This window comes from Halobacillus seohaensis (genome assembly GCF_042663045.1).
Taxonomy (GTDB): domain Bacteria; phylum Bacillota; class Bacilli; order Bacillales; family Halobacillaceae; genus Halobacillus_A; species Halobacillus_A seohaensis.
Map to the genome: position 1 here is coordinate 115,344 of NZ_JBHSZV010000013.1, position 57,671 is coordinate 173,014.

General features: G+C 38.9%; 55 protein-coding genes (2 of these 55 cut by a window edge). 4 read left to right on the plus strand and 51 right to left on the minus strand.

The features are described 5' to 3' along the window. The 20 genes from xerC to smc form a co-directional block, all read right to left on the minus strand. On the minus strand, positions 1-817 hold the 5' portion of the coding sequence (xerC, locus tag ACFQIC_RS05060) for a tyrosine recombinase XerC (protein ID WP_204707830.1). Its footprint begins 92 nt before the window's first position; the window shows 817 of its 909 coding nt (coding positions 1-817); its start codon is at positions 815-817; its stop codon lies off the left edge, out of view. Positions 818-1,484: 667 nt separating this feature from the next. Next, positions 1,485-3,560 (minus strand): type I DNA topoisomerase, encoded by a 2,076-nt coding sequence (topA, locus tag ACFQIC_RS05065; protein WP_204707831.1) that lies wholly within the window; start codon positions 3,558-3,560, stop codon positions 1,485-1,487. A 164-nt stretch (positions 3,561-3,724) separates the two neighbouring features. After that, positions 3,725-4,600, minus strand: coding sequence for a DNA-processing protein DprA (gene dprA / locus ACFQIC_RS05070; RefSeq protein WP_390216973.1), 876 nt, complete (start codon positions 4,598-4,600; stop codon positions 3,725-3,727). Between the two features lie 76 nt (positions 4,601-4,676). Next, positions 4,677-5,579 carry a succinate--CoA ligase subunit alpha gene (gene sucD, locus ACFQIC_RS05075; protein WP_204707832.1) on the minus strand — a complete coding sequence of 301 codons (903 nt, stop codon included), beginning with the start codon at positions 5,577-5,579 and terminating at the stop codon, positions 4,677-4,679. 16 nt (positions 5,580-5,595) lie between these two features. After that, positions 5,596-6,756 carry an ADP-forming succinate--CoA ligase subunit beta gene (gene sucC, locus ACFQIC_RS05080; RefSeq protein WP_204707833.1) on the minus strand — a complete coding sequence of 387 codons (1,161 nt, stop codon included), beginning with the start codon at positions 6,754-6,756 and terminating at the stop codon, positions 5,596-5,598. Positions 6,757-6,886: 130 nt separating this feature from the next. Continuing rightward, on the minus strand, positions 6,887-7,159 hold the full coding sequence (locus ACFQIC_RS05085) for an EscU/YscU/HrcU family type III secretion system export apparatus switch protein (protein WP_204707834.1): 273 nt from the start codon (positions 7,157-7,159) through the stop codon (positions 6,887-6,889). Next, the gene (locus ACFQIC_RS05090; protein ID WP_204707835.1) at positions 7,156-9,039 is read right to left on the minus strand and encodes a hypothetical protein; all 1,884 of its coding nucleotides are present in this window, start codon (positions 9,037-9,039) and stop codon (positions 7,156-7,158) included. Before ACFQIC_RS05090 ends, ACFQIC_RS05085 begins: the two co-directional genes overlap by 4 nt. Positions 9,040-9,050: 11 nt before the next feature. Then, positions 9,051-9,824 carry a ribonuclease HII gene (locus ACFQIC_RS05095; RefSeq protein ID WP_204707836.1) on the minus strand — a complete coding sequence of 258 codons (774 nt, stop codon included), beginning with the start codon at positions 9,822-9,824 and terminating at the stop codon, positions 9,051-9,053. 128 nt (positions 9,825-9,952) lie between these two features. Continuing rightward, complete coding sequence (gene ylqF, locus ACFQIC_RS05100) at positions 9,953-10,795, minus strand: ribosome biogenesis GTPase YlqF (RefSeq protein ID WP_204707837.1); 843 nt, start codon at positions 10,793-10,795, stop codon at positions 9,953-9,955. 13 nt (positions 10,796-10,808) lie between these two features. Continuing rightward, positions 10,809-11,357, minus strand: a complete 549-nt coding sequence (lepB, locus tag ACFQIC_RS05105) for a signal peptidase I (RefSeq protein ID WP_204707838.1) — start codon at positions 11,355-11,357, stop codon at positions 10,809-10,811. Between the two features lie 480 nt (positions 11,358-11,837). Beyond that, on the minus strand, positions 11,838-12,182 hold the full coding sequence (gene rplS / locus ACFQIC_RS05110; RefSeq protein WP_204707839.1) for a 50S ribosomal protein L19: 345 nt from the start codon (positions 12,180-12,182) through the stop codon (positions 11,838-11,840). 108 nt (positions 12,183-12,290) lie between these two features. After that, a complete protein-coding gene (gene trmD, locus ACFQIC_RS05115) occupies positions 12,291-13,040 on the minus strand; it encodes a tRNA (guanosine(37)-N1)-methyltransferase TrmD (protein ID WP_204707840.1) in 750 nt (249 codons plus the stop codon). Further along, positions 13,040-13,555, minus strand: coding sequence for a ribosome maturation factor RimM (gene rimM, locus ACFQIC_RS05120; protein ID WP_204707841.1), 516 nt, complete (start codon positions 13,553-13,555; stop codon positions 13,040-13,042). The genes trmD and rimM overlap by 1 nt, the downstream gene beginning before the upstream one ends. 7 nt (positions 13,556-13,562) lie before the next feature. Next, a complete protein-coding gene (locus tag ACFQIC_RS05125) occupies positions 13,563-13,949 on the minus strand; it encodes a YlqD family protein (protein WP_204707842.1) in 387 nt (128 codons plus the stop codon). 62 nt (positions 13,950-14,011) lie between these two features. Further along, positions 14,012-14,239 carry a KH domain-containing protein gene (locus tag ACFQIC_RS05130; RefSeq protein WP_204707843.1) on the minus strand — a complete coding sequence of 76 codons (228 nt, stop codon included), beginning with the start codon at positions 14,237-14,239 and terminating at the stop codon, positions 14,012-14,014. A gap of 14 nt (positions 14,240-14,253) precedes the next feature. After that, complete coding sequence (rpsP, locus tag ACFQIC_RS05135; RefSeq protein WP_204707844.1) at positions 14,254-14,526, minus strand: 30S ribosomal protein S16; 273 nt, start codon at positions 14,524-14,526, stop codon at positions 14,254-14,256. A gap of 86 nt (positions 14,527-14,612) precedes the next feature. Further along, complete coding sequence (gene ffh, locus ACFQIC_RS05140; RefSeq protein WP_204707845.1) at positions 14,613-15,953, minus strand: signal recognition particle protein; 1,341 nt, start codon at positions 15,951-15,953, stop codon at positions 14,613-14,615. 13 nt (positions 15,954-15,966) lie between these two features. Then, positions 15,967-16,296, minus strand: a complete 330-nt coding sequence (locus ACFQIC_RS05145) for a putative DNA-binding protein (protein WP_204707846.1) — start codon at positions 16,294-16,296, stop codon at positions 15,967-15,969. 77 nt (positions 16,297-16,373) lie between these two features. Beyond that, positions 16,374-17,567, minus strand: a complete 1,194-nt coding sequence (ftsY, locus tag ACFQIC_RS05150) for a signal recognition particle-docking protein FtsY (protein WP_204707847.1) — start codon at positions 17,565-17,567, stop codon at positions 16,374-16,376. Between the two features lie 13 nt (positions 17,568-17,580). After that, the gene (smc, locus tag ACFQIC_RS05155; RefSeq protein ID WP_204707848.1) at positions 17,581-21,147 is read right to left on the minus strand and encodes a chromosome segregation protein SMC; all 3,567 of its coding nucleotides are present in this window, start codon (positions 21,145-21,147) and stop codon (positions 17,581-17,583) included. Between the two features lie 182 nt (positions 21,148-21,329). On the opposite strand from smc, the gene ACFQIC_RS05160 reads away from it, so the two are divergent. Next, positions 21,330-21,551, plus strand: a complete 222-nt coding sequence (locus tag ACFQIC_RS05160) for a DUF1128 domain-containing protein (RefSeq protein ID WP_204707849.1) — start codon at positions 21,330-21,332, stop codon at positions 21,549-21,551. Positions 21,552-21,678: 127 nt separating this feature from the next. Here the strand turns inward: ACFQIC_RS05160 and rnc are convergent, their stop codons facing one another. From rnc to sdaAB, 9 genes are all read right to left on the minus strand, one after another. Beyond that, the gene (gene rnc, locus ACFQIC_RS05165) at positions 21,679-22,368 is read right to left on the minus strand and encodes a ribonuclease III (RefSeq protein WP_204707850.1); all 690 of its coding nucleotides are present in this window, start codon (positions 22,366-22,368) and stop codon (positions 21,679-21,681) included. A gap of 76 nt (positions 22,369-22,444) precedes the next feature. Then, the gene (gene acpP, locus ACFQIC_RS05170) at positions 22,445-22,678 is read right to left on the minus strand and encodes an acyl carrier protein (protein WP_204707851.1); all 234 of its coding nucleotides are present in this window, start codon (positions 22,676-22,678) and stop codon (positions 22,445-22,447) included. A gap of 60 nt (positions 22,679-22,738) precedes the next feature. Then, complete coding sequence (gene fabG / locus ACFQIC_RS05175; RefSeq protein WP_204707852.1) at positions 22,739-23,479, minus strand: 3-oxoacyl-[acyl-carrier-protein] reductase; 741 nt, start codon at positions 23,477-23,479, stop codon at positions 22,739-22,741. Next, on the minus strand, positions 23,479-24,420 hold the full coding sequence (gene fabD / locus ACFQIC_RS05180; protein WP_204707853.1) for an ACP S-malonyltransferase: 942 nt from the start codon (positions 24,418-24,420) through the stop codon (positions 23,479-23,481). The genes fabG and fabD overlap by 1 nt, the downstream gene beginning before the upstream one ends. Further along, positions 24,417-25,421: a phosphate acyltransferase PlsX gene (gene plsX / locus ACFQIC_RS05185; protein ID WP_204707854.1), complete on the minus strand. Its 1,005-nt coding sequence runs from the start codon at positions 25,419-25,421 to the stop codon at positions 24,417-24,419. The genes fabD and plsX overlap by 4 nt, the downstream gene beginning before the upstream one ends. Continuing rightward, positions 25,418-25,999 carry a transcription factor FapR gene (gene fapR / locus ACFQIC_RS05190; RefSeq protein WP_204707855.1) on the minus strand — a complete coding sequence of 194 codons (582 nt, stop codon included), beginning with the start codon at positions 25,997-25,999 and terminating at the stop codon, positions 25,418-25,420. Before fapR ends, plsX begins: the two co-directional genes overlap by 4 nt. Before the next feature lie 137 nt (positions 26,000-26,136). Beyond that, entirely contained in the window at positions 26,137-28,182 is a 2,046-nt protein-coding gene (gene recG / locus ACFQIC_RS05195) for an ATP-dependent DNA helicase RecG (protein WP_204707856.1), read from the minus strand. A gap of 1 nt (position 28,183) precedes the next feature. Further along, positions 28,184-29,062 carry an L-serine ammonia-lyase, iron-sulfur-dependent, subunit alpha gene (gene sdaAA / locus ACFQIC_RS05200; protein WP_204707857.1) on the minus strand — a complete coding sequence of 293 codons (879 nt, stop codon included), beginning with the start codon at positions 29,060-29,062 and terminating at the stop codon, positions 28,184-28,186. Between the two features lie 22 nt (positions 29,063-29,084). Further along, the gene (sdaAB, locus tag ACFQIC_RS05205; RefSeq protein ID WP_204707858.1) at positions 29,085-29,747 is read right to left on the minus strand and encodes an L-serine ammonia-lyase, iron-sulfur-dependent subunit beta; all 663 of its coding nucleotides are present in this window, start codon (positions 29,745-29,747) and stop codon (positions 29,085-29,087) included. 210 nt (positions 29,748-29,957) lie between these two features. Between sdaAB and ACFQIC_RS05210 the strand changes: the two genes are divergently transcribed. Further along, the gene (locus ACFQIC_RS05210) at positions 29,958-31,226 is read left to right on the plus strand and encodes an NCS2 family permease (RefSeq protein WP_204707859.1); all 1,269 of its coding nucleotides are present in this window, start codon (positions 29,958-29,960) and stop codon (positions 31,224-31,226) included. Positions 31,227-31,576: 350 nt separating this feature from the next. Here ACFQIC_RS05210 and ACFQIC_RS05215 read toward each other — a convergent pair whose 3' ends face one another. Together ACFQIC_RS05215 and ACFQIC_RS05220 are read right to left on the minus strand one after the other, a co-directional pair. Beyond that, a complete protein-coding gene (locus tag ACFQIC_RS05215; protein WP_204707860.1) occupies positions 31,577-33,238 on the minus strand; it encodes a DAK2 domain-containing protein in 1,662 nt (553 codons plus the stop codon). 31 nt (positions 33,239-33,269) lie between these two features. Continuing rightward, positions 33,270-33,632, minus strand: a complete 363-nt coding sequence (locus tag ACFQIC_RS05220) for an Asp23/Gls24 family envelope stress response protein (RefSeq protein ID WP_204707861.1) — start codon at positions 33,630-33,632, stop codon at positions 33,270-33,272. A gap of 237 nt (positions 33,633-33,869) precedes the next feature. Between ACFQIC_RS05220 and rpmB the strand changes: the two genes are divergently transcribed. Then, positions 33,870-34,058, plus strand: coding sequence for a 50S ribosomal protein L28 (gene rpmB, locus ACFQIC_RS05225; RefSeq protein ID WP_204707862.1), 189 nt, complete (start codon positions 33,870-33,872; stop codon positions 34,056-34,058). Between the two features lie 40 nt (positions 34,059-34,098). Here the strand turns inward: rpmB and spoVM are convergent, their stop codons facing one another. The 14 genes from spoVM to ACFQIC_RS05295 form a co-directional block, all read right to left on the minus strand. Beyond that, positions 34,099-34,179, minus strand: coding sequence for a stage V sporulation protein SpoVM (gene spoVM / locus ACFQIC_RS05230; RefSeq protein ID WP_204708023.1), 81 nt, complete (start codon positions 34,177-34,179; stop codon positions 34,099-34,101). A gap of 47 nt (positions 34,180-34,226) precedes the next feature. Next, on the minus strand, positions 34,227-34,880 hold the full coding sequence (locus tag ACFQIC_RS05235; protein ID WP_390216974.1) for a thiamine diphosphokinase: 654 nt from the start codon (positions 34,878-34,880) through the stop codon (positions 34,227-34,229). A gap of 519 nt (positions 34,881-35,399) precedes the next feature. Next, positions 35,400-36,050: a ribulose-phosphate 3-epimerase gene (rpe, locus tag ACFQIC_RS05240; RefSeq protein WP_204707864.1), complete on the minus strand. Its 651-nt coding sequence runs from the start codon at positions 36,048-36,050 to the stop codon at positions 35,400-35,402. A 3-nt stretch (positions 36,051-36,053) separates the two neighbouring features. After that, the gene (rsgA, locus tag ACFQIC_RS05245) at positions 36,054-36,935 is read right to left on the minus strand and encodes a ribosome small subunit-dependent GTPase A (RefSeq protein WP_204707865.1); all 882 of its coding nucleotides are present in this window, start codon (positions 36,933-36,935) and stop codon (positions 36,054-36,056) included. A 12-nt stretch (positions 36,936-36,947) separates the two neighbouring features. Further along, positions 36,948-39,002 (minus strand): Stk1 family PASTA domain-containing Ser/Thr kinase, encoded by a 2,055-nt coding sequence (pknB, locus tag ACFQIC_RS05250; protein WP_204707866.1) that lies wholly within the window; start codon positions 39,000-39,002, stop codon positions 36,948-36,950. Beyond that, positions 39,002-39,760: a Stp1/IreP family PP2C-type Ser/Thr phosphatase gene (locus tag ACFQIC_RS05255; RefSeq protein ID WP_204707867.1), complete on the minus strand. Its 759-nt coding sequence runs from the start codon at positions 39,758-39,760 to the stop codon at positions 39,002-39,004. Before ACFQIC_RS05255 ends, pknB begins: the two co-directional genes overlap by 1 nt. A 358-nt stretch (positions 39,761-40,118) precedes the next feature. Continuing rightward, positions 40,119-41,474, minus strand: coding sequence for a 16S rRNA (cytosine(967)-C(5))-methyltransferase RsmB (gene rsmB / locus ACFQIC_RS05260; RefSeq protein WP_204707868.1), 1,356 nt, complete (start codon positions 41,472-41,474; stop codon positions 40,119-40,121). Further along, the gene (gene fmt, locus ACFQIC_RS05265; protein WP_204707869.1) at positions 41,467-42,414 is read right to left on the minus strand and encodes a methionyl-tRNA formyltransferase; all 948 of its coding nucleotides are present in this window, start codon (positions 42,412-42,414) and stop codon (positions 41,467-41,469) included. The genes rsmB and fmt overlap by 8 nt, the downstream gene beginning before the upstream one ends. Positions 42,415-42,432: 18 nt before the next feature. Then, entirely contained in the window at positions 42,433-44,844 is a 2,412-nt protein-coding gene (gene priA, locus ACFQIC_RS05270; protein WP_204707870.1) for a primosomal protein N', read from the minus strand. Continuing rightward, on the minus strand, positions 44,841-46,046 hold the full coding sequence (gene coaBC / locus ACFQIC_RS05275; protein WP_204707871.1) for a bifunctional phosphopantothenoylcysteine decarboxylase/phosphopantothenate--cysteine ligase CoaBC: 1,206 nt from the start codon (positions 46,044-46,046) through the stop codon (positions 44,841-44,843). Before coaBC ends, priA begins: the two co-directional genes overlap by 4 nt. A gap of 91 nt (positions 46,047-46,137) precedes the next feature. Further along, complete coding sequence (gene rpoZ / locus ACFQIC_RS05280) at positions 46,138-46,365, minus strand: DNA-directed RNA polymerase subunit omega (protein ID WP_204707872.1); 228 nt, start codon at positions 46,363-46,365, stop codon at positions 46,138-46,140. Continuing rightward, a complete protein-coding gene (gene gmk / locus ACFQIC_RS05285; protein WP_204707873.1) occupies positions 46,362-46,982 on the minus strand; it encodes a guanylate kinase in 621 nt (206 codons plus the stop codon). The genes rpoZ and gmk overlap by 4 nt, the downstream gene beginning before the upstream one ends. 12 nt (positions 46,983-46,994) lie before the next feature. Then, a complete protein-coding gene (gene remA / locus ACFQIC_RS05290; RefSeq protein ID WP_204707874.1) occupies positions 46,995-47,258 on the minus strand; it encodes an extracellular matrix/biofilm regulator RemA in 264 nt (87 codons plus the stop codon). Between the two features lie 69 nt (positions 47,259-47,327). Further along, entirely contained in the window at positions 47,328-48,209 is an 882-nt protein-coding gene (locus tag ACFQIC_RS05295; protein ID WP_204707875.1) for a YicC/YloC family endoribonuclease, read from the minus strand. Between the two features lie 108 nt (positions 48,210-48,317). Here ACFQIC_RS05295 and ACFQIC_RS05300 point away from each other — a divergent pair, with 108 nt between their 5' ends. Then, positions 48,318-50,030, plus strand: a complete 1,713-nt coding sequence (locus ACFQIC_RS05300; RefSeq protein WP_204707876.1) for an Rqc2 family fibronectin-binding protein — start codon at positions 48,318-48,320, stop codon at positions 50,028-50,030. Positions 50,031-50,402: 372 nt separating this feature from the next. On the opposite strand, the gene pyrE is transcribed toward ACFQIC_RS05300, so the two are convergent. The 6 genes in view from pyrE to ACFQIC_RS05330 are tightly spaced (at most 4 nt apart) and all read right to left on the minus strand, a layout consistent with a single transcriptional unit that may run on beyond the window. Continuing rightward, entirely contained in the window at positions 50,403-51,026 is a 624-nt protein-coding gene (gene pyrE / locus ACFQIC_RS05305; protein ID WP_204707877.1) for an orotate phosphoribosyltransferase, read from the minus strand. Next, positions 50,992-51,720 (minus strand): orotidine-5'-phosphate decarboxylase, encoded by a 729-nt coding sequence (gene pyrF, locus ACFQIC_RS05310; RefSeq protein WP_390216990.1) that lies wholly within the window; start codon positions 51,718-51,720, stop codon positions 50,992-50,994. The genes pyrE and pyrF overlap by 35 nt, the downstream gene beginning before the upstream one ends. Before the next feature lie 4 nt (positions 51,721-51,724). After that, the gene (locus ACFQIC_RS05315) at positions 51,725-52,627 is read right to left on the minus strand and encodes a dihydroorotate dehydrogenase (RefSeq protein ID WP_204708024.1); all 903 of its coding nucleotides are present in this window, start codon (positions 52,625-52,627) and stop codon (positions 51,725-51,727) included. Beyond that, positions 52,627-53,394 carry a dihydroorotate dehydrogenase electron transfer subunit gene (locus tag ACFQIC_RS05320; protein WP_204707879.1) on the minus strand — a complete coding sequence of 256 codons (768 nt, stop codon included), beginning with the start codon at positions 53,392-53,394 and terminating at the stop codon, positions 52,627-52,629. The genes ACFQIC_RS05315 and ACFQIC_RS05320 overlap by 1 nt, the downstream gene beginning before the upstream one ends. Further along, a complete protein-coding gene (gene carB / locus ACFQIC_RS05325; protein ID WP_204707880.1) occupies positions 53,391-56,594 on the minus strand; it encodes a carbamoyl-phosphate synthase large subunit in 3,204 nt (1,067 codons plus the stop codon). Before carB ends, ACFQIC_RS05320 begins: the two co-directional genes overlap by 4 nt. After that, on the minus strand, positions 56,587-57,671 hold the 3' portion of the coding sequence (locus ACFQIC_RS05330) for a carbamoyl phosphate synthase small subunit (protein ID WP_204707881.1). Its footprint extends 10 nt past the window's final position; the window shows 1,085 of its 1,095 coding nt (coding positions 11-1,095); its start codon lies off the right edge, out of view; its stop codon occupies positions 56,587-56,589. Before ACFQIC_RS05330 ends, carB begins: the two co-directional genes overlap by 8 nt.

Genomic DNA, 57,671 nt, shown 5'->3' on the forward strand with positions numbered 1-57,671 from the left:
CATGGCCTAATAATTCCTGCACAGAACGAAGATCCGCCCCTTGATTGATTAAATGTGTAGCAAAAGAATGTCTTAATTTGTGTGGATAGATATCCACAGTAAGAGCTGCGTCTTTCACCATTTTGTCTAATATCATTCGAATCCCTCGGGCGGTCAATGGCCCACCTCTAGCATTTAAAAAGACATTATGGGTTGAATTATTGCTTTTGCTAAGTAAAGTTTCCCGACCATATTCAATATAGTCTGTTAAAGCATCTGCTGCGAATTGGCCAAAAGGTACATACCTTTCCTTTCGACCTTTTCCTGTTATAAGTAATGTAGTCAATGAGAAATCAATATCACTTATCTCAAGCTGTTTACACTCACTAACACGTATCCCCGTTCCATAAAGTAGTTCAAGTAACGCTTGGTTACGCTGTCCTAATGGAGTGGTTAGATCACTTACTGTAAATAAATGTTCCAGTTCTTCTTCATAAAAAAACTGTGGAATCGGATTTTCCGATTTAGGCATTCGTATATTTAAAAAAGGATTATGATGAACTAACTGCTCTCTCTCCAAAAATCGATAAAAGCTTCGTAAGCATGATAGCCTTCTTGAAATGCTCCTTCGCGACAATTCCTTTGAATGAAGTTCTGAAAGATATACCCTTATTAGCGAATAATCCACTTCTTTAAGAGAAGAAATGGACTCTGACATCATAAAGCTAAAAAAGTTTTCAATATCATCTTTGTATTGATCAATAGTTAAAAAGGAAGCATTTTTTTCAATTTGCAAGTATTCCACAAATTGATTCTTTTGATAAATAAGTTCGTTCATAGTTCACCTCACAAAGCGTTTAAATTTTATCACACTATTCACTGTTTTAACAATAAAATTCATGAAATTGTAATAAAATTCTGAATTGTTTCTTAGTCGCCTACTCTATTATACGGCTAAGAAGGTGAAAAATAAACATGCTAAATAATAATACTGTAAAGTAAATATTCTTACCAAACGGTAATTATATCGGTAGCAATAAGCAGTGTCAATCAATTCGTATACTGTCAGTAAGCAAACTCCTTATCGAGAAATGGTCTTGCTTATTACCGAAAAAGTCTAAGTTTCAGAATAAGAGCTTCAATATATCCATTGTTAAAACGGATACATAAAGGCATATAATATTTTTCTGTCTTCCATCGTTTCTTCCAAACAAGTCTCCAACCCTGGTCTCGCTTGCATTTTTTATATTCTCCTGAGTTACTGACAGATCAAGCATGATCACCACATTCGTTATAGAGCCGGATTTTAATCCTCCTCGTTTGTCTCTCTCTACAGTCTCTAAAACCCATAAGAGAGTTGAAAAGAGATAAACTCAGTACACACTCTAGAGTTGTTGAGTTTCGGTTGCAAATCCACATAAAAAAGTAGTTCAGTTAAGGGTACAAGTTGCATTTTTGTACTCCAAAACTAAACTACTTCCTTTTTTAGCATAAGTTTTTTATTTTTATGACTGCTGTGTTTCTTTATAGTCACACTCCGTACACTGTATTTGAGTACCTTTTTTAGATTTTTTCTCTACTAGTAGTGATTCACACTTTGGACAAGGTCTTGAAATTGGCTTATCCCATGAAATGAAGTCACAATCAGGATACCTTTCACAACCGAAGAATTTACGATTTTTCTTACTCTTTCTCTCTACTACTTCACCTTGCTTACATTTTGGACAATTAACTTCAATTTTCTTCAGGATTGGTTTTGTATTCCTGCATTCTGGAAAATTAGAGCATGCGAGAAACTTCCCGTACCGTCCCATTTTATAAACCATTTCGTGTCCGCAATTCTCGCAGTCAATACCTGCGGGCTCATCTTTAATTTCTATCTCTTCCATTTCTTTTTCAGCTAATTGAAGCCTTGGTTCGAAACCCTGATAAAACTGAGAGATAATTGAAACCCAGTCTTGTTTTCCTTCTTCGACAGAGTCAAGATCATCCTCCATCCCTTTTGTGAAGGCTACATCAATAATCTCTGGGAAATATTCGTTCAATTGCTCTAAAACAATTTCCCCTAGTTCTGTAGGAACGAATCTTTTATTATCTAATGACACATAACCACGACGTTGAATTGTGTCTAATGTAGGTGCATACGTAGAAGGACGTCCAATCCCTAGTTCTTCTAGAGTTCTAACAAGACGAGCTTCCGTGTACCGCGGAGGAGGTTGTGTGAAATGCTGGTTAGGTTTAATCTCTTCCGCTTTTACCGTCATCCCCTCTTCTAAGTCTGGTAGTAATTTATCTTGTTCTTTCTTATTGTCATCTCTACCTTCAATGTATATCTTCATAAAACCTTTAAATTTAACTTTGGAGCCTGTTGCTCTAAACTCTACGCCTTGGTTGTACATATGAACAGTCATCGTATCTAAAATAGCTGGAGCCATTTGACTTGCAATAAATCGATCCCATATTAATTTATATAGTCTATATTGGTCACGTGAAAGAAGACTTTTCATTGATTTTGGGTCGCGTGGAGCTCCTGTAGGACGAACAGCTTCGTGAGCATCTTGGGCTCCGCCTTGTTTTTTCTCATTCGTGTTATTCGCCAAATACTCTTTTCCAAAATTACTCTCAATATAATTTTTTGCATCTTCTTTAGCTGTATTTGAAAGTCTAGTCGAATCCGTACGCATGTACGTAATTAATCCCGTAATTCCTTGTTTACCTTTAAGATCAATACCCTCGTACAATTGCTGAGCGACCATCATAGTCTTTTTAGCTCTAAAGTTCAGCTTACGAGCGGCTTCTTGTTGTAGTGAAGACGTAGTAAAAGGGTTAGAAGGATTACGCTTTCTTTCTCTTTTATTTACTTTTTCAACTGAAAATTGATCACCATTCATACGATTCTGAATCTCTTTAACATCATCTTCAGTTTTTAACTCTTTCTTTTTCCCGTCAACACCGTAGAATGATCCTTCGAATGGTTCCTTGTCCTTTAAAAATTCAGCATCAATCGTCCAGTATTCCTCGGGTTGGAACTTTTTAATCTCATTTTCTCTATCAATAATAATTTTGACAGCAACAGACTGAACCCTTCCGGCACTTAGTCCCTTTTTAACTTTTTTCCATAAGATTGGGCTAATATTATAGCCAACTAAACGATCTAAAATTCTTCTTGCCTGTTGAGCATCGACAAGGTCGGAGTCGATCGTCCGAGGCTGTTTGAAAGAATCTTTAATCGCTTCTTTTGTAATTTCATTGAAGACAACGCGACACTCTGATTTATCATCAATGTTAAGACTATGAGCCAGGTGCCACGCAATCGCTTCCCCTTCGCGATCGGGGTCGGCTGCGAGATAAACTTTCTTTACTTTTTTAGCAGCTGTTTTTAATTCTTTTAATACAGGTCCTTTTCCTCTAATCGTAATATATTTAGGTTCAAAATCACTTTCCACATCTACCCCCATCTGGCTTCTAGGTAGATCGCGAATGTGTCCTAAAGATGCTTTAACTTTGTATTTTTTTCCAAGGTATCGTTCAATTGTTTTTGCTTTAGCTGGTGATTCAACAATTACGAGATAATCTGCCATGTGCTTTCCTCCCATAGAGGTATTTCTATTTTTATTATTTATATGCATATCTGAAATCTTCCCTATTATTAAATACAATGAAACAGTTTGTCAAACTTGCGCATCCCTTTTTAAAAGGAATTGACTGCTCTATATCCCTTTATAGCTATATCTTAGTACAATTTTTATTTCTCACAATAACCACGTAAAATATCTTGATAACTTTGTACCAAATAAGCCCCTTGTTTAATAATATGATGACATCCTTCACTCGTTTTTGAGCCAATAGGTCCGGGAAGAGCATACACATCTCTTCCTTGTTCTAGAGCCTGGTCAACGGTAATTAGCGAGCCGCTTTTCATTCGTGCCTCAATGACTAGGGTAGCCTCAGAAAGACCTGATATGATTCGGTTACGCTCTGGGAAGTGATACCTTCTAGCAGAACGATCAGGAGGATATTCGCTAATTAATAAATGGTTTTCTGCTATTGTTTTAAATAAACCCAGGTCATTTTTGGGATACAAACATTGAAAACCTGATCCGATTACAGCGATGGTTTGGCCACTATTTTTAATGGCCAGTTGATGGGCACATTGATCTATTCCCATGGCCATTCCACTTATAATATGAAAATCTGCCTGTATAAGGGGTCTTAGTACTTTGTTCATTGCTGGAAACGCATATTGTGAAGGTGTACGAGTCCCAACGACACTTAGATTCAAGGGATGATGCAAGAGTTGCAAGTTTCCTTTAGCGTATATTACTAGTGGAGGGTCAGGAATATGTGTTAAGGATGAGGGAAAATTTTTATCAAAGCAAGTAATATAATGGAACTGTTTTCTAAATTTGTCGAGTTTCTTCATTATATTAGGGTCAGTTATATGGTGAAGAATGGCCTTCGAACGATCTAATGGAATTTGAGCGGCATCGGAGAGTTGCATGGGGGTTATACGGTGGATTGAAGACAGGAGATTATTCACCTTCATAATTCGTCTTAACATAGGCCTTGTAGTGTAGGGACAATCGTGTAATGCAATAAGGTTTTCTTTATAATTGACCAAGTGTTGTCCTCATTTCTATAAGTTATAGTTAAAACCGTGCCCTAAGAAGGCACGGTTTATTTAGAAATTTGAATAATTAGTGTGTTTTACATTTTTCTAAAAGACTTTCTTTTTTCAAGACTTCAATTAAAGTTTCACCCATAACAGATGGTGTTTCAGCTACATCAATGCCGCACTCATTCATGACGCGAATCTTCTCGTCAGCCGTTCCTTTTCCACCAGAAATGATCGCACCAGCATGCCCCATACGTTTACCAGGAGGAGCCGTACGTCCACCGATGAAGCCAACCACGGGCTTAGACATATTCGCTTTCACCCATTCAGCTGCTTCCTCTTCTGCTGTACCACCGATCTCACCAATCATAATGACAGCTTCTGTGTCTTCATCTTCATTAAAAGCTTTTAGTACATCGATAAAGTCTGTTCCGTTAACTGGGTCTCCCCCAATTCCTACTGCTGTCGACTGGCCTAGTCCAGCTTCAGAAAGTTGATGGACTGCTTCATAAGTCAAAGTACCTGAACGGGAAACAACGCCAACGTGGCCTTTTTTATGAATATAACCAGGCATGATACCAATTTTACACTCATCAGGTGTGATGACACCAGGACAGTTTGGTCCTACAAGACGAGTTTTCTTTCCTTCCATAAAGCGTTTAACTTTAACCATATCAAGAACAGGAATATGTTCAGTAATGCAAATAGCTAAGTCCAGCTCAGCATCTGTTGCCTCCATAATCGCATCTGCAGCAAATGGTGCAGGCACATAGATAACCGATGCATTGGCACCTGTATTTTCTACTGCTTCAGAAACTGTATTAAATACCGGAATGCCTTCTACTTCTGTTCCACCTTTACCAGGGGTAACGCCACCTACGATTTGAGTACCATATTCTACCATTTGTTTTGTATGGAATAAAGCAGTTGATCCTGTAATTCCTTGTACAATAACTTTTGTATCTTTATTAATATATACACTCATTCCATTCCCCGCCTTTCTACTTCACTAATTCTACGATTTTTTGAGCACCGTTTGCCATGGAGTCTGCTGATGTAATATTCAAGCCTGATTCATCAAGGATTTTCTTCCCTGCTTCAACATTTGTACCTTCTAAACGTACTACTAGCGGAAGCGTTAATCCGATTTGTTTTGTTGCTTCAACTACACCTTCAGCAATTACATCACATTTCATAATTCCACCAAAAATGTTGACAAAAATACCCTTCACATTGTCATCAGAAAGAATAATTTTAAATGCTTCTGTAACCTTTTCGGTCGTTGCTCCACCGCCAACGTCAAGAAAGTTGGCAGGGTCACCACTATAGTGCTTAATTGTATCCATCGTAGCCATAGCTAGACCAGCACCGTTAACCATACAACCGATATTTCCATCTAAGGCAATATAGCTTAAATCAAATTTAGATGCTTCCACTTCTTTTGGATCTTCTTCATCGAGATCACGAAGCTCTGCAATATCTTTTTGACGGTATAAAGCGTTATCATCAAAGTTTAGTTTAGAATCAAGAGCTAATACGCCTCCGTCCCCGGTTGTAACCAATGGGTTGATTTCAGCAATTGAGCAATCTTTTTTAGCATATACATCATATAATCCAAGCATAAATTTAACCGCTTTTCCTAATGATTCTTTAGGGATATTAATATTAAAAGCTAATCTACGTGCTTGGAACGGAGTTAGTCCTGTTACAGGATCAATCACTTCTTTAAAGATTTTTTCAGGTGTTTTTTCTGCAACTTCTTCAATTTCTGTTCCACCTTCTTCTGAAGCCATCATTGTAACTTTACTTGTTGCTCTGTCCAAGACTAAACCGACATAATATTCGCTTTTAATGTCGCATCCTTCCTCAATCAGTAAGCGCTTAACTTCTTTCCCCTCAGAACCGGTCTGATGGGTTACTAGGGTTTTTCCTAATATTTCTTCAGCGTATGTACGCACTTCATCAAGATTCTTAGCAATCTTTACTCCACCGGCGTTTCCTCGTCCACCTGCATGGATTTGTGCTTTTACAACAGTGACATTACTACCTAGTTTTTCGGCTGCTTCTACAGCTTCATCTACTGAATATGCCACATGGCCTTTTGGCACTGGAACGCCAAAATCGCTCATAATTTGTTTTCCCTGATACTCATGAATATTCATGTTTCATCCTCCCATCAAATTTCACTGCACTCTCATTGTATAAAAAAATGTGATCAATTGTCCACAATAACCTACTATCTTGTCGAATAATTCAAATAATTAACATGTATAATATTATGTAAACAAGATGTTATTTTTTATTATAATCTTGATCTGCACGATATATAAAAGCGAACACTTCTGCTACTACATGGTATAGTTCCTCAGGAATTTGTTCATTGATATTTAGCTGAGATAGTAATTCGACTAAGTTAGCGTCTTCTTGGATTGGTACCCCTTCTTCTTTTGCCTTCGCTAAGATATTCTCAGCTACATACCCTTTTCCTTTAGCCATTAGTCGAGGAGCAGATTGTTGCTCTGATTCATAACCAAGGGCAATAGCTTCTTTTCTTCGTTGGTTCATATTCGTAAATCCACTCCTGACTGCTCCGTTTGCCTAGCGATAGGAGACGGTTTCTCCATGCCGGTCGTCTTGACTTTGATGGTCGCTAGGTTATAACCTAAAGATTCCAATCCTGTTTGTAGTTTTTCCTTATAATTTCTGGACATTGTCTTTTCTATTTCGTTTTCATTGTATATCGTCACGGAAACTCGCCGATCAACTATCATTAAGTCAATGACCGTTTCCTCCATATTAGTTAGATCTAAATAAAACATAATATGACAATAATCCGGATTAATTTCCCCATTTTTATTTTTCTTTCCTTCAATGTTCACATAGGCATCTTCTTTCATTTTCAAGAGTTCAGCAGGAATTTGTAAAGAAAGTTGAGTCATTGGACCAGAATCTTGCTGTGAAGTTAATTGAACACCATTAAGAAGGTTTAGGGCTTGTTTTAGGAATTCCGTTTTTGTCCCCCCGCCTTCTTGTAGCGATTGAACGATAAGTGATTTAACGGTTGTTTCTCGCTGATTTGATGAATTGTGTTCTAAGTCACGAAGTAATAATGGTTCATCATGTATGCCAGATAGATGGATCATTGACTTGATTTTTAACAAAAAGGAATCTTTACCTATTTCTTGTGTTGACGACGATTGAGACCTTACTGCCCATTCAATTACTTGAGGTTGGCCACTTTCGGGTACTTGCCGCTGAAGTAAGGATTGAAGCTTGTTAACAAGCTCCATAGGGATCGTTGGTTTAGTAGTTGATGAAGCTATGTATTGTTCTACTTGTTTCGCGATATATTGCATGTCTTGACTTACATAAGGTTCTAATTTTGTAAAAGCTTGAGCCTGCCTCATATTTTGATGGGTGTTGACCAATTTATTCATCTGAGCTGCCGTACTTGAAGAAGATGTTGGTTGAGCTAGCCGCTCTACTTGATTAACCCATTCTCTCACCATAGGAATTTCCTTATTTGAAAAAGGAAGCTGATCTTTGAACAAGTTACGCATCGATACTGGAAGCTCCTTCTCTGATGGCAAATTGGGGAATGGAATACGATTGTTTTCATTTTTAATAACTATTCGAGAAGCCTCTAATTCTGTAGGAACTGTTTCGACTCGTTGTCCACTCCAACGACGAACTTCTTGTTGGAAAGTTTCGAAGGCAAGAGCTTTAGGGAGAACTTCCGCTTTTTTTAAAAGTTTAAAAGTGGTTTGCCGATTGACTAAAGTTTCTTGCAAAAGTTGGTTGCTTAAAGCATGTTTCATCGATGGAGAAGTTTGTTTTCCGTTTACAATTTTCATGAGTTCTGTTATTCGTGGACTTTTCGTATCCTCCCCCTCAGGATCATTCATTCCTTCTGCTAAAACCGTAGATAATGAGGTAGTTTCTCTTGTCAACAAAGCTTGAAAAACACTCGGCTTGACAGGTAGTTGTTTCTCAAATATCTTCATTATAATATCTCTTGACTGCCTAGTATGGCCTTCTTTATTTAAAATTTTAAAAGCATCGCTGATCGTGCCTTGGGTAAGTGGAACTCCCGTTTTCGTAAGGTGTTGCAACATTTTGATATTTCCGCTCGACGCCTTCAGTCCTGCTTGTTTTAGTAAGTCTACTATCGTTTTGCTAGAAGCCATAGGTTTTTGGGATACCATTTTCAAGTAAGGTAAGTCATTTGTCGATGTAACCTGTAGCATATACCTCTCGCCTTTTGTTAAGGGTGTGTCTAGTTGAGCTTTAATATTTTGCCCATTAAGTTGCACAACTGCTTGATTTTTAGGTAATAGTTCTACAATTTTTCCAGAGATGAATTGTCCTACTTGAAGGGTTGGTTTTGAAGCTGATTTCCCTGCCTGATGTAGTGCTTTGAAAAGTGCAGCAACAGATGGTCCCATTTCTATTCCTCCTATGAATAAATGTATTCTTTTACAGGTGAAAAAGTTTTTCGATGTTGTGGGATTGGACCATAGTTCTTTAACGCTTGTAAGTGTTTTTTTGTACCGTACCCTTGATTCGATTGAAAATCATATTGAGGATACTCTCCATCTAAGTCTTTCATTAATCGATCTCGGGTTACTTTTGCGATAATACTTGCAGCAGCGACCGAAACACTGCGCTGATCCCCTTTAATAATTGACTGTTGCGAACACGGCATATTTTCAACATGCATCGCATCAATAAGCAAGTGGTCAGGAGATATGTTAAGTTGATTGACTGCTCTTCTCATAGCTAGCTTTGTGGCATTATAAATATTATATTGATCAATTTCCTCACTCGACACAATCCCTATACCAACGGCAGCTTCCCGATTTATATAATCAAAATATTTTTCTCTTTTATGCAGTGATAATTGTTTTGAATCATTGATTCCTTCTAAGTAAAAATGATCGGAAAGAATTACAGCTCCAGCCACTACAGGGCCTGCAAGGGGGCCACGTCCTGCTTCGTCCAATCCTGCAACATGAGTCTTCCCTCTTTCTGCTGATAATTGCTCAAAGTGCATCATGTCCTTATACATTGCTCGTAATCGTTGCTTCTCTACCATCTTTCGCTCATGCTGGGCTACTAATTTTTTCACCCCTTTTCTTTTGTCCATTCGAAACGCTTCGATTTCGTGGTTATCAAGGGGGGTGTTTTCTAGCAACTGTTTGATTTCAGCAATCGTTTTTGTTTGTTCCATATAGATCACTCCATTATTTCTAATATCGGTTTCTTTTATTTTTTATGAAGAATATTGTAATTATAGAGAACCGTTCATTAAAAAGAAAAAACGCAATCGAAGAGATACTCCTCATTGCGTTTATATCCTCATTCTGGTTGTTCAAAGCTTATTAGGCCTAGCTTCCCGGAACGTAAATCTTGAAGAATAACATCAGAGGTTTGATCAAAGTTGACCACTCCTCCACTTTCTAAGCAACCGCGTTTCTTTCCAATTGCTTCAAAGGCCGTCATCATGTCATCAATTGTTCGAAATCCATACCTTTTTTCTAATAAATCTGGGTAATTAGTACTTACGTAGTCTAAAATATAAGCAGCGACATCCTCTTTTGGAAGAATAGTATCTTTGATCGTTCCTATTGAGGCTAGGCGATAACCAATTTCTTCTTCCTCAAATTTAGGCCACAAAATTCCAGGAGTATCTAGTAGCTCAAAATCCTTTTTCACTTTAATCCACTGTTGTTTCTTCGTGACACCTGGCTTATCACCGGTAATCGCTGTTTTTTTATTAGCTAGGCGATTAATTAACGTAGATTTGCCTACGTTTGGTATACCAAGAATCATAGCTCTTAGCGCACGAGGACGGACACCTTTGGCCCGCAACTTATCCATTTTCGGTTTCCCTAAATCTTTAGCCATGTTAATGATTCTTTGTATATCTTTTGTATTATTTGCTTCTATAGCTAAAGCAGACACGTCTCTTTTTTGGTAATAATTTAACCATTGAGTTGTGATTTTCGGATCAGCCAAGTCCTTTTTCATTAACACAACCATTTTCGGTTTGTCTTGTAACAATTGATGCAGGACAGGATTTTCAGAAGAAAAAGGCGCTCTTGCATCCACTAATTCAATAACAAAATCCACTAGCTTTAATTTCTCTTCAGCTTCACGTTTTGCTTTAGCCATATGTCCTGGATACCATTGTATCGTCATGTTTTATTCCTCCTTAGTCGACCAAGCCTATACGATTAAATGGCCAGTAAGTGAGCAGACCTTCGCCGACTAGCTGGTCGTATGGAACCATTCCTATAGAACGACTATCCGTTGAGTTATTACGATTATCCCCTAAAACAAGAAGATAACCTTCAGGTACTGTTGATTGTCCACCTGGTAACTCTTCAATCGTAAAGTTATTTGTTAATAACTCCCCTTCAGGCAGAACATCTTTACTACCTTCTAAGTAGGGTTCCTCATACATCTCACCATTAATATAAAGATTATCATCTTGTACAGCAACTTCCTCGCCAGGCAATCCGATAACTCTCTTAATATAATCTTTCTGATCAGTAGCGTGAAAAACCACAATATCAAATCGATCTGGTTCACCGAGGGTATAATTAATTTTACTTACAATCAAGTGATCTCCATTATGTAAATTCGGTGACATCGAAGGACCCTCTACAATAACCGGGGCAAACAAAAACACACGTATTACAATAGCTAAGGCAGCAGCAATAGCAAACGCCTTAATCCACTCAAACCACTGCTTCTTCATAAAAAAACCCCTTTTAAAGAAATGCGGAAGTGGCCGGGAGACACGACACGCATAAGCCAGGCACCGTAGTGAAGCGTACTTCCTTCACGTAGGTGCATGGCTTATGTCGCGAGTGTCTGGCCACTGTAGCTGGACAATAAAGAAATGCGGAGAGGGGCTGGTTAGACCTGAAACGCATAAGCAAGATGCCGTAATCGGGTGGTCTTTACCGATGTAGGCAGATTGCTTATGTCGCGAAGGTCTGCCCCTCGTAGCTGGACAATAAAGAAATGCGGAGAGGGGCTTGGTTAGACCTGAAACGCATAAGCAAGATGCCGTAATCGGGTGATCTTCCCGATGTAGGCAGATTGCTTATGTCGCGAAGGTCTGCCCCTCGTAGCTGGACAAATAAACGTCCATAAAAGCTCCATCTCTATCGATTTCCTTTTATAAAAATCTAGAAAAAAGGAGCTTGACTATGCAAGCTCCTTTCTAACTAAATTAGATAATTTCTTTAATACGTGCAGCTTTACCACGTAGGTTACGCAAGTAATATAGCTTCGCTTGACGTACTTTACCACGACGGGAACGTTCAATTTTCGCAATTCTTGGAGAATGTAGTGGTAATGTACGCTCAACACCTACTCCGTAAGAGATCTTACGTACAGTAAATGTTTCACTAATTCCACCATTTTGGCGTTTAATAACAACACCTTCAAAAACCTGAATACGTTCACGAGTACCCTCGACAACCTTTACGTGTACTTTAACGGTATCACCAGGGCCGAAAGTTGGGTGATCTGTACGAAGCTGTTCCTTCGTAATGTCATGAATAAGTTGTTGCATTTTTTTCACTCCTTCTTAACTAACGCTCTTACCTTCTAAGAGATAGCGGAACATCGTTTTTAGCTCAAACCGTACGTTTAAGCACAAATGATAATATAACACATAAAGCTAATTTTCGCAAGAAGAACTATGTGAATTCCATTCTGCTATCCAGCTTTTTTCTTGATCTGATAACTTACGATCTTTTAGTAAATCGGGACGACGATGAAAAGTACGCTTTAAGGACTCATAGTGTCTCCATTCATCAATATGAGCATGATTACCTGACAGCAAAACCTCTGGAACATTATGACCTCTGAATTCTCTAGGTCTTGTATAATGGGGATGCTCTAAGAGACCATTAGAAAACGAATCTCGCGGTGCTGATTCATCGTTTCCTAAAACATCCGGAAGCAAACGTGCTACAGAATCAATAACAACCATGGCTCCCAATTCTCCGCCTGTTAATACATAGTCACCAATTGAGATCTCATCTGTAACGACTTCCTGTCTGATTCGTTCATCATATCCTTCATAGTGACCACATAGAAAAATCAAGTGGTCTTCTTTGGATAGTTCTTCAGCTTTTCTCTGAGTATAAGGCTCCCCTTGAGGACACATGAGGATTACCTTTGGTTCAGAATGCTGTCTGGCCTTTGTTGCTTCTATTGCATCAAATATAGGCTGAGGTGTTAATACTAGTCCTGCTCCTCCTCCATAAGGATAATCATCCACTTTTTGATGCTTATTTTCTGTGTAGTCTCTGAAATTAATCGTATCGTAGGAAAAAGCACCCTTATCCCTTGCACGCTTCATGATCGACTGATCCATAACCCCCGTAAACATCTCCGGGAACAACGTTAAAACATCAATATGCATTAGTCTAGCAGCCCTTCTATTGGATCAATGATGATCTCTTGCTTTCGTATATTAACCTCTTTTACAACATCTTCAATATATGGAATAAGAGCGTCTTTTTTTCCTTCTCGTTGAACAACCCATACATCATTTGCACCTGGAGTTAATATTTCCTTGATGACTCCTAGATTTTCACCCGTAGTTAGATAAACGGAAGCCCCAATAATTTCATGAAAGTAGAATTCATGCTCCTCGAGTTCTTCATGCTCATCGGAGGAAACTTTCAAAAATCCATCACGGTAATTTTCCACGTCATTTATAGAAGCATGGTCTTCAAAGCTTAATAAGTCAAATCCTTTATGAATGCGATGACTCTTCACCACTAATTCTTTGACAGGTTGACCTTCATTCACCCAATACAACAGCTGACCTGGTTGGAAACGTTCATCGAAATCTGTGATTCGTTGTACTTTCACTTCACCTTTAATGCCATGTGTATTAATTATTTGACCGACATTATACATTTCATCACTCATTTATAACCTACCTCGCTCGTATAACAATTCCATCTTTGATCACAATTTGGCGATCTTTTACGATTTCATCATAGTTATCGTCTTCTTCTATATCAACAATAGTTTCCACTTCATCAACTTTTAATTCATGACCGTTAGGTAGAATATCGATCTGTTTGACTTGATATTCCAGTCGCTCCATTCTTTCTTTGCGAACTTCAACTTCTTTCTTGAATTTTTGACGAACATCGGACTGGTTATACTCCTTATTCCGTTCCAGTTTCTTCTGCTCAAATCTCAACTGTTGGCATTCATTCTCTAAGCGTTCATACTTTTTATCGAAACGATCCTTCAAAGCCTGTCTGCTCGTATCTGTTAGAACTTGCTTGACTGGTACTCGTTGAATAATTTGCATGAAATACCTGCCTCTAAGTATAATTTTATGTAAAAAAAGGGAAAGGTTAGCCCTCTCCCTTTTCACATGATATCCAAATAGATTCTTTTTTGCGAATCAGAGCCTGCCGCATAAACTACCGTCCGAATCGCTTTAGCAATTCGACCGTTCTTTCCAATCACCTTGCCAACATCTTCATTGTGAACAGTTAAGTGATATACAATCTTGCTTTCTTCTTCCTTAACGTTTACTTTGATCTCTTCTGGATGATCTACAAGCGGTGTAACGATCGTTTCGATCAAGGCTTCCATGGTATCACACTACTTTACTTTTTGTTTTTTGAATCGTGGAATTGCTTCATGATTCCTTCGTTTGAGAACAGATTACGAACAGTGTCGCTTGGCTTAGCACCATTTGTCATCCAATCCAAAGCTTTATCAGCATCAATATCAACATGTACTGGGCTAGCTACAGGATTATAAGTTCCAATTTGTTCAATAAAACGTCCATCACGAGGAGAACGTGAATCAGCTACTACAACACGATAAAATGGGTTACGTTTTGACCCCATACGCTTCAGGCGAATTTTTACTGCCATGTTTAACAACCTCCATATAATTCTTAAATGTTTCACACAAGATTAGATTCTAGCAGATGATTTGATGTGTGTAAAGGGTTTTTACATTACATAAAAGGAAATTTCATTCCTTTGCCTTTTTTCCCTTTGGTATTGCTCATCTGTTTCATCATTTTTTTCATGTCTTCAAACTGCTTTAATAGACGGTTCACTTCTGATACAGAACGTCCCGCCCCCTTGGCTATACGCTTCTTACGGCTTGCATTCATAAGGGACGGATCTAGACGTTCCTTCTTTGTCATAGATTGAATAATCGCTTCTACGTGAACAATTTGTTTGTCATCGAAGGATGCGTTCTGCAGTCCCTTCATCTTATTGGCACCAGGGATCATATTGACTATTTCATCCAGTGGCCCCATATTTTTCACTTGTTCCATTTGTTCAAGAAAATCTTCAAACGTAAATGACGCATTTCGCATTTTTGATTCGAGATCTTTTGCTTGTTTTTCATCTACCTGTGTTTGAGCTTTGTCAATAAGGCTCAACATATCTCCCATCCCAAGAATACGTGAAGCCATACGTTCTGGGTGGAAGGGCTCAAGTTGATCCAGTTTTTCACCCATACCTGCAAATTTAATAGGTTTGCCAGTTACTGCCTTAATAGATAAAGCAGCTCCTCCTCGAGTATCACCATCAAGCTTAGTCAATAGAACTCCAGTAATATCAAGCTGTTCATCAAAGCTTTCGGCAACATTAACAGCATCTTGCCCTGTCATCGCGTCGACTACAAGGAAAATTTCATCGGGTTCTACAGCATCTTTAATACGCTGCAGTTCTCCCATTAAATCTCCATCAACGTGCAATCGACCAGCCGTATCAATAATGACATAGTCATGGTGTTCTTCTTTTGCCTGTTCTACTGCTTGTTTTGCAATGTCCACTGGGTCGGCTTCCGTTCCTTGCGAATGAACAGGCATGTCTAATTGGCTCCCAAGCGTTTCTAATTGCTGAATGGCAGCTGGACGATAGACGTCAGCCGCAGCAAGAAGTGGCTGACGGTTATAACTTTTCCGCAGTAAATTTGCTAATTTACCAGTCGTTGTTGTTTTACCAGCACCTTGCAGTCCTACCATCATTACAACTGTTGGCGAGCGTTTAGATACAGCAATTTTACTTTCATTTCCACCCATTAACTCAGTTAGTTCATCTTTTACAATTTTAATAACTTGTTGACCAGGTGTCAGGCTCGACATTACTTCTTCGCCAACCGATCGTTCACGAATTCTCTTCACAAAGTCTTTGACAACCTTAAAATTAACGTCGGCTTCAAGGAGGGCAAGCCTTACTTCTCGACTCATCTCTTTTACGTCCTGCTCAGATACCTTCCCTTTTCCTTTAATCTTCTTTATTGATTGCTGTAAACGGTCGGATAAACCTTCAAACGCCATCGAAGGAACCCTCCTATTCTAAGTCTTGTAGTTGTTGAAGCCATTTTTGAATATTCCTATCATTCTCAGTTCCTCTTGAGGTCTCACCCATTTGTTGAAAAACCTTTTGTCGCTTATCAAATTTTCCATACAAATTTAGTTTTTTTTCATACTCCTCAAGCATAGCTTCCGTTCTTTTAATGTTATCATAGACTGCTTGTCTGGATACATTAAAATTCTCAGAGATCTCACCTAATGAGTAATCTTCTAAATAGTACAGATCCATATAATTACGTTGCTTTGGAGTGAGTAGAGACTGATAGAAATCAAGTAGATAATTGATACGTGTTGTTTTTTCAAGCACGCTATATTCACTCCTTGTTAAGTGAAATACCTTTACACTTGTAATAATAACTGAGATATTCCAGACGTGTCAAGGCTTTAAAATTCTTCTTCTTCATTTTCTTGATCTTCAATCATATCAGCAAATAATCCATATACAAACGCATTAGCATCGAACGTTTCTAGATCAGTTACTTTTTCCCCTAACCCAACAAGCTTAACAGGGATTTCTAGTTCATTACGAATGGCTAGCACGATACCGCCTTTCGCTGTACCATCAAGTTTTGTTAACACGATACCTGATACATCCGTGGATTCTGAAAATGTTTTTGCTTGGCTCATCGCATTTTGTCCAGTTGTTGCATCAAGAACAAGTAAGACTTCATGTGGAGCACCAGGAATTTCTCTTTCAATCACTCGTTTCACTTTTGATAATTCATTCATGAGATTTACTTTATTCTGCAAACGGCCAGCCGTATCACAAATTAATACATCAGACTTTCGAGACTTCGCTGATTGGATCCCATCATAAATGACAGCCGCAGGATCACTGCCTTCGGTATGTTTTACGACATGAACATTCGCTCGTTTGCCCCATTCATCGAGTTGTTCAATGGCACCAGCTCTGAATGTGTCTCCTGCTGCTAAAGTAACTTTCTTTCCTTCAGATTGTAATTGGTGAGCAAGTTTTCCGATCGTCGTTGTTTTACCAACACCATTAACACCAACAATAAGGTAAACCGTTAAACCTTCAGGATTCTGTTTTAATTCTTCAATATTTTGTTGATTATCATTTCCGTAGTATAGTTCTACTAGTTTTTCTGAGATCACTTCTTTAACTTGTTTTGTATCTTTAATATTCTGACGTTTCACTTCCATTTCTAACTCTTCAATGATCTCCATTACAGCACTCACGCCAACGTCAGCAGATATTAACACTTCTTCCAACTCTTCAAAGAAATCTTCATCAACTGTACGATAGCGAGCGACAAGATCATTAATTTTACTTGTGAAAGAATTTCTTGTTTTAGCTAGACCGTTTTTAAATTTAGAAGCAATTGATTCCTCTTCTTGAAGAGGCTCTTCCTCTCCTTCTGAGGGAAGTGTTGGTTCTTCATCACTTGGTATCTCTTCTTCAACACTTTCTGTTTCCCCCTCTAGCTCAGAAGTAGAATCATCCGCTTCTAATTCACTTTCCTTTTCTACTTCTAGTTCTTCTTTACGCTCGTCATTTTCTTCTTTTCCCTCTGGTTCTACTACAAATTTTTCTTTTAGTTTTTTAAAAAAACCCATAAAACCTTCCTCTCTATACGCCCATTAAATTAGGTGTTTCTTCTAAGCGGACTGATACTAATTTGGAGACACCGGACTCTTGCATCGTTACCCCGTAAAGTACATCAGACTCCTCCATTGTACCTTTTCGGTGAGTAATAACAATAAACTGCGTTTGTTGACTAAACTCTTTTAAAAAACGCGCAAAACGATCGACATTTGCTTCATCCAAAGCAGCTTCTACTTCATCTAGCACGCAGAATGGGACAGGACGCACTCTTAAGATGGAAAATAAAAGGGCAATGGCTGTTAGTGCTCGTTCTCCACCAGAAAGCAAACTTAAATTCTGTAATTTTTTACCAGGTGGTTGTGCAACGATATCAACGCCGGTTTCTAACAAATCCTCTGGATTTGTTAGCTTAAGGTCCGCTTGTCCACCTCCGAATAGCTCTTTAAATACTTGTCCAAACTCACCTTTAATTTTAGTGAAGGTATCTTCAAACCGTCGTTTCATCTCATGATCCATCTCAGCAATAATTGAATGGAGCGTATTCTTCGCTTCTAGTAAATCAGATTGCTGTCCCGTTAAGAAGTCATAACGTTCTATAATTCGGTCGTATTCATCAATGGCACCAAGATTCACTGTGCCTAACTCCTCTATTGCTCGCTTTATAAGTTTTACTTGGGTAGAAGCTTCTTCAATATTCTCCACCCGTGGATATTCTGTCTGAGATTTTTCAAAAGTTGTGACGTACTCGTTCTGTAAGTAACTAAGCATATTTTCAAGTTCTACATCAAGCCGATTGGTTTTCACTTCTTTCTGTTGAATATCTTGAACAAAATTTTGGTGAGAGCGTTTAACTTCTTTTAGCTCTCTTTCCTCATCTTGTACAGATTGTGACATATCGTTCCTCTCTTGGCGTCGTTCCTGAATGTGTTCATATGTTGTGTTCTTTCTTCGTTTCGTTGTTTCAATATTCTCTGTTACCTCTTCTTCAGTTTGGTTAGAATCAACCACTTCTATAAGCTGAGTATAGGATTGTTGATTTTGTTTAAGAAGCTCCTGAAGTTTCTTAAGTTCTTCATTGGTTCGATTGGCTCTCTCCTGCTGATTACTAACTGCTGAGTCAAGCTCAACAAGCTCCATTTGCAACTGCTGATGTCTTTCACGAAGTTTCTCTGCATCCTCTTTTTGCTGATCTTTCGTCTGGGTTAGTTGGTCAATTCTAGCCTGTACCTCTTCTAACTTACTGTTTAAGTCATTCAATTGCTTATCTAAAGTTAGTAAACGTTGATCGGTTTGTTTCTTATCGTTTAAATACTGTGATTGATCCTGATCAAACATCATTAATTGATCATTCAAATGGTCCAGCTTTATTTTTAACTCTCTTTTATAGGACTGATTTTCAAATTCACTATTCTTAATCTCGGCAAGTTGTGCTTCTTGTTTTTGAATCTTTGTCGTTTGATCCGTTATTTTCTGTTTTAAAACTTGGACTTTCTTCTCTACATCTTTCGCTTTTGCATCAAAGGTCGTAATCTTTTCAGTAAGCTCCTGAAGTTCTTTTTCTCTTGTAAATAAGGATTGATTGGATTTTTTCTGAGCGCCTCCCGACATTGAACCTCCCGGATTAACGACATCTCCTTCGAGAGTGACAATCCGGAATTTTCGATTCAGGGCTTTCGCAATCGCATTAGCGCTTTCTAATGATTCGGCTATGACAATATGTCCTAGCAAATGCCTAATCGCTGAGTTAAACTGCTGGTCATATTGAATGAGATCAGCGGCTATTCCAACATAACCTTCCTGCTGAGAAAGGGTGGCAGCAGCTTGTCCTTGTATCGACCTTGGTTGAATGGTGGTTAGCGGTAAAAGGGTCGCCCGTCCTTTATTGTTTTTTTTAAGCCAATGTATAGCGTGACGACCGGCTTGTTCATCACGAACAATGACGTGTTGGGCCTGAGCACCCAACGTCGTTTCTATAGCTGTGAGAAGACGTGCTGGAATATCTATAACTTCAAGCACAGCTCCTTCGACACCTTGAATTATATTTTTTTCACGAGCCTTCAAAATTTCTCTAACACCATGATAATAACCAGAAAAATCCTCGCGTAAATCTTCCAACATTTCTTTTTTGGAGCGCAGTTTTTCTAAATATTGATAGCCCTGATAAAGTTTTTGCTGCCATTCTTCGTAAGCTTGTTCATTTTCAGTTCCATCTTTTTGTAGCTTTTCAACATCCTTTTCAAGCTGTTGGCGTTGTTCGGTCTCTTGTTCGATTTTCTCGTTAAGTTTGGCTAAAGATGTCTGGAACTTTTCCCTTTCCTCATCTAATTCTGTAAACTTTCCTTGCTGAACACCTTTTTTATTGTTGATTTGTACGAGTTGTTGTTCAAGCGATTGTTTTTCATTACGCTTAGCTGCTTGTTCATTAAGTAAGTCAATATATTCACTTTTATAATCTTCAATTTGAGCTTCCGTATCTTCTGCTCCCTGGCGAAGGGCTTCATTTGTGTGTTTTACCTTTGAGTTAGCTTCTTGTCTCTGTTGTTTTAAGTTATTTAACTTCTCGGTTTCGTTCTTAGCGGTATCTTTTAAAGATGTGACTTGTGTAGAAAGCTCTTCATATTCCTCTTCAAGTTTAGATTTATTTTCGGAAAAATGCTTATGCCGTTCTTTCATCAGCTCTTTTTTTCCTTCTAAATTCTCAAGTTCTTGTGTAAGAGAGAGCAACGTTTCTTGTAGATCTTCAAGTGACTCATCTAATGCGGTAATATGATCCCGCTTTTGCTCAATGGAAGTTTCCCTCTTCTGTATCTTCGTTTGCAGCTCTGTTTCTCTGCTTTTGATTCCTTCGAGTTCCTTTAGCAACTGTTGCCATTCTTGATGGATTGTTTCAATTTGAGTAACTAGTAAAGAAATTTCTATTTGTTTAAGCTCATCCCTTTTATCAAGGTAATCTTTCGCAACTGAAGCTTGCTCTTTTAGCGGCTCCAGCTGTCCGTTAATTTCATGAATAATATCTTGCACACGACTTAAATTTTCCTGTGTTTCAAATAACTTATTCTCGGCTTTCTTTTTTCGCTGTTTATATTTAAGTACACCTGCCGCTTCTTCAAAGATTGAACGACGTTCTTCTGCTTTTGAACTAAGGATCTCTTCCACTTTCCCTTGGCTAATAATAGAGAAAGCTTCTCGACCAAGTCCTGAATCCATAAAAAGATCGACGATATCTTTAAGTCGACACGATTGGTTATTAATATAAAATTCACTCTCTCCTGAGCGATAAACTCTTCTCGTGACACTGACTTCCTGATAATCAAGAGGGAGTGTATTCTGATCATTATTTAAAGTAAGAGTGACCTCTGCCATATTTAATGCATGTCTCGTATCACTTCCTGCGAAAATTATATCTTCCATTTTTGTTCCACGTAGAGATCGGGCGGATTGCTCTCCTAGCACCCATCTAATCGCATCAGTAATATTACTCTTTCCACTGCCATTAGGTCCTACTACTGAAGTCACACCAGAAACGAAATCTACTGAAATTCGCTCAGCAAATGATTTAAATCCAACGGTATCTAATCGTTTGAGGAACATACTCATCCTCCTGTATATTTAACAAATCTAACTAATTTAACCTATCTATTCTATCATAAACTCTTTCATTTCGGTAGGATTGAGTAATTAACTACTCGTCATTCATTATTAAGGGTTTTAAAAATTGTAAAAATAATTTATTATATAGATAATACGTGAATGTATATTTGAGGAGGAAAATTGTGAGTCTTCAAGAACCTACAAAAGATAATTTAAGTACGATCATTGGTGACATGGCATCTCGCCTGCAAGTAGTCAATCGGTCGATTATGGATCCAGATGATTATGATTTAGACAAGTATGATGAGATTAAATCTCTCCATGATATTATTCAGGCTAAAGGTCAGTTAAGTGTATCTGAGATTCAAGCTTTTGTTCAAGAATTAGGAAATTATCGAAAATAATTTCACACAAAAAGGACCGTGTAGATGATTGATCATCTATACGGTCCTTTTTATCCCTAACGAACGAGGAAATGTAAGTAAGAGAACTTGCAGAGCAACTGCTCTAGAGCAGAAGCACCCCAATCTTTTAAATGGCTCCCTGATTAATGAGAGCTTGTTGAGCAGCTTTTTGCTCTGCTTCTTTTTTAGTTCTTCCTACTCCAATCCCCACCGTTTCTTCCTGGACACTCACGTGAGCAATAAACTCTCTGCTATGAGCTGGCCCTCTTTCTTCTACGATCTCATATTCAATTTTGCTATTTCTATCGCGCTGAATATACTCTTGCAATTGACTTTTAAAATCCATCGCATGCGAAAAAGCACCACTTTTGATTTTAGGATACACATAGTTTTCAAGAAATTCAACGACTTGCTCAAAACCTTGATCAAGATAGATAGCACCGATGAAAGCCTCAAATACATCCGCTAAAAGAGCTGGACGATTGCGCCCTCCAGTCAATTCTTCTCCTTTCCCAAGTAGAATTAAATCTTGGAAATTAAGGTCATTAGCAAATTTTACGAGAGAAACCTCACAAACGATGGATGCGCGAAACTTAGTTAACTCTCCCTCAGCCATCTCAGGAAACTCACGGTATAAGTATTGGGAAACCCCTAACTCAAGAACAGCGTCCCCTAAAAATTCTAATCGTTCATTATCTTTGCGATCCGTCTTGCGATGCTCATTCACATAGGATGAATGGGTAAATGCTTGTTCCAGTAGTGAAATGTCTTTAAACTTTATATTGACTTTTTCTTGGAAACTGGAAAAATCCTCCATAATTCATCTTGTCCTTTACTTTTTAATCTTAAATACAGGAAAGGCTGCCTGTACTAAACAGACAGCTAATCCAAATTTACGACACGCTGTTTATGTAATTAACAGCACTGCCTACTGTATTAATTTTCTCAGCTTCTTCATCTGAGATTTCCATATCAAACTCGTCCTCAAGCTCCATCACTAATTCAACAACGTCAAGAGAATCTGCTTCTAGGTCGTCTTTGAAGGAAGCTTCCATTGTTACTTTTGCTTCGTCAGCATCTAGACGGTCGACAATGATTTTTTTTACACGTTCAAATGTATCTGCCATAGGAACTTCACCTCCCTTCAGTAATTATAGTAAATTTCAATAATAAACACCAGACTAATTTCACATTACCATTCCGCCATCAACATGAATGGTTTGCCCGGTGATATATTCTGCGTCATCAGAAGCTAAAAACCGTACGACACGAGCGATATCATCACCTTTACCTAAACGACCCAACGGAATCATTGAAAGCATTTGCTCACGCTGATCATCCGTTAATTGATCGGTCATATCAGTGGTAATATAGCCAGGAGCTACAGCATTTACGGTAATGTTTCTAGACGCAAGTTCTTTTGCATTTGACTTAGTTAAGCCAATTACTCCAGCTTTAGCAGCTACATAATTAGCTTGTCCAGCATTTCCAGAAACACCTACTATTGACGAAATGTTGATAATACGTCCGTGCTTTTGTTTCATCATTTGTCTAGTTACACCTTTAGTACAGACAAATACCCCTTTTAGGTTTGTGTCGATCACGTCATCAAATTCTTCTTCTTTCATTCTCATTAGCAAATTATCACGAGTAATCCCTGCATTATTAACGAGAATATCTAACTTACCAAATTGATCTACGACTTCTTTGACCATTCGCTTCACGTCTTCGGAATTAGATACATTAGCTTGTATTTTAATAGCCTCTCCGCCGTTCTCTTTAATTTCCTGAACGACAGCTTCTGCCTTATCTTCACTTCCTGAATAATTGACTGCAACAGCAGCACCTTGATCCGCCAATTCTAATGCGATAGCACGTCCAATTCCTCGTGACGCTCCGGTAATGAGTGCAACTTGTCCTTTTAACATTACGAATCCTCCCTATACCATTGTATGAAGCTATTGAGTGTTTCAGAGTCCTGTACTGAAAAAGTTTTTGTCCGTCTGTTCACTTTTTTCACAAGTCCGCTCAACACTTTACCATGACCAACCTCAACAATTGCATCAAGATCCATCTGAACAAATTCTTCTAATATTTCTTGAAATCGCACAGGGGAATAGAGTTGCTCAATAAGCATTTTTTCTATTTCGGCAGACTCTGTTACAGGTTGAGCCGTAACATTTGCGTAAACAGGTATTTCAGCATCAATTATTGTAGAGTTTTTAAGGTGAACAGCAAATTCTCCACTTGCTGGCTCCATCAGTCGGGAATGGAACGGTCCACTTACATTTAACGGAAGGACTCTTTTCGCTCCTGCATCTTTTAATTGTTCAGAAGCATTCTCTATTCCTTTTGCCGTTCCAGAGATAACAATCTGTCCAGGACAGTTAATATTTGCTAAATCAACAGGTTCATTTTCATCCAATTGCAGTAATACTGCTTCAATATCCTCTTTAGCTAGCCCTAAAACAGCTGCCATTGCACCTTTACCAGTTGGGAATGCCTCTTCCATTAATTTGCCTCGCATATGAACGAGTTGAACAGCCTCAATCGGACGGATTGATTCAGCCGTTACAAGAGAGCTATACTCACCTAAACTGTGGCCTGCCGTTGTCACAGGATTAGCACCTTCCGCTTTTAGGATATGTGCGATTGCCACACTGTTTAATAATAATGCAGGTTGGGCATTTTCTGTTTTTGTTAGTTCTTCTTCAGGACCTTCAAACATAAGAGAAGTTAGTGAATAACCAAGAGCTTGATCGGCTTGGTCGAATAACTTTTTTACTTCTGGATAGTTTTCATACATTTCTCTTCCCATCCCGACAGCTTGGGACCCTTGTCCAGGAAAAATATAGGCAACTTTCTTCATAATTCTCCTCCTTCGTCCTGCATTTCTTTTAGTGTTTCTTCTATTGTACCTGTGACATCTTTTTCAATCATATGGCACGCTTGTTTTATGGCATTATATATTGCCCGATCATTCGATGATCCATGAGCTTTAATAACAGGTGCAGCTAAACCAAACAAACCTGCTCCACCGTATTCAGAGTAATCGAGTTGTTTCTTTAAACCCTTTAAGTCGCTTTTCACTAAAGTAGCAGCAAACTTCGTTTTAAAGTTCGACATAAAAGTAGATTTTATCATAGAAAACATTGTAGATGCTGTGCCTTCTATTGTTTTAAGTGTCACATTTCCTGTGAATCCATCAGTGACTACTACATCCGCTATTCCGTTTAGTAAATCTCGAGATTCAACATTTCCAATAAAGTTTATTGGAGCATCTGACATTAATTCAAAGGATTTTTTCGTCAGTTCACTGCCTTTCCCATCTTCAGTTCCAACATTTAATAATCCCACGCGAGGTGATTGAACCCCTCTGACCTTCTCACTATAAATGGAACCTATAATGGCATACTGCAATAGGTGAGTAGACTTAGCATCTACATTTGCCCCAACATCAAGCATTAAAAAGCCTCTGCCATCTTCTGTTGGCAGAGTTGGACTGAGTGCTGGTCGTTCTACTCCATCTAAACGTCCTATTCCAAATAAACCGGCACTCATTAAGGCTCCTGTGTTACCTGCAGAAATACAACCATCTGCTCGACCTTCTTTTACCTCTTTAGCCATTAAAACCATTGATGCTTGCTTCTTTTTGCGAACAGCTCGGACAGGTTCATCATCGGCAGTTATTACCTCAGTCGTATGTATAATTGTGATTTGGTCTGATTTACTTATATAAGGTGTGATCTTTTCTTCATCACCTATTAAAGTGATTTCAAGATTGTTCATAGATGATACAGCTTGTACAGCACCTTTTACAATTGCTTCAGGAGCATGATCCCCTCCCATTGCATCAATTGCTAATCTCATTCCTCATCCATCTCCTTTGGGTCATTTTCACGGTACATTTCAAAGGACCCAGCAAATACTTCTTCATTCTCAACGTAACTATGGACATGTACAATAGTACGTCCTTTAGTATCTTCACCTCTAACAACCGCCTTCGCAACCACACGTTCACCAAACTTGACAGGGCGAGTGAATCGAATGGAAGATCCTGCCGTAAGAACAAGATCTTCATTTATAACTGCAACAGCTAGTGAGTTGGCTTGGGCAAATAAGTGGTGCCCCCTCGCAATATTGTTCCTAGAAAACACATGTTCTTGTTGGATGTCCAATATTGAGATGGCACGCTGATCCAATTCCAAGTCAACGACCTCACCTATGACTTCTTCTATAGGTAAAGCTTTAACGGTACCATTCCATTCATGAGTAGCAACAGACTTTATTCTCTGCCGCAGTTCAGGTATCGAGAGTTCCATCCGGTCCAAACGAATGGTTTGAATACTTACATCAAAACGTTTTGACAATTCTTCATCTGTAATAAAAGGAGTTTCTTCTATTGTTTCTTTCAGTTCACTTTGTCTCATTTGCTTTGATCGCTTCATGATGCTTCCCACCGTTCAATCGTCAAATTTCAATTTATGACTAGGTACTAATAGTAATATATAATACCTTATACGTTTACGCAAGGAAAGAGTCATAACGAAAAAAACAAGTCTGTTAACAGAACAGACTTGCTCCTTCAATCTAATACTTTACCTAGAATATGTTCATCCTGCTCAATGATCTGTTTAATTTTAGCATATCTCTCATCATTATAAAGTGAATCATTTGAAATGATCTCAGCAGCATCTTGCCTAGCTGTTTCTAAAGCTCGGTAGTCGTGAACCATATCACCAACCTTAAACTCCGGCATACCGCTCTGCTTTCGACCAAAGAAGTCTCCGGGTCCTCTAAGTTTTAAGTCTTGTTCAGAGAGTTCAAATCCATCGGTTGTCTCTGTCATAATCCGCATTCGTTCTTTTCCTACATCTCCTTTAGGTTCCGCCAACAAAATGCAATAACTTTGATCAGCCCCTCTACCCACACGGCCCCTTAACTGATGGAGCTGGGAAAGCCCAAAACGATCTGCGTCATGAATTACCATGACCGTTGCATTCGGCACGTTGACCCCGACCTCTACCACTGTCGTGGAAACTAATATTTGTACTTCATTTGAAGCGAACTGTTGCATTACTTCTTCTTTCTCATCATTGGATAACCTTCCATGCATAAGACCTACTTTCACATTAGGTTCATACACTTCAGCAAGTTGATTATACAAATCAACTGCATTTTGAATATCTAATTCATCGGATTCCTCAATAAGCGGACAGATGACGTAAGCCTGATGGCCTTGGTTCACTTCTTTTTGGATAAAAGCCAAGACCCGTTCAGTTATTTGTCCTTTCACCCAGTAGGTATCGACAGGTTTTCGTCCAGCAGGCATTTCATCAATAACCGACACATCCATATCTCCAAAAGCTGTTATCGCTAGAGTACGCGGAATCGGAGTGGCCGTCATAAATAGCATATCGGGATGTAACCCCTTATCTCGTAAGGTACGCCGCTGATTGACTCCGAATCGATGTTGTTCATCAACGATCACAAAACCTAAATCATTAAAATCTACTTCATCTTGAATGAGAGCATGCGTCCCTATGATAAGATCTACCTTGTGACCCTTAATCTGTTCGAGGATTTCTTTTCTTCTTTTTCCTTTTACCGACCCGGTTAATAATACGATCCGAATGCGTTCCCCAAATACTTCTTTTAATGAGGCTGCGTGTTGTTCAGCTAATATCTCTGTAGGAACCATTAATGCGGTCTGTTTACCTGTCGTGATCGATGCATATAAAGCAATAGCAGCGACTATTGTTTTTCCTGAACCCACATCCCCCTGCAATAAACGATTCATGCGATAGGGGTTTTTCATATCTTTTAAGATTTCTGCAAGTGAACGTTTTTGCGCTCCTGTTAGTGGAAATGGGAGAGTTTGTACAAATTGTGTTAATTCATTATTATCATAGTTTTGAGCATTGCCAGTAGTTGATTCTCTTTGCAACTTTCTCAATAGCTGCATCTTTACCTGAAAAATTAAAAACTCTTCATAAATAAAACGACGTTTGGCGTGTTTTAATAATACACGACTCTCAGGGTAATGCATTTGCCATAAAGCTCGCTTGCGTTCAGGTAATTTATAATTAAGTATGACGTTTTCCGGCAATATTTCGTCCACGTCTGATGCATACTCGTTTAACGCTTCTTTGATCACTTTTCTTAAAGTAATCAATGTAACGCTCTCCTTTAACGTATAAACAGGTTGAATCGGTTCCTGATTTTTTGCTAAACCTTTTTTATATTGACTCACCGTAACTTGAAGACGATTTTGATCCCATTTCCCAGTAACCGTTACTGTATCACCAGCAGACAATTGCTTTTTCGCAAAAGATCGATTAAACATGACTGCCTTAACGACGAATTGATCTACTTGTAAATTCATCGTCAAACGTGATTTCTTCTTTCCGTAAAATTGAACGGTAGGATCGGCTATTAGCTGGCCTTCAACTGTTGCTTTTTCATCGTGTTCAAGCTCGGTTAGTGGTTTGATCTCATAAGAGTCATACCGAAACGGAAAATAAAACAATAAATCTTGGATGTTAAACAGCCCAAGCTCATTTAAATGGGCTTGCAACTTTTCTCCGATACCTTTTACTTCACTTATGGATGAATCTAATATATTACTCATATTAATCCAAAGCATCCCCATAAACTTGTGCTTCAAGTTGCTTACCCGTTACAGTGGCAGCAAGTCCTCCTTGAGCCGTTTCTCTAAAGTCTGACGGCATACGCTGCCCCACCTTGTACATCGCATCAATAACTTCATCACAAGGGATTCGACTAGTTACACCAGCCAAAGCCATATCTGCAGCAACAACAGCATTTGATGCTCCCATCGCATTTCGTTTCACACAAGGAACTTCAACAAGACCAGCTACAGGATCACAAATTAACCCAAGCATATTCTTTAACGTAATAGCCATTGCCTCGGAAGATTGTTGAGGGGTTCCTCCTGCCATTTCTACAATTGCCGCAGCGGCCATACCAGCTGCCGAACCTACTTCTGCCTGACAGCCACCAGCAGCTCCAGAAATGGAGGCATTATTAGCTACTACAAAACCAAAAGCACCTGAAGTAAATAAATAGCGTACCATCTCTTCACGACTAGGGTTTAGTTGATTTTTTACAGCAAAAAGAGTTCCAGGTACACAACCGGCGCTTCCCGCAGTAGGCGTTGCGCATATCGTTCCCATAGCCGCATTTACTTCGTTCGTAGCAACCGCCTTGCTCACAGCGTCCATTAATAGGTTTCCTGAAAGCGGCTCATGATTTCGCATATAATTTTGAATTAAAACAGCATCTCCACCTGTTAAACCACTGTGAGATTGTACACCTTTCAGCCCATCTTCTATAGCTTTTTCCATCACATCAAGATTGCGTTCCATTTGGGAATAAACTTGTTCCCTTGATAATTGTTTAACTTCCATTTCTTGACGGATCATAACTTCTGAAATTTGAATACTTTCTGTTTCTGCACGACTTACCAATTCCGCAACATTTTTAAACACTCGATAACCCCTTTCTTAAAGACTAGTCCGAAATGCGAGCAACTTGTGTAATGTGGTCCGCCCGCTCTAGTTCATTTAAAACAGTATCTTCTATATTCTGATCCACTTCAATAACCATAAGGGCTTGTTCCCCCTCTGCTTTTCTTGATACTTCCATGCGTCCTATATTAATTTCATGGCTTGCTAGTATAGTTGTAGCCGAGGCAATAGCACCGTATCGGTCATCATGAATAAGTAGAATTGCTGGATGGCTCCCAGACAATCTTAGTTCAAATCCATTAAGCTTCGTAACTTCAGCTTTTCCCCCACCAATGGAAATACCAACAAGCTCCAGTTCAGCTTTCTTATCACCTATAACAATTCGGGCTGTATTGGGGTGATCCATTTGAGCTTGTTCTTCATAGAATTGGATGATCATCCCTAATTCTTTCGCAGTTTCAATCGATGATCGCATTCTCGTATCATCTGTATCATAGTCTAACAATCCCCCTATAATAGCCACGTCCGTACCATGGCCTTTATAAGTTTGTGCAAAAGATCCATACAAATGAATATGAGCATACTCAGGTTGCCTACCAAATAAATGTCTGGCCGCACGTCCGATCCGAGCAGCTCCAGCCGTATGTGAACTTGAAGGACCAATCATCACAGGTCCAATAATATCGAATACTGATCTATATTTCACAATGTATCACCATCCTTATAAACTCTAATTGCTACATCGTAAACGCTTTCCTCATCTTCTATTTACGTTATATATTTTATCATAATTCCAATAAATAACCTTAATATTTCCTAGAGTTATTGATTATAAAAGTTATAGCGAGTAAAATAAGCATTTGTGGGTTATTTAATAACCGGGTGGGAGAGGGATAATTTCATAGAGGAGAATACGATGCTCAATCAGCACAATTCTCAGTACAGCTTGCGCAAGGACCTAGTTGCTGGCCTAATCGGGTATTTCACGACAGTATATATAGTGGCCGTGAATAGTCAAATCCTTGAGGATGCAGGACTTCCACTCGAAAACGGAATGATTGCAACGATCCTTGCAAGTGCTGTTGGCTGTTTGGTCATGGCTCTTTACGCCAATGCACCTATGGTACTCATACCAGGGATGGGCGTTAATGCGTTATTTGCATACTCCATTGTTGAAGGAAAAGGAATGGAATTTCAGGAAGGTTTAGCTGTTGTAATCATTGCAGCACTAATTTTTTTGATTACGGCTTTCACTCGCCTCGGAGACTGGCTTAAGCATGCCATCCCGGAGTCATTGAAACATTCGATCACTGTTGGTCTTGGTATGTTCCTAACATTGATAGGCCTAGAAAAAGGTGGACTCGTTGTAAAAGGAGAACACTCCTTGATCACACTAGGAAACCCTTCATCTGCCCTTGTGATCACAAGTTTACTCACATTATTTGTAGCAGTTTTTCTTTTTGCAAAAAATGTACCAGGAAACTTTTTAGTGACGATGATTGTCGGTACCATTATTGCCCATTTTACTGGCCTTCTAGAAGGCCCTGGACGCGCGATATCACTAAGTGGTCAAGAGTGGGTTTTTCTTCCTTCATTTAGTAGTCTTTCAGAAGTTAGTTTCTGGATGGCCGTTTTTCCATTAGCTATCGTTCTCATTTTCGAAAATATGGGATTGATTCATGGTCAACTTGACATGTTAAATCAGGAGAAGAAATACAAAAAATCCTATCAAGCCACAGCTTTTACAGCTTTGGCAAGCGGATTTTTCGGCACATCTCCAACCGTATCTTCAGCAGAGAGCGCAGCTGTCATTGCTTCGGGTGGAAAAACTGGTAGAGCCAGTCTTTTAATGGCCGGACTATTTATTGGAACCATTTTTCTGATCCCATGGATTTCTATGGTTCCTTCAACAGCAATAAGTCCGATTCTGATTATCGTAGGTGCTTTAATGGTTCAAAACATTAAAGAAATACCTTTGAATAATTTATCTGAATCTATGCCTGCCTTTCTCATTATTGTAATGATTCCATTTACTTATTCAATTGCTGATGGGATGGCCTTTGGTTTCATCGCCTATCCAATTGTAAAGTTTGCATTAGGAAAACAAAGAGAACTAACGGCTCCAGTCGTACTAATTGCCATGGTCTTTCTCGTTGAACTTATCATCCGCACCCTCGGACACTAGAAAAGTGGAAGTGGCCCGAAAGGCACGAAACGCATAAGCAAAACTCCGAAGTGAAACGATCTTTCTTCACGTAGGCGGATTGCTTATGTCGCGAGTGACTGGCCACTGAAACTGGACACTAGAAATGCGGAAGTGGCCCGAAAGGCACGAAACGCATAAGCAAAACTCCGAAGTGAAGCGATCTTTCTTCACGTAGGCGGATTGCTTATGTCGCGAGTGGCTGGCCACTGAAACTGGACACTAGAAATGCGGAAAACATTCTATCAGACTTGCACCTAGAGTAATGATTAAAAAAATACTAGACACAAAAAGGAGCATTCCCATACTGAGGAATGCTCCTTTTTCATCCTTTATTCAACAGCAAAAATATAAGAGTAAATCGGCTGTCCACCCTTATGTACTTCTACTTCAAGATCTTCAAAATGCTCCTCAAGAAAGGCCTCAAGCTCATTTATTTCATCCTGATCAACTTCTTCACCACTGATAATCGTCACAATTTCATCCTCATCTTCATCAATCATTGCTCGTAACAGCGCTTTCGCTGTTTCCAATTGATCCTTTTGAGTAGAGGAAATGTCACCATCTAGAATACCCATAAAATGGTCTTTTTCAATCGTCATTCCGCCTATTTGTGTATCACGAACAGCATAAGTGACTTGACCACTTTTCACTTCACTCATTAGGCTTGTCATTTCTGACTTATTCGCATCTAAATCTAAATCGGGGCTAAAGCCCAAAAGAGCACTCATACCTTGAGGAATAGTTTTGGATGGAATCACTGCCACTTCTACCTCAGCTAGTTCAGCAGCTTGTTCAGCCGCCATTGTTATATTTTTATTATTAGGTAAAATGAGAACATGTTTTGCGTGGGCTTGTTCGATCGCTTGCGAGATATCCTTTGTACTAGGATTCATCGTTTGTCCACCTTGAATAACGACGTTGGCTCCAAGGCTTTCAAAAAGTTTCTTTATACCGTCGCCCATAGCAACCGTTACTATTCCATAGTCCGATTTTTCTTTAGGCTGACGATTCTCTTTGCTTCCAACAATAGAAGTGTGTTGCTCACGCATATTTTCAATTTTCATGTTGATAAGACTTCCATAACGCTGTCCCATAGTCATAGCTTCCCCAGGATACTCTGCATGGATATGGACTTTGATCAGTTCTTCATCGGAAACAACTAAGAGAGAATCACCATGTTCACTAAGTTCTTCACGGAACGCCTCTTCATCATAAGGCTGTTTATTTAGTTTCTCCTGTTCAAACTTAACCATAAATTCTGTGCAATACCCAAATTCAATTTCTTCTGTTTTCATAAAACTCTGAGCTGTTTTATGGTGTTCTGCGTTCACCATATCTTCCATCGATACTTGTGAAGAAGCTTCTGGTAACTCTTCTCCTTTTAGATTAGCCAAGAACCCTTCATAAATAGTTAATAATCCTTGCCCACCGCTATCAACAACTCCCACTTCTTTTAAGACAGGAAGCAAATCTGGTGTTCTCTTCAAAGACTCTTTGGACGCTTTCGTGACTCCTTGCATAAAAGCAATAACATCTTCTTCTTGTTCTGCCAACTGAGCAGCTGCTTCACTTGCTTCGCGAGCTACCGTTAGAATCGTACCCTCCACGGGTTTCATAACGGCTTTATATGCGGTATTCACCCCACCTTGTAGAGCATCTGCTAGGTCTTTTGTTGTTAATGTTTCTTTTTCTTCCACAGCTTTTGAAAAGCCACGAAATAACTGGGATAATATAACCCCGGAGTTGCCACGAGCTCCCATAAGCAATCCTTTGGCTAGAGCCTGGGAAACAATACCTGCATGATTTTCGCTTATTTTTTTAACTTCTTCAGCGCCTGAAGTCATTGACAAATTCATATTTGTACCGGTATCACCATCTGGAACAGGAAACACGTTCAAAGCGTCGATCATTTGGGAATTAATTTTCAAATGATGGGCACCTTGTAACACCATTTCAGCTAGCTTTGTACCGTTTACGTTTCTTAAGGTCACACTTTTTTCCTCCTTTGACTACACCAGGGCTCTAGTCGTTCGTTACCCGGACACCCTGAATGAAAATGTTTACAGAGTTTAAGGATAAACCTACGTTCTTGCTCAATGTGTATTTCACTTGAGATTGAACATTGTGAGCCACTTCTGAAATTTTAGTACCGTAACTTACTATAATGTACATATCAATGTGTAAATGTTCTTCTTCTTGTCTAACCACTACACCTTTTGAAAAATTCTCACGTCTTAGCATTTCTGCCAACCCATCACGAAGTTGATTCTTAGATGCCATCCCCACTATACCATAACACTCTACAGCAGCACCTCCAGCAATCGTAGAAATTACATCGTTGCTAATTGTTATATGACCATATCTATTATGAAGATCTACAGACATATGAATCCTCCTCTATACTCGTCATCTTCGTGGACTTATTATAACACAAAACCGCATAGGCAATAGCATTGTATGTAACTACCTATAAACCCATATTACACTTTGAAACAATTAGGTTTACCTGTCAAGAGAAATTTCTTGATATTTATTGCTCGGCGTATTATTGCATTTACTTTTACGATATGATACATTTATTAAGTGTTTTTAGATCTTTGTAATGTAACAGGAGGGATTCACATGTCACGTAAATGTGTCGTATCAGGTCGTAGCACAACTAGTGGTAATAACCGCTCTCATGCTATGAACGCTAATAAACGTCAATTTAAAGCAAACGTACAAAAAGTACGTATTCTCGTCGATGGCAAGCCTAAGAAAGTTTATGTTTCTGCTCGCGATCTTAAGTCCGGTAAAGTAGAACGCGTTTAATGAAGCAACAAAAAAGCACCCTTTAAAGGGTGCTTTTTTGTTATTCTTTTTTAAATGTTCCAATAAGGGCCCGTACCATACCTCCGAGAAAACGCGGGAGTTTGATCGTATAAAATTTCATGAGCCTCCTCCTCAACATATAAAGCTATAAGTGCTGGAATCCCTCTATTAAAATAAGTCTTTACTTCTTATTACTAACACTATGCCTTTGCTAAATGAAAAAGTACCATGATCTTTAATCAAATAATTTGAAATACACCTTGTCGATCCAAAAGATAAGTGGGCTTCCTTTAATGGATAATAAAATCCTTGTAAACTTAACTGATGAACATCTAAGGTAACAGGCAAGAAGGACACATAGGGATAATTATTGTCCTGTTGTATTGTATGTATGCCATCGCCAACTAATTCCACACGATTCTGTAGATCGATAATTGTAGCCCGAATTCCCGATTGCCAGATTGGATATAAAATTTGTATGTTAACGAGTGAATGATCGAGCCTCCCACCTGTAACACCAAACAGTAAAATTTCTTCGGCTTGAAAGCTTATAGCCTTTTTAATGGCTAACTCCAAGTCTGTCTCATTTTTCTCGTCAGGAAATGGATCAAAAATTTGTGCATGCTCTTTTATCACCTCTAAAGAAGACAAACTAACTGAATCAAAATCGCCAATTGCAATATCTAAAGGAATTTCATTTTCAATGATAACTTCTGATCCCTGGTCTGCCCCGATCCAAATCGTATTTTCATTTTCGAATTTTTTTAAATTAGGAATATATCTTTTAGGCCCTCCACCCACAATGGCATATCTCCTCTTCAATTTGCTCACTCCTTGAAAATTTATGGTTCTCTGACAAATGTGGTGATGGAGAATGATCTCCATCACCCTCATAGTTTGTTGCTTATGTCACCGCAACCTGAATACACTTCACTTTCCGCTGGTGACCCGTGAGGCCTCCTCGAGATAGTCAACCACGTGTTGAGATAACAAAGGATCATAAATCCTCTTCGGTAATTTGGTTCTCTCTTTACAGGAAAGGCAGGTCTACTTTCTTTTTTCTGTGTAGAGTCCTACAAATGTATGCCCAGGCTCCTGTTGAACATCCCATACCTTCATTTTCCTGTCTTTAATCCCCAACAACTCTTTGATAAAATGATCCGTGCACTCGTTCTCTCTCCTTTGCCTTTTTGTGTCGCAACTTTAGGGTCAAAAGAGAGAATAGAGTGCATTTTTTTATTCTCCTGAGCTACTGATAATCAAGCATAACCACCACTTTATAATAGTTTCAGGTAAGAAAAAAAGGACTCAAATACAGTTCGTAGATTTGAGTCCTCCTATTCAAATCGATTGTTTAATCTCGTCAATGGCTTGTTTCCGGTCTTCTTGATTGAATACCGCACTACCGGCTACTAATACATCCGCTCCTGCTTCTGTACACCACTTAGCCGTCTCTTTGTTGACCCCTCCATCAATCTCTATTTCATAAGAATAGTTATTTTCTTTACGCCAAGTATCGATTTGTTTTATTTTTGGAAGAACAGAAGATATGAAAGATTGTCCTCCAAATCCGGGATTAACAGTCATTAGTAAAACCAAATCCACCTCTTCTAGTATGGGTTTTATGGATTCAGCAGGAGTCGCTGGATTAATAACAACTCCCGCTTTCACATCATAACTCTTAATCAATTGAATGGTACGATGAAGGTGGGGACTAGTCTCTTGATGCACAGTAATGATATCCGCTCCTGCTTTCACAAACTCTTCAACGTATTGATCAGGATTCTCTATCATTAAGTGTACATCTAAAGGCAAGTTTGTTTTAGGGCGAATGCTTTCTACAATTAAAGGACCAATTGTAATATTAGGGACAAAATGGCCATCCATAACATCGACATGAATGTAATCTGCCCCTCCTGCTTCTACCTCTTTTATTTCTTTTTCTAAATTTGAAAAATCAGAAGCTAATATGGATGGTGCAATTTTTATCATATACTAATACCTCGGCTTTCGATTCTGGATTTCTTGAACAAAATGCATATAATGTTCATACCTTAGTTTAGATATGGTTTCATTGTCTACACCTTGCTTGACCGCACATTTAGGTTCCTTAAAGTGCAAGCAACCTCTAAATTTGCATTGGTCTTGAACTTGTACAAATTCCGGGAAACATTCACTCAATTCTTCTAACTGCAAATCACCAAATTCAAGGGAACTAAAACCTGGAGTATCAGCAACTAACCCTCCAGCCATTTCATACAACTCTACATGTCTTGTTGTATGCTTCCCTCTTCCTAAACTTTTTGAAATTTCATCGGTATCAATGTTTAATCTTGGGTCAATTGAATTAAGTAATGATGACTTTCCAACACCTGACTGCCCAGCAATTACTGTTGTGCGATTCGCCAATTGAGATTTAATCTGGTCCAGAGTGTTTTTCTCATAAACAGAAGCTAAAATCACTTCATACCCAATTTCTTCATATATTTTACGGTAATCCTCCATTTTCACAGCCACGGACTTGTCAATATGATCCATTTTCGATATTACAATGACAGGCTCCAGCCTTTTGGCTTCAATAAGAACTAGAAATCTGTCGAGTAACAAAGGATTGAAATCTGGATTCGTTGCTGATGTAACAATAAGTGCCTGATCCACATTCGCAATCGGTGGCCGAACAAACTCATTCTTACGATCTTGAATGGATAAAATGTATCCTTCTTTCATCGTTTCAGCTTGAAATTCCACTAGGTCCCCGACTAAAGGAGTTATTTTTTTCTTTCTAAACAACCCTCGGCCACGACACTGATACACAGCCCCTTCGTGAAACACATAATAAAATCCGCTCAATGCTTTTATGATTTTGCCTGTAGCCATTCATTCACCTACTTAGTATGGAACATTTTCTTCTTCTATTACTTCGTCGTCACGCAACACTTTATACGTTGCTTCTTCTTCAGGGGAAATTGTTAAGTCTATCTCAATCGTTGTATTCTCCGTGATGGTTTCTTCCATATAAACTTCTGAAATGCTGTTATTTTGGTCCTCTACATAAACAAGAATCTGTTGTTCTTCTTTATCAGACTCTTCATCAAATGGAACCTCTACTTGAATGGTTTTCTCATGAGGAGGTTCTTCTTGTGGCTCCTCTGGAAGTTCTTCTTCTTGTGTTTCTTCTTGCGGTTCTTCTTTAGGCCCTTCGGAAACAACTAAATTTACAGTCGAACCTTCTCTAACTTCAGTGAAAGATTCAGGATCTTGTCTAATCACTAAACCCTCAGCAACTTGATCAGAGTACTCCGTTGTCACGGAGGGGTTCAAATTGTTTTCGCTCAGATAGTCTCGAGCTGCTTCTTCAGACGAACCTTCTAAAGACCTTAGCGTAACTTTAGGCGGTCCTTGGCTGACGCGGAAAAAAACCTTAGTCTCATCGATAATTACTTCCTCTCCAGGCTGAGGCTGGATATGCTCCTCAATTTCTCCTTCTGGTTTATTCGAAGGTTCCTCAATTTTTAAAGGAGTAGCATATCCCTTTCTTTCAAGTTCTTCTTTAACTCGATTGTAATCTTGTCCTACGTAATCTTCAAATTTCACTCTTTCTTTTCCTTTAGAAGAGTATACGGTTACTTCTGATTCTTCTTTTATAACCATACCGGCTTCAGGATTTGTACGAATAACTAATCCATCTTCAACAGTATTTGAAAAGATAGGTTCTCGATTGACTTCTAAGTTTAAATCCGTCAACTCACTATAAGCTTCCTCAAATTCCATACCCTCAACATCAACCATTTCAACATCAGCAGGCTGTAGTATGCTAGGAACGATAAACAAGGCTGCAATTCCCGCCGCAGTTACTACGAGAAAAATGATAACAAGCCAGAGGAACCACCTTTTTTTCTTCTTGGGTTTATCCTTTGTCTTCTTATTTTTTTTTCCTTTTTGAACTGCTTCACTTTTTTTAGTAGTTTCTTTATCTTTACCATTATATTGATTGGTTGTATCATGGACAATCGTTTCTCCCTCGTTTTGATCTCCGAAATCTTCATCGGTAATCACAGGGATCGCTTTCGTTTTTTCTTCTTCCTCGTCCGCAGGAATAGTAAAAAGTGGTTCATCTAACCGATAAGGTTCAAGTGATGTATCTAAATCTTGTTCCATTTCCAAAACTGACTCATAGCGGTGAAAAGGGTCCTTTGTTGTAGATTTTAATACAATATTTTCAACACTTTGTGGCAGATCAGGAATCCACCGTTTTAAAGAAGGTGTATCATGCTGTAAATGCTTTAGTGCAATGGAGACGGGAGACTGACCTGAAAAAGGAAGCCGCCCTGTCAGCAATTCAAAAAAAACAATTCCAAGCGAGTAAATATCGGATTTTTTTGTTGCCATACCACCTCGTGCTTGCTCTGGTGATAGGTAATGAACCGAACCTAACACAGAATTCGTTTGTGTAAGAGATGTAGCACTCAACGCTGTAGCTATTCCAAAATCTGTTACCTTGACATGGCCGTAGTTGTCAACCAATATATTTTGTGGTTTTATGTCTCTATGAACAATTCCATTGTCGTGGGCATGAGAAATAGCTGAAGTTACTTGTCGCATAATATCGATAGCCTCTGATGGATCAATCGGGCTCTTTTGTTGAATATACTGCTTGAGGGTCATCCCATCTACATATTCCATTGCCATGAAATAAATATCATCTTCTTCACCAACATCATAGATTGTAACAATATTGTGATGAGCTAAACTTGTTGCGGATTGTGCCTCTCGATGAAATCTGGCGATAAACTCTTCATCATTGCCAGACTCCAAGCGTAACACTTTAATGGCTACTTCACGATCAAGAATGATGTCATGAGCAAGATATACGTTAGCCATACCCCCTCCACCGATCATTTCCATTACTTTATAACGATCATTGAGGAGCCGGTTACTCAACATTAGTCGACACCTTCTTTCGTGTCGGGGTCACTATGATGAACAATAGCCACCGTAATGTTATCCTCTCCTCCACGATCATTAGCTAGATCGACTAATGACTGATTATAATCCACCCAGTCACCACTATAATCCAATATCTTCTCAAGTTCATATTCTTCTATTTTATTAGTTAAACCATCAGAACAAAGCATTAACCGATTATCATGTTCAAAATCCAGGGTTACAATATCTGGTGATATATGTTCATCTGTCCCCAATGCCTTTAATAAGATATTTTTTCTAGGATGATGTTCTGCTTGTTCTTCTGATATTTGTCCGGAGCGAACAAGTTCATTTACGAGAGAATGGTCTTCTGTTACTCGTTTAAACCCATAACTATTCGCTAAATACACTCGACTGTCTCCAATATGACCAACTGATGCAAACTGATTAGAACAGATAGTGACTACAACTGTAGTTCCCATTCCTCTGCACTCTTCGTGTTCCCTTGAATGTTGCAGTATCACTTGATTCACTTCAGTAATTGCCTCTTCAAGCCATTTTTCTGCGATTTCTGGGGTTTCTATCATCGAAGTTTCATCCCATTTATTATGTAAGGTAGATACAGCTAGTTGACTAGCTACATCACCAGCCTGGTGTCCCCCCATTCCATCAGCAACGACAGCCAGGATTTGACCTTCTTCATTTTTATAAACACCGCCAGCATCCTCATTATGATTTCTAACTTTTCCTTGGTTTGATAAAAAGCTTCCAATCATGGTATTCACCTCGTCTCTTCATTACGTTTCCTAGCGCGTAGTTGGTCGAAATCAGCATCTACATGGTGATCTTCTTCTCGACAAAGCCAGACTTTTTCCTCAAAAACTTAAATATTTTTCTTTAGGGCGAGCAAAGGTATCACTCAAGTACCATTTTACAGGAACAAATTTGAGATTGCATTTTAAATGCCGAATTCTATCAGCGGCCCCTTTGGAATATGCTTGCGTTAACTTAAAGTTGCACACAAACAGAGTAACCATAATTGGGTTCTACTAGTACTATTTAATGAAATCATTATCATTTGTTTTAACGAGCCTTGTTTATATGATTATTATCAGTGTGAGTCAATGCTTGTTTTTAAGCTCTTTTTTTCTTCACAATTCTCGTAAGAAAGAAACCATCTGTATCCCACTGGTGTGGGAATATTTGCAGTCCTAGCTCACTTACCCCATATGAGTTTTGCAAGTGTTCGGGGAGTTCCTTGTGGAAGTTCTCATCCACCTCAAACTCTGGATGGGTTTCTAAAAAGTGTTGGATTGCAAGTTCATTTTCATGTTTATCGACTGTACACGTGCTATAGAGTAATTTACCATTCTCTTTTAAAAGGGGCGCAATACTAGATAATAAATCATCTTGAATCTTTCTTAATGAAAAGATATCTTCTTCCCGCTTATTATATTTAATATCTGGCTTGCCTCGTAACACTCCAAGCCCGGAACAGGGAGCATCTAGTAATATACGATCAAAGGATTCCAAATCGTGAAATGCACTTAATTCTCTAGAGTCAGCTTGATCGGCCTGGATCGAATGAAGCTGTAACAAAATAGCTTTTTCATTAACAAGGTTTGCTTTTTTCTTATGGAGATCATAGGCAAATACCGAACCAGTATCTTCGAGTTTTTCTGCAATATGTGTTGTTTTTCCGCCAGGTGCACTACACGCATCAAGCACTGCCATACCAGGTGTTAAACTCATCATTTCTGCAACGAGCATAGAGCTTTGATCCTGTATAGATATTTGACCATTTATAAAAAGAGGGTCGCTTAAAATATTCCCCTCTACAATAAGTAAGCCTTGTGGCGAAAACTGGCTCTTTTCCGTTTGTATTCCTCTTTCAGCCAATTGCTCGATAGCCTCTTCTCTAGATAATCGTAAAGTTTGTACTCGAACAGACATAGGCAAATGTTTTAAATTTTGATAACACATTCCTTCAGTAATTTCTAATCCATATTGATCAACCCAGCGCTTGACTAACCAATCGGGATGACTAGTTTCTATCGATAGTTTTTCGATTGGATTGTCGATCTCACCTATATCTCGAACACCATTCCGTTGGGTGTTTCTTAAGACACCATTGACTAGACTAGAAATTCCTTTATGACCTCTCTTTTTGGAAATTTCGACAGCCTCGTGTATGACTGCATGATCAGGGACACGTTCCAAATAAAGCATTTGATAGATGGACATATATAATAACCATTTAACCCACGGCTTTAATTTCTTATGCTTAGCAATATAGGGTTGGATTTGAAAATCAATTCTCAATTTATTTTGCAGCGTACCATATACAATTTCTGTTAAAAGGGCTCCATCTTTATGGGAAAGCTCATGTTTATTCATTTCTTGATCTAAGAGAACATGGCTATAACCGCCCTGTTCACCTACACGAGTCAAAAGTTCCAATGCTGCTTCTCTAAGTTGATATTTAGCCATCATGCTCCCCCAGTCGATCTCCAAGTTTCATCGATTGGCCAGCTCCATTCAAAAATGCTTGACCATTCATTCTCTTTTTGCCCGAAGGCTGAAGATCGGTAATTTTTAATGCTTGTCCATCACCAGTAACAACTAGGAAGCCATCTTCTTCAAAAGTCACTACAGTCCCCGGCTTTTGTTCAAAAACTTCATCCACTTTCACACTCCACCAAATTTTTAGTGGCTTGCCTTTCCAGTATGTAAAAGCAACAGGCCATGGGTGCATTCCGCGAATGTGATCGTAAATGGATTGTTGATCTTTCTTCCACTCGATCCGTTCTTGTTCACGCTTAATATTTGCAGCAAATGTTGCTTCCTTTTCCTCTTGCTTTTGCGGGGTGATCGCAGATGATAGTAACTGCGGTAGTGTCTCAAGCAATAATTGAGATCCTGCTTCTGCTAGCTTGTCATGCATTGTCCCAACGTGATCATTTTCCTCAATTGGAACTTTCACTTGGGTCAAAATGTCACCAGCGTCCAACTTTTCCACCATATACATAATCGTAACCCCAGTTTCTTTTTTCCCTTCAATAATCGAATAATGAATAGGCGCTCCTCCACGCAGCTCTGGTAAAAGTGAGGCATGAACGTTAATACATCCATAATCAGGATATGATAGTAGTGGCTCCGGCAGAATCTGTCCGAACGCGGCCGTTACGATCAAATCAGGTTGATAGTCTAGAACTTGATCATATTCAGACTTGATCTTTTCGGGTTGAAACACGGGAATATTCAATCTTTGAGCCGCCTGTTTTACTGGAGACGGTGTTAACGTTTTTTTACGACCTTTCGGGCGATCAGGTTGTGTGACAGCTAAAACAATCTCATAGTTGTTTTGAACCATCTGTTCAAGAACAGGAACAGCAAAATCTGGTGTTCCCATAAAAACGATTCTTGTCATGTTGAATAGGCTCCTTCCTTACATTAACTGATACGGTTGAAAATCAACTGTAATTTGCAAACCGTTTTCTTCTTTCATTTCATCTTCATAGTAGTGAAGAATCCGTTGAATTAATTTCCGTTGCTCAGGCTCGTCTTTATATTTTACCATGCATTGATAGCGATATCTATTGTTGATCCGCGTCAGTGCAGAAGGTGTCGGACCTAAAATATCTGCTTCTTCTGATAGTTTCTTTCTCATAAAGTAGACAATCTTTTGGGTGACCTCCTGTACTTTTAGCTGGTTCGGGTGGGAGATCGTAAATAATGTTAAGAAAAAATAAGGTGGATAATTGAATGCCTTTCTCAAGTTCATTTCTTCCTTGAAAAACTGTTCAAAGTTATATTCGCTCGCTAGTTGAATGCTGTAATGATCAGGTGTATAGGTTTGAATGATAACTTCTCCTGCTAATTTTTGTCTTCCAGCTCGTCCACTAACTTGTGTAATAAGTTGAAAAGTTTTTTCAGAAGCTCTGAAATCTGGAAGGTTAAGTAATGCATCTGCAGCGAGAACCCCTACTAGCGTAACATTTCCAAAGTCTAATCCTTTAGCTATCATTTGAGTTCCAAGTAATACATCAGCTTTTTTATTACCAAAATCATTTAACAGCCGTTCATGGGCCCCTTTTCTACTTGTAGTATCAACATCCATACGGATAATACGTGCTTCAGGTATCAGTTCCTGCAAAGCTTCTTCCACTTTTTGTGTGCCTGTTCCAAAATAACGAATGGTCTTACTTTCACATTCTGGGCATTCGTTAGGCATAGGCTCTTCATATGAGCAGTAATGACATTTTAATCGTTCCTGAATGCGATGATATGTTAGAGCAATATCGCAGTGTGGGCACTCCTTGACATGACCGCAATCCCGACACATGACAAATGTGGCGTATCCCCGCCGATTCAGAAATAAAACGGACTGTTCTCCCTTATTAATTCTGTCCTTTAGTTTATCCAACAATACACGTGAGAACATGGAGCGATTTCCCTGATGCAGCTCGTCTCTCATATCGATTAATTCAGTACTAGGCATCGTCGCATTGTTCATTCTTTTTTTTAAGGTTAACATCTGATAGTTGCCCTTAGCTGCCCGAGCATACGTCTCTAATGCTGGTGTTGCACTGCCGAGAACCACAGGACATTCGTGAATTTTCGCCCGCTCAATAGCTACGTCTCGCGCGTGATATCTCGTCCGATCTTCTTGTTTATAGCTAGATTCATGTTCTTCATCTATAATAATAATGCCGATATTTGTAAAGGGTGCAAATATTGCCGAACGGGCACCTACTACCACTTGCACTTCTTTACGCTGGATTTTACGCCACTCATCATACTTCTCACCTGCAGAAAGACCACTGTGCAATACCGCTACCTTTGATCCAAATCGGCCTTTGAAACGTTCTACCATTTGAGGAGTTAAAGCAATCTCAGGCACAAGCATAATCGCTTCTTGATCTTTATCTAAAACACGTTGAATCGATTGTAAGTAAATTTCTGTCTTGCCACTCCCAGTTACTCCATGTAATAAAAACACTTCATGCTTTTCCTCTTCTAGCCTATGTAAAATAGGAACAATCGCTACTTGTTGCTCTTCCGTTAACGGAAAAGGTAAAGTTCGCTCAAAATCTCTATGGGCATAGGGATCTCGCATAGTCTCTAGTTTATATTCCCTGATGTTCCCCTGTTTAATAAGTGGTTTTAACGAAGAAGCGGAGGTGTTTAAGATCGAAAGTAACTGTTTTTTAGGAAGGGGGTCTTGTTTTTCAATAAAATATTCTAAAATCGTACGTTGCTTCGTTGCTTGTTTAGGAAGATCAATTAAAGCTTCTTCCAATTCGATAGGCTCTAACAAAGGTGTAATCATCGTAGTCGTTTTTTTCGTTTCTCGACTTTTCACCTCGTAATGAACATCAACCCAACCCTCATCTATATACTTTCGTAACTGTTGATAGCTAAGCTCGGAGTTTACAAACTCTTGGTAATTTACTATATCCCGGCCTGCAAAAATATTTGTTAGTTCCTCTGGTAAAACTTCATCCGTTAATCGCCAAAGTTCTTTACGATATTTCGCTTTTAAAACTTGGGGCAGCATCACTTGTAAGCATGATACATAAAAACTCAACGTTTGTTTAGATAGCCATTTGCCAATTTGTAAAAGTTCAGGAGTAAGCGTAGGAGTAATGTCTAGAACATCCTCAATATTTTTTAGTTTATCGAATTCACTATGATCGGTTAGTGAGATCACATAACCTAAAATTTTTCGTGGACCAAAAGGAACAATGACACGCATTCCAGGCTGTACGATATTCACAAACTTTTCAGGTATTCCATAGTCAAATAATCGATTGGTATTTTGTGAAGGAACATCAACAATGACACGGGCTATATTCACAACGACTCACCAGTAACCTCATCAGCCACCTCTATTAATACCTTTCTTGCTAGATCATCTTTAGACATTAAAGGCAGAACAAGTCGTTTCCCTTCTTTTGTTAAGTAAATAGAAGCATTGGTATCATGAGCAAAACCAGTAGCTTCTTCAGAAACATTGTTCATAACAATTGCATCTAAATTTTTATTACGTAGTTTCTGTTCTCCATAATACTCAAGATCATTTGTCTCTGCAGCAAAGCCAACTAGATACTGCGTTGTTTTTGTATCACCAAGTTCCTGCAAAATATCACGGGTACGTTCCATTTCGACGGAATAGGCATCTGGTGACTTCTTCATTTTTTGCCCGAACGTTTGTTTAGGACGATAATCCGCAACTGCTGCTGATTTGATGACTATATCATTTTCTGCAAAACACGAGGTAACAGCCCTGTACATGTCTTCTGCCGATTTAACATCAATTCTTGCTACCCCAGAAGGTGTATCTAAGGAAACAGGTCCGGAAATTAAAGTAACCTCTGCTCCTAAATTTGTGGCTTGTCTGGCTAAAGCAAATCCCATTTTCCCTGTAGAAGGATTTGTAAAATAGCGGACAGGGTCGATTTTTTCTTGAGTAGGTCCGGCTGTAATTAACACTTTTTTTCCTTTTAATAACTTGGATTGCTCCATTTGGTTTTCTAATAACGTCACAATGGTTTCAGGGTCTTCAAGTCTTCCCTTACCTACATAACCACACGCTAAATATCCCTCTCCAGGCTCAATAAATCGGAATCCCCACTGATCGAGCTGCTTCAGATTGCTCAATACAGCTGGATGGCTGTACATATGTACGTTCATTGCTGGAGCAATATAGACAGGGGCCTCTGTTGCAAGTAATGTCGTCGATAGCATGTCATCAGCTATACCGTTCGCTAATTTTCCAATTGTATTAGCGGTGGCTGGTGCGATGAGAAACATATCCGCCCAATCCGCCACGTCAATATGCTGAATTTGAGATGAATCCTGTTCTTTAAAGGTATCTGTATATACGGGTTGACGGGATAATGCTTGAAAAGTAGTAGGAGCCACAAACTTTTGGGCATTCGCTGTCATTATCACTTTTACACTCGCACCAGCTTGTACTAATTTACTCGTCAATGCCGCTGCTTTATAAGCAGCGATGCCGCCAGATACTCCCAGAACAATTTTTTTATTGGTAAGCATAGGACCATTTCCTTTCCTCAACAATTAATAAGGAAAAGCCGCGCCATATAACTAAGATAGCGCGGCTTTGATGAGTATATATAAATTATCTTTATGTTGTTTCTGTCCTTGACTGAATCACGTCAGAGTGGGAGAACGTTAATTTCCCTGCTTGAATTTCCTCTAAAGCCACCCCAACTTGCTGGCTCGATGTTGGATTATCGACCATAGGAGCGCTACCTTGTTTTAGTTCACGAGCACGTCGTGCAGATAGAGTGACAAGGGTGTACTTAGATTTGATTTTTTCTTGTAGTGAATCAATGGATGGTTCTAACATCATGATTGATCAGCCTCCAATGCTTTTTTATATTGATGAGATACTCGTTCACGCTTACAATGTTCACTTGAAACAATAGCCATTACCTTTTGTACGGCTGAATCGACTTGATCATTGACAACCACATAATCATAGGCATCCATCATATCGATTTCTTCCTTCGCAGCGAGCAACCGATTTCTTACTTTCTCTTCTGTCTCGGTCCCTCTACTAACAATACGATCCTTTAGTTCCTGAAGAGAAGGTGGGATAAGAAACACGAAAACGCCCTGTGGAAAATTCTCGCGCACTTTCAACGCACCTTGTACTTCAATTTCAAGGAAAACATCTTTCCCTTGTTCTAGAGTTTGCTCTACATACTCTCTAGGAGTTCCGTAATAGTTGCCAACATATTCAGCGTGTTCAATTAACTGCCCATCACTAATTAATTGTTCAAACTCATCTCTTGATTTAAAAAAGTAATCAACTCCATCGACTTCACCTTCTCTCGGATGACGAGTTGTCATAGATATTGAATATTTTAAATCTGTTGACTCATTAAATAATGCTTTTCTAACCGTTCCTTTTCCCACTCCAGAGGGTCCGGATAAAATAAATAAAATTCCTTTTTCCTTTATCACTAATGGATCCTCCTAATTATCGTCTGATATCTCATCACTACTTAGTACACGCTGACCTACTGTCTCAGGCTGTACAGCAGATAAAACCACATGATCACTATCTGTAATAATAACGGCACGTGTTCTTCGGCCGTATGTAGCATCTACTAATTTATTATTGTCTCTTCCTACCGTAATAATACGTTTAATCGGTGCAGACTCTGGAGAGACGATAGATATGATTCGGTTGGCAGATACAACATTACCAAATCCGATATTAATTAACTTTAAACTCAACAACACTTCCCCCTTCTAAACACTAATCTATTACTATTATATTAAAAAACTAGAGTAAATCTCAAATTTTTATTCGATATTTTGTATTTGTTCCTTCATTTTTTCTATTTCACTCTTCATTTTAACTACATCATTTGATAATAATTGATCATTTGACTTTGAGCCAATCGTATTTATTTCACGGTGAAATTCCTGAACAATGAAATCTAATGTACGTCCTATGGGTCCATCTTTTTTCAACGTCATTTGAAATTGATCAATGTGAGACTGGAGTCGAGTAATCTCCTCTGTTATGTCTCCCTTTTCAGCTAATAAAGCAACTTCTTGTAACACTCTATGATCTTCTACTTGAATTTGGTCATCTATATAAGACTGTATTCTCGTTAAGATTTTATGTCGATATTCAGCTACTACATGCTCTCGTCTCGATTCCATTCCTTCTATAATATTTTTTAAAGAAACTAATCGATATCGCAAATCATCTGCTAATCTTTCGCCTTCTTTTTCTCGCATAAAAACAAGTGATGATAAAGCGTCTTCGATCGCTAATAATATGGAAGATTCTAATTGGCTCTCCTGTTCATTTTTTTCAGAAACAGAAAAAACATTTTCTAACTTAGTTACCATATCAATAGTGATATCTCCCGTCAACTTATGTTTATCTTTGAGTGACTGCAATTTTTCTATATATTGACTTACTAAATCATAATCTACATGAAGCTGTTGATTATGAATGTCTCCGCTTTCCACATGAATAAATAAATCTACATGACCCCGTTTGATATGTTGAGAAACCTTGCCTTTTATTGTATCCTCCATAAATAAAAAGGATCGAGGGATTTTCGGGGAAAAATCCAGAAAACGATGATTTAAACTACGGATTTCCACTGTCCATTTTAATTGGTCAACTTCCACTGATTGCCTTCCATATCCGGTCATACTCTTTATCATTAAAGATCACGTCCAGTTTTCTTTTTTTTTCCACAATTACAGTTTACCAAATAAGTTCACAATGAAGCGAATCATTGCTATACTGACAGGACTAGAGAGGTGAAGACTATGTCATTTGACGGCGTTGTAACTCGTGCGATTACTCATGAGCTCCATGAGCATATCCAAACCGGGCGAATCGTTAAAATATATCAACCAACAGAAACAGAATTAGTATTTACAATAAGAAAAAACCGAAAAAACCATTCATTATTATTATCATCCCACCCCAGCTACGCTCGTTTTCACTTAACGAATGACAATTATCATAATCCCAAAGAACCTCCTATGCTTTGTATGTTACTTCGTAAGCATCTAGTAGGAGGCTTTATTGAAAATATCGAGCAGGTTGAAATGGAGCGAATTGTTAAATTTCAAGTGCGATCTCGTAACGAAATTGGGGATGAAACATTAAAAACATTAATTATTGAAGTAATGGGTAAACATTCCAACATTTTGTTAGTCGATCAAGAAGGCGGTCACATCCTTGATAGCATTAAGCATTTGCCCCCTTCACAAAACCGGCACCGTACGGTCATGCCTGGCCAACCATATAAATCACCACCTGAACAAGGCAAGACGAGCCCTGTTCATTTAGATGGTGAATCGCTCATGAGAAAAATAGACTTTAATTCAGGAAAACTTGATCAACAAATATTAAATCATGTGATGGGTTTTTCACCTATGATTACAAAAGAGATTAAACACAGAGCAGGACTAGGTGGGCCTAAAGAATATAAACAAGTATACGAATCGTTAAGAGAAGATATCATTAAACACAATTATACACCAACCCTTTTCTTAGGGAATAGTGAACAGTTTTATGTTCTTCCTCTTACGCATAAGGATGATTCTACCAGACAATTTGAAACGGTTAGTGACATGTTGGATCGTTTTTATTCTGGTAAGGCAGAACGTGACCGCGTCAAACAGCAGGCAGGCGATTTGCATCGTTTCTTAAAAAACGAACGGGATAAAAATAAAAGAAAAATTAAAAAGCACCAATCGACCTTAAAAAAATCAGAAGCAGCTGAAGATTATCAAAAAATGGGCGAGTTACTCACAGCTCATATGCACCTCGTCAAGCTAGGAGATAAATCAGTAACCGTAGTGGACTACTATGATCCAGATCAATCCGAAATGACGATCGAACTTAATCCAAATAAGCCACCTAGTGTAAACGCTCAAAACTACTTTCAAACATACCAAAAGTTAAAAAAATCAAAACAAGTAGTAATCGTAGAAATTGATAAAGCAGAAGAAGAGATTGGATATCTTGAACGATTGATTCAACAAGTTGAATCAGCTCGCGAAGAAGATATTGAAGACATTCGCGAAGAATTACGAGAACAAGGTTATATGAAGAAGAAATCTTCAAGTAAAAAGAAGAAAAATAATAAACCAAAAAAACCTTCGCCAGAACCTTATAACGCAAGTGATGGAACACAGATTTATGTGGGGAGAAATAACAAACAAAATGAATATTTGACTAACAGGCTAGCCAATAAAACAGATATATGGCTCCATGCAAAAGACATCCCCGGCTCTCATGTGGTAATCAAGCATGAAAGCCCGACAGAAGAAACGCTATTTGAAGCCGCTCGACTTGCTGCTTATTTTAGCAAATTCAGCCAGTCCTCTTCTGTACCCGTTGATTACACTTTAATTAAAAATGTAAAAAAACCATCAGGAGCTAAACCTGGGTATGTCACTTATGATCATCAACAAACACTGTTCGTCACCCCTACGATTGATGAAGTAACAAAATTGAAAATAAAATAAATGAGTAAAATTATCCACTATCTTAATGATAGTGGATATTTTATCTGCTTAAAAAGTAAACAAATAACCCAATAGCTGCAATATAAGAAAAGATGGCTTGAGCCCAATACCTTCGAAGTTCATTTCGTAGAAGCCAAAAATTCCATATAACAAATAAAAGCAAACAAACTAATAAACTTAATAAGGGCTCTAAAGACCACATAGGTTCCATAAAAGTAAAAGCCATCCACGTATATAAATAAACCATACACGTAAGTAATCCCAGCAACGCGTTTGTCACAATGAAGACCGAATGCTTTCTTGAATTCATCTTATCACCATAGCTTTCCGACGATACTACTATCGTACTAGCCACCTCTAACTAGTGCAACTTCACGTAAACATATTGGGTTGGTCACGCCATTGTTTAAGTTTATTATAGTCTTCTGTATTTAATTCATTGTTTTCTCTCATAATCTTAATAAGTTCATTATATGTTGCCAGAGAATGAGTTCGGTACCCTTTCTTTTCAAAAGCTTCCTTGGCAACTTGCAAATCATAATTAAAAATCGATAATACTTCTACGACTTGTTTACCACTATCACGAATCGCTTCGCTTGAGGCAATCGATGATTTTCCTGTTGATATAAGATCTTCGATTACGATCACATTCTCCCCTTGAGTAAGATCTCCTTCAATCTGATTTCCTTTTCCATGCTTTTTTGCCTCGGAGCGCACATATACCATCGGAAGATTTAAACGATCGGCCACCCAAGCCGCATGAGGAATTCCTGCGGTTGCACAACCGGCAATCATATCAACTGGCTCTTCAAGTTGGTTTATATAATAGACAAAAGCATCAATAATTTCATTTCTCACTTTAGGATAAGACATTGTGAGACGATTATCACAATAGATAGGAGATTTTAATCCTGAAGTCCAGGTGAAGAATTTTTGTGGACTAATTTGCACCGCCCCGATATTAAGTAACTGAGCCGCGATATTGTTTTTTTCCATGCAAAAACTCCTCCTTTATTTGGTCATAAGTACGTCGTGGATCCTTTGCTTGAGTAATGCTTCTGCCAACCACGATGGACTGGCTTCCCGTCAATCCAGCCTCATATGGTGTGGCAACCCGTACTTGATCATGAAGATCGTCATCAGCTTGTCTAATTCCAGGTGTTAACTTTAAAAAATCGGAACCGCAGTTCTTCTCGATTTGTTTAACTTCCTTTACCGAACATACAACCCCATCTGCCCCGCTATTTTTAGACAATTGAGCGTAATGAGCCACAACCTCTTCCATTGAATGATTCGTGAGTAATTCTTTTTTCAGCATCGTCTCATCAGTTGAAGTGAGCTGAGTAACAGCCAATAAAAGAGGGCGATCTCCTTGTGAACCTTCTGTTAATCCTTCTATAGCAGACTCAATCATACGGCTTCCGCCTTGAGTGTGTACATTGACCACATCAACTTCAAGAGAAGCCAAATTTTTCATCGCACGCTTTACGGTTGCTGGTATATCATGTAATTTTAAATCAAGAAAAACTGGATGTTCACTTTGTTTTAATTCCTTGATAATCGATGGACCTTCCTTATAAAACAACTCCATCCCTACTTTAACGGGTACCTTTGCGAGATCATTCATTTCTAAGAACTTCAATGTCTGCTGTTTATTCTCAAAATCAAGAGCAACGTATAGTGGATTGATAGCTTTAATAATGAGCCCCTCCAATCGCCTCTTCAACAGAATCGAATCCAAATTTCTTAAGCGCATCTGGCAATTGGTCAATTAAATCCTTACAAACGTTAGGGTTTTTAAAATTTGCACTGCCTATAGCTACAGCACTCGCTCCAGCAAGCAAATATTCTACAATATCTTCTGTCGTCTCTATTCCGCCCATGCCGATAATCGGCAAATCAACTTCCTTATACACTTGATGAATCATCCGAATGGCTACAGGTTTGATCGCTGGACCTGATAGTCCCCCTGTTTGATTAGCAATAATTGGTTTTCTCGAAGTTGGATCAATTTTCATTCCAGTTAACGTATTAATCATTGATAAACCATCAGCACCTGCTTCTTCTACAGACTTAGCTAAGCCTACAATGTCCGTCACATTTGGAGATAACTTAATATATACCGGAAGATTGCTCACTTCTTTCACCTTGCGCGTCACTTCATATGCCAAGGTAGGGTCTGTTCCAAACTGGACGCCTCCCTCTTTTACGTTTGGGCAAGATATATTAATTTCAAGGGCATGTACCCCACTTCTGGAAAGTTCGTGTGCTACGGTAATATATTCCTCAATTGTACTACCGGCCACATTAGCAATAATCGGTGTTTTAAACGGATATAAGAAAGGCAGTTCATCCTTTATAACCCCATCTACTCCCGGATTTTGTAAACCGATAGCATTCAACATTCCACTTGCTGTTTCAGCCACTCTCGGCGTTTGATTACCAAACCTTTTTTCTACTGTAGAAGCTTTTATAATGATCGCTCCTAATACAGATAAATCATAAAACTCGGCAAATTCTTTTCCAAAACCAAAACACCCAGAGGCAGGCATGATTGGATTCTTTAAGTCTAAACCTGGTAGTTTAACGTTCATCATCATTTGAGAACAACCTCCTCAGGACGGAAAACAGGACCATCACTGCAAACCTTAACATAACCTTTCCCGTCCTCCTTGGCTGGTGTTTCAAGAACGCAGGCGAAACATGCTCCGATTCCACAACCCATCCGTTCTTCTATAGAAATATAGCCCGGAACTCCTTTAAGTTTTTCTTTCACATTTCTTAACATGATTGTAGGGCCACACGTGAAGTATGTGTCGATATTTTCCAGTGATGGCAAGGCATCGGTTACAAACCCTTTTGTACCTACAGTGCCATCATTCGTTGTCACATGGACCTTGCCAAGAGATTCAAATTCTTTCACATAAAACATATCCTCTTCTGAACGAAAACCTAATACACTAGTCACTTCTATTCCTTTGGCCGTTAACTGCTTAGCTAGAAAATACAAAGGAGGGATACCAATTCCCCCTCCAATGAGAAGAGCTTTACTATTATTAATGTCTTGGACCGGAAAGCCTTTGCCTCCTGGTCCTACAATATCAATTTTTTCTCCTGCTTTTTTATGGGTTAAGGCATCCGTACCTTCTCCCATTACTTTATACAATAACGTAATCGTTCCTTTAACTGGACTTACATCGGCGATTGATACAGGACGACGCAAGAAATACTGTTCACTTACTTGGATATGAACAAATTGTCCCGGGCTATCCACTAGTGTCGCTATTTCTCCTTGAATCTCTAACAAGTACGTTTGAGAAGCTATCAGTTGGTGATTAATAATCGTCATCCATTCTCGTATCATCGATTAAACACCGCCTCTTTTTTATCAATTGTCCGAGCAGTAAATGTCATCGCATCGATTACTTCTACAATTGTTTTAGCTGTATCTAAGCTAGTCAAACAAGCTATTCCATGTTCAACGGCTTCTCTCCTTATTAGGAATCCATCCGAACGGGAACGACGCCCTTTATTTATCGTATTTACGACAAACTGAACATCCCCATTTCTAATTAAGTCAATAATATCGCGTTGTTCAGACCCTAATTTGCCAACAGCTTCTACTGGAATATCCGCTTCCTGTATCGTTTGAGCGGTTCCTTCCGTAGCGAACAGATGAAAACCTAGCTGATGAAAAGTCTTTGCAATCCCGACCATTTCACCTTTGTCTTTATCAGCTACAGTTAGTAATACAGAACCTTCTGTGGGAATTTTCAAACCGGCTGCTGTCATTCCTTTATAGAGTGCCTTTTCTAAGCTCTGATCATAGCCGATTACTTCACCAGTTGATTTCATCTCTGGCCCAAGCGTAGTGTCTACACTTCTTAACTTTTCAAAAGAGAACACAGGCACTTTCACATAAACTCCCTCTGGTTTTTCAGCCATTCCTGATGCATAGCCAAGAGTGCTTAGCTTTTCACCCATAATAACTTTTGTAGCCAACTGTGCCATAGTTATTCCGGTAATTTTACTTAAGAAAGGAACGGTTCGACTAGCCCGTGGGTTAACTTCAAGAACATATGCTGTCTCGTTTAAAATAACGAATTGAATATTAATTAACCCTTTCATATTTAGTTCTGTGGCTATTTTCACCGTTGCATCAACACATTGCTGTTCAAGTGCTGGTGTCAGACGCTGAGTAGGATAAACTGCCATGGAATCTCCCGAGTGGACACCTGCTCTTTCAATATGTTCCATAATTCCAGGAATAACCACATCATTTCCATCGGTAATTGCATCGACTTCAATTTCCATTCCCGTTAAATACTTATCAACTAAGATGGGATGACCATTATGGACTCGCACATTTTCTTTCATATAATTGGTCAATTCTTCTTCGGAATAGACAATTTCCATTGCTCGCCCCCCTAGGACGTAAGAAGGCCGAACAACGACAGGATAGCCAATTTCATTTGCAGCTTCAATAGCTCCTGCTTCACTTGTCACACTTTCTCCCCCTGGTTTAGAAATGTTCAACTTATTGAGGAGTTGTTCAAATAAATCACGATCCTCTGTTTGATTGATCGCATCCATTGTTGTCCCTAGAATATTTACTCCGAAGTGGTTTAATCCATCGACAAGATTAATTGCGGTTTGCCCACCAAACTGAACAATCACTCCCTCAGGCTGTTCTAAATCAATTACATGCATGACGTCTTCTAAGGTAAGTGGTTCAAAGTAAAGCTTGTCGGATACACTGAAGTCGGTTGATACAGTTTCTGGGTTATTATTCATTATAATCGCTTCATAACCTAACTCTTTTAGTGCTAAAACCGAATGAACGGTAGCATAATCAAATTCTACCCCTTGTCCAATTCGGATTGGACCTGAACCAATCACCAATACTTTCTTGTTCGGAGTGACCACCGACTCATTTTCCTCTTCATACGTACTATAGAAATAAGGAGTTTCTGAAACAAATTCCCCTGCACACGTATCTACCATTTTATAAACAGGATGAATACTATGATCATTACGGAAATTCATTACTTCAATTTCTGTCGTTGAAAGCAGGCGAGCAAGCTGTGAATCTGAAAGACCTTTCTCTTTAGACTCTTTAATGATATCCAGATTCCAAGGGCTTTCTTTCAGCTGATTTTCCAAATCAATAATGTTTTGTAACTTCATTAGGAAGAATAAGTCAATCCCCGTTACATCATGAATTTCTTTTATAGTTATTTCCCTGCGCAAGGCTTCCGCTATAATATAAATACGTTCGTCATCCGCTTTTTTCATTCGAACGAACATTTCTTCTATACTTAAGCTGGCCACTGAATCGACGTAAAGATCTTCATTCTCTCCTTCTAAGGAACGAACTCCCTTTAATAAAGATTCTTCAAGGGTCCTGCCTATTGACATTACTTCTCCCGTTGCTTTCATCTGCGTTCCTAGTTTGCGGTTACCTTTCGCAAACTTGTCAAAAGGCCAACGAGGAATTTTCGATACAACATAGTCTAAGGCTGGTTCGAAACAAGCATATGTTGTTCCTGTAATAGGATTTTTTATTTCCTCCAACGTCATTCCTACGGCAATTTTAGCTGCCATTTTAGCGATCGGATATCCCGTTGCTTTAGAAGCTAAAGCTGATGAGCGACTAACGCGCGGATTCACTTCAATTACATAGTATTGGAAGCTGTCAGGATCTAAAGCTAACTGAACGTTGCAACCTCCCTCAATTTCTAATGCGCGAATGATTTCTAAAGATGCATTTCTTAGCATCTGATATTCCCGATCACTTAACGTTTGTGAGGGGGCAAAGACAATGGAATCGCCTGTGTGAATACCGACAGGGTCAAAATTCTCCATATTACAAACGACAATGGCCTGGTCATTGGAATCACGCATCACTTCATATTCAATTTCTTTAAATCCTGCAATGTTTTTTTCGATTAAGCATTGATTCACAGGTGATAGGGCAAGACCAGTTCTAGCAATCTCTCGCAGTTGTTCCTCATTGTCGCACATTCCACCTCCTGCTCCTCCCATTGTATAAGCAGGGCGGACAATAACTGGATAGTCAATTTTCTCAGCAAACCTCAAAGCTTCATCTACCGTATTTACGATGTCACTGTCAGGAACAGGCTGGCCCATTTCATGCATGAGTGAACGAAATTTTTCTCGATCTTCCGCCTTCTGAATCGCCTTTAATGGTGTACCTAACAAGTCCACACTGTACTGTTCTAGAATACCTGATTCGCTTAACTCCACCGCCAAGTTTAACCCTGTTTGTCCTCCAAGTGTCGGTAAAATCGCATCCGGTCGCTCTTTCCTTACAATTTTCATTAAGAATTCTGAAGTTAACGGCTCCATATATACTTTATCTGCAAACGTATGATCAGTCATTATGGTTGCAGGATTTGAATTGGCCAGAATCACCTCATACCCCTCATCTTTTAATGCCTGACAAGCTTGTGTTCCTGAATAATCAAATTCAGCTGCCTGCCCAATAACAATCGGTCCAGATCCAATAACTAAAATTCGTTGAATATCAGTTCGTTTAGACATATAAAGCCTCCTTGTCTTTCTTTTGAGATTGCTTGATTCGATCTAAAAACTCGTCAAATAAATACGATGTGTCATCAGGACCAGGAGAGCTTTCAGGATGGTACTGCACACTAAATACATTGTTAGTCGCATGTTCTAGTCCTTCAACTGTATCGTCATTTAAAGAAACTTGGGTAACTCTGAGCTTAGTAGATTGAACAGATTGAACATCAACGGCATACCCATGGTTCTGAGAAGTAATTCTGGTTTTGTTAGAACGAAGATCCTTGACTGGTTGATTAACACCTCTATGTCCAAACTTCATTTTACTCGTATCAGCACCAGCAGCTAGAGCAATTAACTGGTGTCCAAGACAGATTCCAAACACCGGAACTTGACCAACAAGCTGTCGCATCGTTTGAATGGCTTCAGGAACGTCTTTTGGATCTCCTGGTCCATTAGAAAGCATTACGCCATCCGGTTTTAACCTTAATATCTCCTCCGCTGTCGTGTGATATGGAACGACAGTCACATGACAATTTCGCTTTGTAAACTCTCTCAAAATACCATGCTTCATTCCGAAATCAATTAACACAATTCGATATCCGCGACCCGGAACAACGTATGGTTTAACCGTTGACACTTGTTTCACTTGATCTGTCGGGAGTGGGGTTTCCTTCATCATATTTACTATTTTCTCCACCGATTGATCTATAGAAGTGATCATTGCTTTCATTGCACCATGTTGTCGAATGATTTTTGTTAGTTTTCTAGTATCAATTCCGCTAATCCCTGGAATCTCTTTTGCTTTCAGGTAATCATCTAGGGTTTCTTCACTTCTGAAATTTGAAGGATGATCACAATGCTCTTTTACAATAACACCTAAGATAGCTGGGTTGACCGTTTCGAAGTCATCTCGGTTAATACCGTAATTCCCAATTAAAGGGTACGTAAAAGTTACAAGCTGTCCACAATAAGAAGGATCCGAAATAACTTCTTGATATCCGGTCATTCCCGTATTAAATACAACCTCACCATAACTTTCTTGATCGCTGCCAAATCCTTGTCCGATAAATGTAGTGCCGTCTTCTAGTACGA

Bases quoted from the DNA above. Each gene is read 5' to 3' on its own strand.
- topA (WP_204707831.1), bottom strand. From the start codon at position 3,560: ATGGCAGATTATCTCGTAATTGTTGAATCACCAGCTAAAGCAAAAACA.
- sucD (WP_204707832.1), bottom strand. From the start codon at position 5,579: ATGAGTGTATATATTAATAAAGATACAAAAGTTATTGTACAAGGAATT.
- sucC (WP_204707833.1), bottom strand. From the start codon at position 6,756: ATGAATATTCATGAGTATCAGGGAAAACAAATTATGAGCGATTTTGGC.
- ACFQIC_RS05085 (WP_204707834.1), bottom strand. From the start codon at position 7,159: ATGAACCAACGAAGAAAAGAAGCTATTGCCCTTGGTTATGAATCAGAG.
- ACFQIC_RS05090 (WP_204707835.1), bottom strand. From the start codon at position 9,039: ATGGGACCATCTGTTGCTGCACTTTTCAAAGCACTACATCAGGCAGGG.
- ACFQIC_RS05095 (WP_204707836.1), bottom strand. From the start codon at position 9,824: ATGGAACAAACAAAAACGATTGCTGAAATCAAACAGTTGCTAGAAAAC.
- ylqF (WP_204707837.1), bottom strand. From the start codon at position 10,795: ATGACGATACAATGGTATCCAGGACATATGGCTAAAGCAAAACGTGAA.
- lepB (WP_204707838.1), bottom strand. From the start codon at position 11,357: ATGAAGAAGCAGTGGTTTGAGTGGATTAAGGCGTTTGCTATTGCTGCT.
- rplS (WP_204707839.1), bottom strand. From the start codon at position 12,182: ATGCAACAACTTATTCATGACATTACGAAGGAACAGCTTCGTACAGAT.
- trmD (WP_204707840.1), bottom strand. From the start codon at position 13,040: ATGCATATTGATGTTTTAACGTTGTTCCCGGAGATGTTTACGGGGGTT.
- rimM (WP_204707841.1), bottom strand. From the start codon at position 13,555: ATGAGTGATGAAATGTATAATGTCGGTCAAATAATTAATACACATGGC.
- ACFQIC_RS05125 (WP_204707842.1), bottom strand. From the start codon at position 13,949: ATGCAAATTATTCAACGAGTACCAGTCAAGCAAGTTCTAACAGATACG.
- ACFQIC_RS05130 (WP_204707843.1), bottom strand. From the start codon at position 14,239: ATGGAAGCCTTGATCGAAACGATCGTTACACCGCTTGTAGATCATCCA.
- rpsP (WP_204707844.1), bottom strand. From the start codon at position 14,526: ATGGCAGTAAAAATTCGCCTGAAGCGTATGGGGTCAAAACGTAACCCA.
- ffh (WP_204707845.1), bottom strand. From the start codon at position 15,953: ATGGCGTTTGAAGGTTTATCCGACCGTTTACAGCAATCAATAAAGAAG.
- ftsY (WP_204707847.1), bottom strand. From the start codon at position 17,567: ATGGGTTTTTTTAAAAAACTAAAAGAAAAATTTGTAGTAGAACCAGAG.
- smc (WP_204707848.1), bottom strand. From the start codon at position 21,147: ATGTTCCTCAAACGATTAGATACCGTTGGATTTAAATCATTTGCTGAG.
- rnc (WP_204707850.1), bottom strand. From the start codon at position 22,368: ATGGAGGATTTTTCCAGTTTCCAAGAAAAAGTCAATATAAAGTTTAAA.
- acpP (WP_204707851.1), bottom strand. From the start codon at position 22,678: ATGGCAGATACATTTGAACGTGTAAAAAAAATCATTGTCGACCGTCTA.
- fabG (WP_204707852.1), bottom strand. From the start codon at position 23,479: ATGTTAAAAGGACAAGTTGCACTCATTACCGGAGCGTCACGAGGAATT.
- fabD (WP_204707853.1), bottom strand. From the start codon at position 24,420: ATGAAGAAAGTTGCCTATATTTTTCCTGGACAAGGGTCCCAAGCTGTC.
- plsX (WP_204707854.1), bottom strand. From the start codon at position 25,421: ATGAGATTAGCAATTGATGCAATGGGAGGGGATCATGCTCCTGAAGCA.
- fapR (WP_204707855.1), bottom strand. From the start codon at position 25,999: ATGAAGCGATCAAAGCAAATGAGACAAAGTGAACTGAAAGAAACAATA.
- recG (WP_204707856.1), bottom strand. From the start codon at position 28,182: ATGAGTAATATATTAGATTCATCCATAAGTGAAGTAAAAGGTATCGGA.
- ACFQIC_RS05210 (WP_204707859.1), top strand. From the start codon at position 29,958: ATGCTCAATCAGCACAATTCTCAGTACAGCTTGCGCAAGGACCTAGTT.
- ACFQIC_RS05220 (WP_204707861.1), bottom strand. From the start codon at position 33,632: ATGTCTGTAGATCTTCATAATAGATATGGTCATATAACAATTAGCAAC.
- rpmB (WP_204707862.1), top strand. From the start codon at position 33,870: ATGTCACGTAAATGTGTCGTATCAGGTCGTAGCACAACTAGTGGTAAT.
- spoVM (WP_204708023.1), bottom strand. From the start codon at position 34,179: ATGAAATTTTATACGATCAAACTCCCGCGTTTTCTCGGAGGTATGGTA.
- rpe (WP_204707864.1), bottom strand. From the start codon at position 36,050: ATGATAAAAATTGCACCATCCATATTAGCTTCTGATTTTTCAAATTTA.
- rsgA (WP_204707865.1), bottom strand. From the start codon at position 36,935: ATGGCTACAGGCAAAATCATAAAAGCATTGAGCGGATTTTATTATGTG.
- pknB (WP_204707866.1), bottom strand. From the start codon at position 39,002: ATGTTGAGTAACCGGCTCCTCAATGATCGTTATAAAGTAATGGAAATG.
- ACFQIC_RS05255 (WP_204707867.1), bottom strand. From the start codon at position 39,760: ATGATTGGAAGCTTTTTATCAAACCAAGGAAAAGTTAGAAATCATAAT.
- rsmB (WP_204707868.1), bottom strand. From the start codon at position 41,474: ATGGCTAAATATCAACTTAGAGAAGCAGCATTGGAACTTTTGACTCGT.
- fmt (WP_204707869.1), bottom strand. From the start codon at position 42,414: ATGACAAGAATCGTTTTTATGGGAACACCAGATTTTGCTGTTCCTGTT.
- coaBC (WP_204707871.1), bottom strand. From the start codon at position 46,046: ATGCTTACCAATAAAAAAATTGTTCTGGGAGTATCTGGCGGCATCGCT.
- rpoZ (WP_204707872.1), bottom strand. From the start codon at position 46,365: ATGATGTTAGAACCATCCATTGATTCACTACAAGAAAAAATCAAATCT.
- ACFQIC_RS05295 (WP_204707875.1), bottom strand. From the start codon at position 48,209: ATGATAAAGAGTATGACCGGATATGGAAGGCAATCAGTGGAAGTTGAC.
- ACFQIC_RS05300 (WP_204707876.1), top strand. From the start codon at position 48,318: ATGTCATTTGACGGCGTTGTAACTCGTGCGATTACTCATGAGCTCCAT.
- pyrE (WP_204707877.1), bottom strand. From the start codon at position 51,026: ATGGAAAAAAACAATATCGCGGCTCAGTTACTTAATATCGGGGCGGTG.
- ACFQIC_RS05315 (WP_204708024.1), bottom strand. From the start codon at position 52,627: ATGATGAACGTTAAACTACCAGGTTTAGACTTAAAGAATCCAATCATG.
- ACFQIC_RS05320 (WP_204707879.1), bottom strand. From the start codon at position 53,394: ATGATACGAGAATGGATGACGATTATTAATCACCAACTGATAGCTTCT.
- carB (WP_204707880.1), bottom strand. From the start codon at position 56,594: ATGTCTAAACGAACTGATATTCAACGAATTTTAGTTATTGGATCTGGA.